The organism is Vibrio sp. R10-SF1-ISO8 (assembly GCF_059833805.1).
The window spans coordinates 1,153,431-1,210,014 of the sequence record NZ_JCBDHL010000021.1 but is presented as its reverse complement, the minus strand read 5'-3'; the positions used below and the strand labels follow the sequence as shown (position 1 = coordinate 1,210,014).

68 protein-coding genes and 3 pseudogenes (2 of these 71 only partly in view) are annotated in these 56,584 nt (G+C 42.1%); 11 read left to right on the top strand and 60 right to left on the bottom strand.

The annotated features are described in order from the left end of the window. The 3 genes from AC6R00_RS23685 to AC6R00_RS23675 form a co-directional block, all read left to right on the top strand. Positions 1-46 carry the 3' portion of an extracellular solute-binding protein gene (locus tag AC6R00_RS23685; protein ID WP_500642198.1) on the top strand. The gene continues 989 nt to the left of window position 1, outside the view, so 46 of the gene's 1,035 nt are visible here — the last part of the coding sequence; its start codon lies beyond the left edge, outside the window; the stop codon is at positions 44-46. 186 nt (positions 47-232) lie between these two features. Continuing rightward, positions 233-1,270: an extracellular solute-binding protein gene (locus AC6R00_RS23680; protein ID WP_239854923.1), complete on the top strand. Its 1,038-nt coding sequence runs from the start codon at positions 233-235 to the stop codon at positions 1,268-1,270. Between the two features lie 95 nt (positions 1,271-1,365). Then, positions 1,366-2,148 (top strand): GGDEF domain-containing protein, encoded by a 783-nt coding sequence (locus tag AC6R00_RS23675; RefSeq protein ID WP_500642197.1) that lies wholly within the window; start codon positions 1,366-1,368, stop codon positions 2,146-2,148. A 15-nt stretch (positions 2,149-2,163) separates the two neighbouring features. Here the strand turns inward: AC6R00_RS23675 and cobB are convergent, their stop codons facing one another. From cobB to AC6R00_RS23620, 11 genes are all read right to left on the bottom strand, one after another. Next, complete coding sequence (gene cobB / locus AC6R00_RS23670) at positions 2,164-2,901, bottom strand: Sir2 family NAD+-dependent deacetylase (protein ID WP_500642196.1); 738 nt, start codon at positions 2,899-2,901, stop codon at positions 2,164-2,166. Between the two features lie 169 nt (positions 2,902-3,070). After that, positions 3,071-4,291 carry an ammonium transporter gene (locus tag AC6R00_RS23665; protein ID WP_500642195.1) on the bottom strand — a complete coding sequence of 407 codons (1,221 nt, stop codon included), beginning with the start codon at positions 4,289-4,291 and terminating at the stop codon, positions 3,071-3,073. Between the two features lie 315 nt (positions 4,292-4,606). Continuing rightward, complete coding sequence (locus AC6R00_RS23660; protein ID WP_500642194.1) at positions 4,607-5,023, bottom strand: hypothetical protein; 417 nt, start codon at positions 5,021-5,023, stop codon at positions 4,607-4,609. Beyond that, positions 5,007-6,074, bottom strand: coding sequence for a formate dehydrogenase subunit gamma (locus AC6R00_RS23655; RefSeq protein ID WP_500642193.1), 1,068 nt, complete (start codon positions 6,072-6,074; stop codon positions 5,007-5,009). The genes AC6R00_RS23660 and AC6R00_RS23655 overlap by 17 nt, the downstream gene beginning before the upstream one ends. A 14-nt stretch (positions 6,075-6,088) precedes the next feature. Further along, entirely contained in the window at positions 6,089-6,697 is a 609-nt protein-coding gene (gene fdh3B / locus AC6R00_RS23650) for a formate dehydrogenase FDH3 subunit beta (RefSeq protein WP_004745954.1), read from the bottom strand. An 11-nt stretch (positions 6,698-6,708) separates the two neighbouring features. After that, entirely contained in the window at positions 6,709-9,564 is a 2,856-nt protein-coding gene (locus tag AC6R00_RS23645) for a formate dehydrogenase subunit alpha (protein WP_500642192.1), read from the bottom strand. 10 nt (positions 9,565-9,574) lie between these two features. Beyond that, complete coding sequence (locus AC6R00_RS23640; RefSeq protein WP_004745957.1) at positions 9,575-9,772, bottom strand: twin-arginine translocation signal domain-containing protein; 198 nt, start codon at positions 9,770-9,772, stop codon at positions 9,575-9,577. A 48-nt stretch (positions 9,773-9,820) separates the two neighbouring features. Further along, positions 9,821-10,456: a TorD/DmsD family molecular chaperone gene (locus AC6R00_RS23635; RefSeq protein WP_500642191.1), complete on the bottom strand. Its 636-nt coding sequence runs from the start codon at positions 10,454-10,456 to the stop codon at positions 9,821-9,823. Between the two features lie 12 nt (positions 10,457-10,468). Continuing rightward, entirely contained in the window at positions 10,469-12,130 is a 1,662-nt protein-coding gene (locus AC6R00_RS23630; protein WP_500642190.1) for a 4Fe-4S dicluster domain-containing protein, read from the bottom strand. Positions 12,131-12,307: 177 nt separating this feature from the next. Beyond that, positions 12,308-12,829, bottom strand: coding sequence for a DUF3306 domain-containing protein (locus tag AC6R00_RS23625; protein WP_500642189.1), 522 nt, complete (start codon positions 12,827-12,829; stop codon positions 12,308-12,310). Further along, positions 12,819-13,283 carry a DUF3305 domain-containing protein gene (locus AC6R00_RS23620; protein WP_500642188.1) on the bottom strand — a complete coding sequence of 155 codons (465 nt, stop codon included), beginning with the start codon at positions 13,281-13,283 and terminating at the stop codon, positions 12,819-12,821. The genes AC6R00_RS23625 and AC6R00_RS23620 overlap by 11 nt, the downstream gene beginning before the upstream one ends. Positions 13,284-13,526: 243 nt before the next feature. Here AC6R00_RS23620 and fdhD point away from each other — a divergent pair, with 243 nt between their 5' ends. After that, complete coding sequence (fdhD, locus tag AC6R00_RS23615) at positions 13,527-14,345, top strand: formate dehydrogenase accessory sulfurtransferase FdhD (protein WP_500642187.1); 819 nt, start codon at positions 13,527-13,529, stop codon at positions 14,343-14,345. Positions 14,346-14,520: 175 nt separating this feature from the next. Next, entirely contained in the window at positions 14,521-16,413 is a 1,893-nt protein-coding gene (locus AC6R00_RS23610; RefSeq protein WP_500642186.1) for a methyl-accepting chemotaxis protein, read from the top strand. Positions 16,414-16,457: 44 nt separating this feature from the next. Here the strand turns inward: AC6R00_RS23610 and AC6R00_RS23605 are convergent, their stop codons facing one another. The 18 genes and pseudogenes from AC6R00_RS23605 to AC6R00_RS23520 form a co-directional block, all read right to left on the bottom strand. Next, positions 16,458-16,991: a lipocalin family protein gene (locus AC6R00_RS23605; RefSeq protein WP_500642185.1), complete on the bottom strand. Its 534-nt coding sequence runs from the start codon at positions 16,989-16,991 to the stop codon at positions 16,458-16,460. A 33-nt stretch (positions 16,992-17,024) separates the two neighbouring features. After that, the gene (locus AC6R00_RS23600) at positions 17,025-17,522 is read right to left on the bottom strand and encodes a GNAT family N-acetyltransferase (RefSeq protein ID WP_500642184.1); all 498 of its coding nucleotides are present in this window, start codon (positions 17,520-17,522) and stop codon (positions 17,025-17,027) included. Positions 17,523-17,529: 7 nt separating this feature from the next. Next, on the bottom strand, positions 17,530-17,832 hold the full coding sequence (locus AC6R00_RS23595; protein WP_494506025.1) for a DUF1330 domain-containing protein: 303 nt from the start codon (positions 17,830-17,832) through the stop codon (positions 17,530-17,532). Positions 17,833-17,860: 28 nt separating this feature from the next. Further along, positions 17,861-18,475, bottom strand: a complete 615-nt coding sequence (locus AC6R00_RS23590) for a LysE family translocator (RefSeq protein WP_500642183.1) — start codon at positions 18,473-18,475, stop codon at positions 17,861-17,863. A 137-nt stretch (positions 18,476-18,612) separates the two neighbouring features. After that, positions 18,613-19,122, bottom strand: a pseudogene (locus AC6R00_RS23585) (GNAT family N-acetyltransferase). A gap of 63 nt (positions 19,123-19,185) precedes the next feature. Further along, entirely contained in the window at positions 19,186-19,716 is a 531-nt protein-coding gene (locus tag AC6R00_RS23580) for a GNAT family N-acetyltransferase (protein ID WP_500642182.1), read from the bottom strand. 82 nt (positions 19,717-19,798) lie between these two features. Further along, entirely contained in the window at positions 19,799-20,803 is a 1,005-nt protein-coding gene (locus AC6R00_RS23575; RefSeq protein ID WP_500642181.1) for a S66 family peptidase, read from the bottom strand. Positions 20,804-20,833: 30 nt separating this feature from the next. Beyond that, a pseudogene (locus tag AC6R00_RS23570) lies at positions 20,834-21,016 on the bottom strand (SAM-dependent methyltransferase); the annotation flags it as partial. Positions 21,017-21,036: 20 nt separating this feature from the next. Then, on the bottom strand, positions 21,037-21,300 hold the full coding sequence (locus tag AC6R00_RS23565) for a hypothetical protein (protein WP_500642180.1): 264 nt from the start codon (positions 21,298-21,300) through the stop codon (positions 21,037-21,039). Positions 21,301-21,500: 200 nt separating this feature from the next. Beyond that, entirely contained in the window at positions 21,501-21,806 is a 306-nt protein-coding gene (locus tag AC6R00_RS23560) for an NIPSNAP family protein (protein ID WP_500642179.1), read from the bottom strand. Positions 21,807-21,950: 144 nt separating this feature from the next. Beyond that, positions 21,951-22,241, bottom strand: coding sequence for a hypothetical protein (locus AC6R00_RS23555; RefSeq protein WP_500642178.1), 291 nt, complete (start codon positions 22,239-22,241; stop codon positions 21,951-21,953). Between the two features lie 140 nt (positions 22,242-22,381). After that, the gene (locus AC6R00_RS23550) at positions 22,382-22,837 is read right to left on the bottom strand and encodes a GNAT family N-acetyltransferase (RefSeq protein WP_500642177.1); all 456 of its coding nucleotides are present in this window, start codon (positions 22,835-22,837) and stop codon (positions 22,382-22,384) included. A 127-nt stretch (positions 22,838-22,964) separates the two neighbouring features. Then, positions 22,965-23,369, bottom strand: coding sequence for a DUF1801 domain-containing protein (locus AC6R00_RS23545; RefSeq protein ID WP_500642176.1), 405 nt, complete (start codon positions 23,367-23,369; stop codon positions 22,965-22,967). A 120-nt stretch (positions 23,370-23,489) separates the two neighbouring features. Next, a complete protein-coding gene (locus AC6R00_RS23540) occupies positions 23,490-23,966 on the bottom strand; it encodes a hypothetical protein (protein ID WP_500642175.1) in 477 nt (158 codons plus the stop codon). Positions 23,967-24,418: 452 nt separating this feature from the next. After that, on the bottom strand, positions 24,419-24,793 hold the full coding sequence (locus tag AC6R00_RS23535) for a hypothetical protein (protein ID WP_500642174.1): 375 nt from the start codon (positions 24,791-24,793) through the stop codon (positions 24,419-24,421). Positions 24,794-25,029: 236 nt separating this feature from the next. Beyond that, complete coding sequence (locus AC6R00_RS23530) at positions 25,030-25,488, bottom strand: hypothetical protein (protein ID WP_500642173.1); 459 nt, start codon at positions 25,486-25,488, stop codon at positions 25,030-25,032. Positions 25,489-25,626: 138 nt separating this feature from the next. Next, positions 25,627-26,160 carry a cysteine hydrolase family protein gene (locus AC6R00_RS23525; RefSeq protein WP_500642172.1) on the bottom strand — a complete coding sequence of 178 codons (534 nt, stop codon included), beginning with the start codon at positions 26,158-26,160 and terminating at the stop codon, positions 25,627-25,629. Positions 26,161-26,296: 136 nt separating this feature from the next. Further along, positions 26,297-26,662: a VanZ family protein gene (locus AC6R00_RS23520; protein WP_500642171.1), complete on the bottom strand. Its 366-nt coding sequence runs from the start codon at positions 26,660-26,662 to the stop codon at positions 26,297-26,299. 343 nt (positions 26,663-27,005) lie between these two features. Between AC6R00_RS23520 and AC6R00_RS23515 the strand changes: the two genes are divergently transcribed. After that, complete coding sequence (locus AC6R00_RS23515) at positions 27,006-28,013, top strand: IS110 family RNA-guided transposase (protein ID WP_500642170.1); 1,008 nt, start codon at positions 27,006-27,008, stop codon at positions 28,011-28,013. Between the two features lie 608 nt (positions 28,014-28,621). On the opposite strand, the gene AC6R00_RS23510 is transcribed toward AC6R00_RS23515, so the two are convergent. From AC6R00_RS23510 to AC6R00_RS23370, 29 genes and pseudogenes are all read right to left on the bottom strand, one after another. Beyond that, positions 28,622-29,221 carry a cytochrome c oxidase assembly factor Coa1 family protein gene (locus AC6R00_RS23510; RefSeq protein ID WP_239825814.1) on the bottom strand — a complete coding sequence of 200 codons (600 nt, stop codon included), beginning with the start codon at positions 29,219-29,221 and terminating at the stop codon, positions 28,622-28,624. A gap of 150 nt (positions 29,222-29,371) precedes the next feature. After that, positions 29,372-29,647, bottom strand: a complete 276-nt coding sequence (locus AC6R00_RS23505) for a hypothetical protein (RefSeq protein ID WP_500642169.1) — start codon at positions 29,645-29,647, stop codon at positions 29,372-29,374. A 167-nt stretch (positions 29,648-29,814) separates the two neighbouring features. Continuing rightward, positions 29,815-30,669: a hypothetical protein gene (locus tag AC6R00_RS23500; RefSeq protein ID WP_263257590.1), complete on the bottom strand. Its 855-nt coding sequence runs from the start codon at positions 30,667-30,669 to the stop codon at positions 29,815-29,817. Between the two features lie 133 nt (positions 30,670-30,802). Further along, positions 30,803-31,231 carry a GNAT family N-acetyltransferase gene (locus AC6R00_RS23495; protein ID WP_500642168.1) on the bottom strand — a complete coding sequence of 143 codons (429 nt, stop codon included), beginning with the start codon at positions 31,229-31,231 and terminating at the stop codon, positions 30,803-30,805. 153 nt (positions 31,232-31,384) lie between these two features. After that, entirely contained in the window at positions 31,385-32,107 is a 723-nt protein-coding gene (locus AC6R00_RS23490) for a DUF2971 domain-containing protein (protein WP_500642167.1), read from the bottom strand. A 159-nt stretch (positions 32,108-32,266) separates the two neighbouring features. Then, positions 32,267-32,824 carry a hypothetical protein gene (locus AC6R00_RS23485; RefSeq protein ID WP_500642166.1) on the bottom strand — a complete coding sequence of 186 codons (558 nt, stop codon included), beginning with the start codon at positions 32,822-32,824 and terminating at the stop codon, positions 32,267-32,269. Between the two features lie 144 nt (positions 32,825-32,968). Beyond that, positions 32,969-33,859 carry a hypothetical protein gene (locus AC6R00_RS23480; protein ID WP_500642165.1) on the bottom strand — a complete coding sequence of 297 codons (891 nt, stop codon included), beginning with the start codon at positions 33,857-33,859 and terminating at the stop codon, positions 32,969-32,971. Between the two features lie 243 nt (positions 33,860-34,102). Further along, positions 34,103-34,534 carry a GNAT family N-acetyltransferase gene (locus tag AC6R00_RS23475; RefSeq protein ID WP_500642164.1) on the bottom strand — a complete coding sequence of 144 codons (432 nt, stop codon included), beginning with the start codon at positions 34,532-34,534 and terminating at the stop codon, positions 34,103-34,105. A 203-nt stretch (positions 34,535-34,737) separates the two neighbouring features. Continuing rightward, on the bottom strand, positions 34,738-35,190 hold the full coding sequence (locus AC6R00_RS23470) for an NUDIX hydrolase (protein ID WP_101957018.1): 453 nt from the start codon (positions 35,188-35,190) through the stop codon (positions 34,738-34,740). Positions 35,191-35,335: 145 nt separating this feature from the next. Further along, positions 35,336-35,644, bottom strand: coding sequence for a hypothetical protein (locus AC6R00_RS23465; protein ID WP_500642163.1), 309 nt, complete (start codon positions 35,642-35,644; stop codon positions 35,336-35,338). 135 nt (positions 35,645-35,779) lie between these two features. Then, entirely contained in the window at positions 35,780-36,115 is a 336-nt protein-coding gene (locus AC6R00_RS23460; protein ID WP_500642162.1) for an energy transducer TonB, read from the bottom strand. Positions 36,116-36,259: 144 nt separating this feature from the next. Then, the gene (locus AC6R00_RS23455; protein WP_500642161.1) at positions 36,260-36,862 is read right to left on the bottom strand and encodes a hypothetical protein; all 603 of its coding nucleotides are present in this window, start codon (positions 36,860-36,862) and stop codon (positions 36,260-36,262) included. 196 nt (positions 36,863-37,058) lie between these two features. Continuing rightward, on the bottom strand, positions 37,059-37,310 hold the full coding sequence (locus AC6R00_RS23450) for a TIGR03643 family protein (protein WP_045986860.1): 252 nt from the start codon (positions 37,308-37,310) through the stop codon (positions 37,059-37,061). A 199-nt stretch (positions 37,311-37,509) separates the two neighbouring features. Continuing rightward, entirely contained in the window at positions 37,510-38,562 is a 1,053-nt protein-coding gene (locus AC6R00_RS23445; RefSeq protein WP_500642160.1) for a hypothetical protein, read from the bottom strand. Positions 38,563-38,770: 208 nt separating this feature from the next. Then, positions 38,771-39,259 (bottom strand): hypothetical protein, encoded by a 489-nt coding sequence (locus tag AC6R00_RS23440; RefSeq protein ID WP_500642159.1) that lies wholly within the window; start codon positions 39,257-39,259, stop codon positions 38,771-38,773. Between the two features lie 156 nt (positions 39,260-39,415). After that, entirely contained in the window at positions 39,416-39,697 is a 282-nt protein-coding gene (locus AC6R00_RS23435) for a DUF6966 domain-containing protein (protein ID WP_500642158.1), read from the bottom strand. A gap of 130 nt (positions 39,698-39,827) precedes the next feature. After that, positions 39,828-40,175: a hypothetical protein gene (locus tag AC6R00_RS23430; RefSeq protein ID WP_500642157.1), complete on the bottom strand. Its 348-nt coding sequence runs from the start codon at positions 40,173-40,175 to the stop codon at positions 39,828-39,830. 133 nt (positions 40,176-40,308) lie between these two features. Further along, a complete protein-coding gene (locus AC6R00_RS23425; RefSeq protein WP_500642156.1) occupies positions 40,309-40,701 on the bottom strand; it encodes an SMI1/KNR4 family protein in 393 nt (130 codons plus the stop codon). Between the two features lie 75 nt (positions 40,702-40,776). Next, positions 40,777-41,223 (bottom strand): VOC family protein, encoded by a 447-nt coding sequence (locus AC6R00_RS23420; RefSeq protein WP_500642155.1) that lies wholly within the window; start codon positions 41,221-41,223, stop codon positions 40,777-40,779. A 136-nt stretch (positions 41,224-41,359) separates the two neighbouring features. Next, positions 41,360-41,761: a hypothetical protein gene (locus tag AC6R00_RS23415; protein ID WP_500642154.1), complete on the bottom strand. Its 402-nt coding sequence runs from the start codon at positions 41,759-41,761 to the stop codon at positions 41,360-41,362. A 145-nt stretch (positions 41,762-41,906) separates the two neighbouring features. Continuing rightward, the gene (locus AC6R00_RS23410) at positions 41,907-42,338 is read right to left on the bottom strand and encodes a DUF4274 domain-containing protein (protein WP_500642153.1); all 432 of its coding nucleotides are present in this window, start codon (positions 42,336-42,338) and stop codon (positions 41,907-41,909) included. Positions 42,339-42,509: 171 nt separating this feature from the next. Continuing rightward, on the bottom strand, positions 42,510-43,241 hold the full coding sequence (locus AC6R00_RS23405; RefSeq protein ID WP_500642152.1) for a hypothetical protein: 732 nt from the start codon (positions 43,239-43,241) through the stop codon (positions 42,510-42,512). Positions 43,242-43,394: 153 nt separating this feature from the next. Continuing rightward, entirely contained in the window at positions 43,395-43,910 is a 516-nt protein-coding gene (locus AC6R00_RS23400) for a hypothetical protein (RefSeq protein ID WP_500642151.1), read from the bottom strand. Between the two features lie 135 nt (positions 43,911-44,045). Further along, positions 44,046-44,540 (bottom strand): hypothetical protein, encoded by a 495-nt coding sequence (locus AC6R00_RS23395; RefSeq protein ID WP_500642150.1) that lies wholly within the window; start codon positions 44,538-44,540, stop codon positions 44,046-44,048. Positions 44,541-44,682: 142 nt separating this feature from the next. Then, positions 44,683-44,999: pseudogene (locus tag AC6R00_RS23390) on the bottom strand (VOC family protein). A 134-nt stretch (positions 45,000-45,133) separates the two neighbouring features. After that, positions 45,134-45,688, bottom strand: coding sequence for a hypothetical protein (locus AC6R00_RS23385; RefSeq protein ID WP_500642149.1), 555 nt, complete (start codon positions 45,686-45,688; stop codon positions 45,134-45,136). Positions 45,689-45,920: 232 nt separating this feature from the next. Further along, entirely contained in the window at positions 45,921-46,355 is a 435-nt protein-coding gene (locus AC6R00_RS23380) for a GNAT family N-acetyltransferase (protein WP_025536967.1), read from the bottom strand. Between the two features lie 121 nt (positions 46,356-46,476). Then, positions 46,477-46,866: a rod shape-determining protein gene (locus AC6R00_RS23375; RefSeq protein ID WP_500642148.1), complete on the bottom strand. Its 390-nt coding sequence runs from the start codon at positions 46,864-46,866 to the stop codon at positions 46,477-46,479. Positions 46,867-47,836: 970 nt separating this feature from the next. Further along, positions 47,837-49,429 carry an ABC-F family ATPase gene (locus AC6R00_RS23370; protein ID WP_500642147.1) on the bottom strand — a complete coding sequence of 531 codons (1,593 nt, stop codon included), beginning with the start codon at positions 49,427-49,429 and terminating at the stop codon, positions 47,837-47,839. 181 nt (positions 49,430-49,610) lie between these two features. On the opposite strand from AC6R00_RS23370, the gene AC6R00_RS23365 reads away from it, so the two are divergent. Further along, positions 49,611-49,898, top strand: coding sequence for a hypothetical protein (locus tag AC6R00_RS23365; protein ID WP_500642146.1), 288 nt, complete (start codon positions 49,611-49,613; stop codon positions 49,896-49,898). Between the two features lie 36 nt (positions 49,899-49,934). Here the strand turns inward: AC6R00_RS23365 and AC6R00_RS23360 are convergent, their stop codons facing one another. Beyond that, positions 49,935-51,965 carry a sensor histidine kinase gene (locus AC6R00_RS23360; protein ID WP_500642145.1) on the bottom strand — a complete coding sequence of 677 codons (2,031 nt, stop codon included), beginning with the start codon at positions 51,963-51,965 and terminating at the stop codon, positions 49,935-49,937. Then, positions 51,955-53,403 carry a sigma-54-dependent transcriptional regulator gene (locus AC6R00_RS23355; RefSeq protein ID WP_500642144.1) on the bottom strand — a complete coding sequence of 483 codons (1,449 nt, stop codon included), beginning with the start codon at positions 53,401-53,403 and terminating at the stop codon, positions 51,955-51,957. Before AC6R00_RS23355 ends, AC6R00_RS23360 begins: the two co-directional genes overlap by 11 nt. 258 nt (positions 53,404-53,661) lie before the next feature. Between AC6R00_RS23355 and AC6R00_RS23350 the strand changes: the two genes are divergently transcribed. From AC6R00_RS23350 to mobA, 4 genes are all read left to right on the top strand, one after another. Next, a complete protein-coding gene (locus AC6R00_RS23350; RefSeq protein ID WP_500642143.1) occupies positions 53,662-54,477 on the top strand; it encodes an ABC transporter substrate-binding protein in 816 nt (271 codons plus the stop codon). Between the two features lie 6 nt (positions 54,478-54,483). Beyond that, a complete protein-coding gene (locus AC6R00_RS23345; RefSeq protein WP_004743683.1) occupies positions 54,484-55,182 on the top strand; it encodes an ABC transporter permease in 699 nt (232 codons plus the stop codon). A gap of 9 nt (positions 55,183-55,191) precedes the next feature. Then, complete coding sequence (locus AC6R00_RS23340) at positions 55,192-55,923, top strand: energy-coupling factor ABC transporter ATP-binding protein (RefSeq protein ID WP_500642142.1); 732 nt, start codon at positions 55,192-55,194, stop codon at positions 55,921-55,923. Positions 55,924-56,031: 108 nt separating this feature from the next. After that, on the top strand, positions 56,032-56,584 hold the 5' portion of the coding sequence (gene mobA / locus AC6R00_RS23335) for a molybdenum cofactor guanylyltransferase MobA (RefSeq protein WP_500642141.1). 32 nt of this gene lie beyond the right edge of the window; only the first 553 of its 585 coding nucleotides appear in the window; it begins with the start codon at positions 56,032-56,034; its stop codon lies beyond the right edge, outside the window.

The following is a 56,584-nucleotide window of genomic DNA, read 5'->3' as shown; positions in this document are numbered from 1 at the left end:
CGTTAAGTATGAAGAGTACTTCTTAAAACTGAAAGCAGGACAATAATCCTTCATCTAGGTAAATGACCAAAGTAAAAATAGGTAGCAGAAGCTGCCTATTTTTGTTTTGGCTGATATACTTACCCGTTGCTAGGTTTGTCGCTACGACAAGCAAGTTTAATAATCATGTTTTTTCAGAGTACTCAGTTCGGAGTGACTGTGTGCTGATAAACACAGATAAAACGGAAAACCAATGAAAAGTAAATTCTACGCAGGCGCACTATGTGCTGCGACGCTATTCGCTGCGCCGGCAATGGCCGCTGATCAAGAGCTTTATTTCTACAACTGGTCTGAATACATTCCAAATGAAGTTCTTGAAGACTTTACAAAAGAAACCGGAATTAAAGTCATCTACTCGACTTACGAGTCTAACGAGAGCATGTACGCCAAGCTTAAGACTCAAGGTTCTGGTTACGATTTAGTAGTACCGTCTACTTACTTTGTATCTAAGATGCGCAAAGAAGGTATGCTACAGCAAATCGATAAAGCGAAACTTACTCACTTTGCTGACTTGGATACAAACTTCTTAAACAAACCTTTTGATCCAAACAACAATTACTCGATCCCTTACATTTGGGGCGCGACAGGCATCGGTATCAACTCCGACATGCTAGATAAATCATCAGTGACTAAGTGGGATGATTTCTGGGATAGCAAGTGGGAAGGTCAACTCATGCTGATGGATGACTCACGCGAAGTTTTCCATATTGCACTGACTAAGCTAGGTTACTCGCCAAATACGACTAACCCAGACGAAATTAAAGCCGCTTACGAAGAGCTTAAAAAACTAATGCCTAACGTATTAGTGTTTAACTCTGATTTCCCAGCGAACCCATATCTAGCAGGTGAAGTCTCACTAGGTATGCTTTGGAATGGTTCTGCTTACATGGCTCGCCAAGAAGGTGCATCGATCGATATCGTATGGCCAGAAAAAGGCGCTATCTTCTGGATGGACAGCCTAGCTATTCCTGCAGAAGCGAAAAACGTTGAAGCGGCTCATAAGATGATCGACTTCCTACTTCGCCCAGAAAACGCAGCTAAGATTGCGCTAGAGATTGGCTACCCTACACCTGTAGCGACAGCTCACAAACTACTGCCTAAAGAATTCGCAAACGATCCAAGCATCTTCCCTCCTCAAGAAGTGATGGATAGTGGTACTTGGCAAGATGAAGTGGGTGAAGCAAGCGTACTTTATGACGAGTACTTCCAAAAGCTAAAAGTTGATAACTAACAACTTTAGATATCAGTTATATACTTAAAGAGCGGCAAGAAGCCGCTCTTTTTTGTATTTGAGGGACACCTCTTAAAGCTAGCTAAGGATGAGCTATGAAAAGAAGGTATAAAGTCATATTGATAATATTATGCCTACTGTTTGCGACGTCTACTCTCATAGCGTTTTTAACTCATAGCGACTATATCGACTCTCGCAATGACGTTTGGTTTGAAAGCAATACCCTCTTTGTTCTGATCTTTATCTTTGTTATTTCTAGGAACACGATCCTCGACAATGGCTACATCAAATACGGTTTCTTGTTACTCATCTTTAATCAAGCATACGACGTCCTAACCGAAGTCAGCTATCTCGATGCAATCTCAGATGAATACGATCTGGTTGATACCATGATTGAAGATGGCAGCCTCCAAATCGCCTACCTTTTAATTGCATTTGGCTTTACTAAACTGATCAAGCAAATAAACAATGATGCTTGTATAGATGAACTAACCGGCCTCTATAATCGAAAAAAATTGTCTGATATCAGAATGCAGACGTTTGATCTTATCTATTTAGATCTAGATGGCTTAAAGGCAGTTAATGATAATAAAGGCCATGCTGTTGGAGACTTAATGATTATCCGGTTTGCACAGGCAATCAATCAGATCATTGATCGGCATGAACAAGCATTTCGAATTGGTGGTGACGAATTTGTTGTCGTCGTTAAGCCAACTGAAGGACGAAAGTTTGTCGATAAACTCAAACAAGAGTTAGAAGGTGAAAGCATTCGTTTCAGCTATGGTATTGAGGCGACATCAAAAAATGAGCTGAGTGAGGCATTAGAGAAAACCGATCAAGCAATGTATGAAATGAAAAACTCCCGACGAAAACGTTGAGAGTTTTACTACTCACTAAGCATGTTTTACGTCTGGTTGCTGTAGGCTTAAAATCTCTTCTACTAGCTTAGGGACTTCAATACTCGCCTTGCCGTAACGCTTCTCTTCAAACTCACTTTCAACGGCACTCGGCTCAAGATTAATTTCTATGGTGTGTGCACCATGCATTTTTGCGTCATGGACAAAGCCTGCCGCAGGATAGACTACCCCAGATGTACCGATTGAAATGAACAAGTCTGCTGCTTCCAATGAGGCATAAATATCCCCCATTCTTAGTGGCATTTCACCAAACCAAACCACGTGAGGTCTCATCTGCGAAGGGATCTGACAGCAATGACAAAGATCGCCAGTTTTGATTTCACCTTTTTCCTCAATAACTTGATTAGACTCACTACAACGCGACTTCAGCAATTCACCATGCATATGAATGACATTGTTGCTCCCACCACGTTCATGAAGGTTGTCGATGTTTTGAGTGATAACCGTTACTGAGCCTTCGAGCTGCGCTTCAAGCTTTCCTAAGGCAATATGAGCAGCATTCGGCTCGATTGATGGATCTTGCAGCCCTAGACGACGCTGGTTATAAAAGTCTTGAACCAAATCGGGATTACGTTCGAAACCCTCTGGAGTGGCAACATCCTCGATTCGATGGTTTTCCCACAAACCGTCTTGAGCACGGAAAGTTTGGATGCCTGACTCAGCAGAGATTCCAGCGCCAGTTAAAATAACGACATTACGATACGGGAAATTCATACTACTTCCTTGTTACTGTTCTTGAGATTAGCTTAGCATTGACTCTCCCTCTTCCCTAGCGCTGCAAGTTAGACCATGGTCGAAATATGCAATGTTTTACCTAGCTTTTGTGAGGTTAAACAAAAAGGCAGCCTAACTTGGCTGCCTTATCAATTGAGTGAACGAAAGACTAGTCTTCGTTTGTGGCTGAAATCTTATGAATGGCTAAGTCTGCTCCGTTAAACTCATTTTCCTCTGACAAGCGTAAACCAGATATTTTATCGATAACTCCGTAGACTATGAGCGCCCCAATCACTGCGATGGCAATACCCGCAATAGTGCCAAGTAGCTGAACGGTAAAGCTCACGCCTCCTAACCCGCCTAGCGCGCTTTGACCGAAGATTCCTGCTGCGATACCGCCCCACGCTCCACAAACGCCGTGCAGAGGCCATACGCCAAGTACGTCATCAATCTTGGTTTTGTTTTGAAGATAGGTAAACAGATAAACAAACAACGCACCCGCAACGCCGCCGGTAATGAGCGATCCGATAGGATGCATTAGATCAGAACCGGCACAAATTGCCACAAGTCCCGCTAAAGGACCGTTATGAATAAAGCCCGGGTCGTTTTTACCCGCGATAAGCGCTGCAACGATACCGCCAACCATCGCCATCAATGAGTTCATGGCAACTAGCCCGCTGATACCATTCAATGTTTGCGCTGACATCACATTAAAGCCAAACCAACCGACGCAGAGAATCCATGCACCCAATGCCAAAAATGGGATGTTCGAAGGTGCGAAGTTGGTGTGTTTCCCTGCTCTAATACGCCCTTTACGCATACCTAGGAAGATAACGGCAACTAATGCTATCCAACCGCCAACGCCATGTACCACGACTGAACCAGCGAAGTCATGGAAGCCATAACCAAATTGCGCCTCAAACCATGCTTGCAAGCCAAAGTTACCATTCCAGATCATGCCTTCAAATACCGGATAAACTAATCCGACCGTAAAGAATGTGGCGACTAATATAGGATAAAAACGTGCACGCTCAGCGATACCACCAGAAACAATGGCAGGAATAGCAGCAGCAAAAGTAAGTAGGAAGAAGAACTTAACTAACTCGTATCCGTTACCCTGTGACAAAGTTTGAGCATCTGCGAAAAAGTTAGCACCGTACGCAACCCAATAGCCAATAAAGAAGTAAGCAAGCGCTGAGATACCAAAGTCAGCAAGGATTTTGACTAACGCATTTACTTGGTTTTTATGCCTTACTGTACCAACTTCCAAAAAGGCAAAGCCAGCGTGCATTAAGAACACCATGATGGCACCAAGAAGAAGAAAAAGTGTGTCCGAACTTTGAGTCAGGGTTTGAACGGCTCCATGAACCTGACTTGCTGTTACGCTCATTCGTATAAGTCTCCATTTTTGTTGTCGCGCACTTTTCCTGTGCGTCATATAACGTTGCTCACCACATTGGTGATGTTGCTTGAAGCACTGATACGGCAAGTTACATGCCAGTAAGTTATGATTCTATAAATTAGAACTAAGCTTATGAATAATCGATATTTTATCTAGTAGCTAGAAATCAGCTAAAGGAATCGGACGCACACCTTTGGTGAAGCAATGCACGGTTATGGGGATAAGCGCACCAGAATGAGGCGGGTTATTGTGGTGCATAATAAAGCCCTGAATGTTCAGGGCTTATTTAGATTGAGTTCAAATTTAAAGATTTGGACCTTTAGCGAAGCTAAATGGTTGGTTCTCTTTAAGCTTATTCATACCTTGGAACATACGAACAAACCAGAACGCGATGGCAATCAAACCGAATAACATGCCTACATAAGGAATATAGTAAGCGATGTCATCAATCAAATGGCTCTTATACCAGTAGTCATTTACACCGATCAGAACACCATTCGACGTCGCGACCGTAATGATCAACACAACGAAGTAAGTAAGGTTAAGGAAGAAGGTTCTAATCAGCCCGTAGTAATGAGAGTCAATGACCTCCCCATCCTCTCCCTTATCTAAACGGTATCCCGCATAAATGATGGCTATCACACCTGAAATTAAACAGGTAAACGGTGTAAAGCAACTTAGGATGTACGCAACCCAAATACCCTTATGAGGTTTGTTCATTTGTCTGCGCTCCTTTTACTGGGTTATCAGAGTTATTAGCCGTAACATTCACTCCCTGTTCTTGACGCTCTTTTTCCATCATTTCTTGATACCAAAGATCGTGGTGTTCTTTCGCCCAGGTTTCGTCAACCTCACCTGTCACCATACCTTCTAGTGCACCTTCCATACCGAACAGGCCGATATAAATATGGAACACGAAACCACAGATCAGAATGAGCGCCGCCAACATATGAACGAGGTTAGACAGCTCCATATCACGGCGGGTTTGACCAAAGATTGGAAAATCTAACACTAGACCACTAATCGCAACCACAGAGCCCACAACAATAAGCAGCCAAAATAGTGCTTTTTCCCCTGCGTTTGAAAACTCTGCAGAAGGATGTGAACCTTTGTGTTTACCGACCATGCCACCCAACTTCATAAACCAAGCAATGTCGACTTTCTTAAAGATTGATTTACGCCACCACTTAATCAGCACGCATAGCAGTAACACGTAGAAGATGGGGCCAATGTAGTTATGGTATTGCTTCGCCAACATGATGATGAAGCCCCACAGCTCAGACGGAATGTACGGCTTAAGGAAATGTTTACCGTAAACCAACATCAGCCCGCTAAACGCGAGTGTTAAGAAGGTAAACGCCATACTCCAGTGCAAGGCGCGATCCAGTCTAGACCAGCGTTTGATCTTCTTACCTGTTCTTGGCGCGCTCAACATGAGAGGCCCAATCACAATGTACATTAAGGTAACGAATGCGATACTACCGAAAATTGCCACAGCTCCCGCTGGTGACATCCATTTCTCTTTCAAAATGTACCAAGTTTGACCTGGGGTACTAATTAGCATTCCATGCTCAGGGAACTGAGACGTCGTGTAGCCCTCTTCGCCTTGACGAACTTGACGCCAGAAATCGGCTCCTGCCAATTGGGTCATTTCACGTTGTGCAACTTCAGACTCTTTTTGCTCAGCATGCGCAGGCAGCGATAAAGCAAAGAGTAATGCTGCCATCATTGACAGCATTACAAGAGATGCACGTTTAAACATTGAAAACATGAATCTCTCCAGTCTTAGCTTTTCGTTGCGTCGTAAGACAGATCGTTACCGTCTGTCCAACCAGCGCCTTTAGCACCACGCTCTACAACACGTTGACGGAAGATGTCAGACACCTTCTCAGCATCACCTGCCAAAAGAGCTTTGGTTGAACATAGTGAAGCACACATTGGCAGCTTACCTTCAGCAATACGGTTCGCACCGTACTTCTGACGCTCTTCAACAGAGCCCGCTTCTGTTTCAGGACCACCTGCACAGAAGGTACACTTGTCCATCTTGCCGCGTTCACCAAACGCTTCCTGTTTAGGAAACTGTGGTGCGCCAAACGGGCAAGCAAACAAGCAGTAACCACAACCGATACAAAGATCTTTGTTGTGTAGCACGATGCCATCTTCTGTGTGCTCGAAACAGTCCGCCGGACAAACCGCCATACAAGGCGCATCGGTACAGTGCATACAAGCAACAGAAATCGAGTTCTCACCCGGTTCACCATCGTTCAAAGTGACGACGCGGCGACGTTGGATACCCCACTCTAACGCGTCATCATTTTCGTTCTTACATGCAGTGACACAGCCGTTACATTCGATACAGCGCTTGGTGTCACAAAGGAATTTCATTCTAGCCATTTGTTGACTCCTTAAGCTTTGCGAATGTTACATAGGGTGACTTTGGTTTCCTGCATTTGCGTGACAGGGTCATAACCGTAAGTCGTGGCGATGTTGGCAGATTCACCAATAACGTATGGGTCGGTACCTTCTGGGTACTTGCCGCGAAGATCTTCACCTTGGAATTTGCCGCCGAAGTGGAATGGAATAAATGCCATACCCGGTTTAACGCGTCGAGTGACCATGGCTTTGACATGAATACGGCCTTTCTCTGCACCTTCAACCCAAACCATTTCACCATCTTTGAAGCCAAGGTCATTGGCATCTTTCGGGTTTACTTCAACAAACATTTCTTGTTGAAGCTCAGCTAGCCATGGGTTCGAACGTGTCTCTTCACCACCACCTTCGTACTCAACCAGACGACCCGAGGTTAGGATGATTGGGTACTCACCCGATACATCTTTATCTTGAATCGACTTGTACATGGTTGGTAGACGGTAGATAGACTCGCTGTCGTCCCATGTTGGGTAATCCGCAACAAGGTCGCGACGTGGTGTGTAAAGCGGTTCACGGTGAAGTGGTACGCGGTCAGGGAAGGTCCAAACCACAGCACGCGCTTTCGCGTTACCGAAAGGAATACAGCCATGCTTGATTGCAACACGCTGAATACCACCAGATAGGTCTGTCTTCCAGTTTTTACCTTCCGCTGCTGCTTTCTCTTCAGCCGTTAGATCATCCCACCAACCAAGAGATTTCAGCAGTTTGTCGCTAAATTCTGGGTAACCATCTTCAATCTCACAACCTTTTGAGTAGCTATCTTCGGCAAGGATATTAGTGCCTTCGAATTCAACGCCAAAGCGTGCGCGGAAGTTGCCGCCGCCTTGAGCCACTGGCTTAGACGTATCGTAAAGAATATGCGTACCAGGGTGCTTCATTTCTGGTGTACCCCAACATGGCCAAGGTAGACCGTAGGTTTCACCATGAGCAACACCACCTTCAGCTTCTAGTGACGTTTTGTGGAATGTGTGCCAGTTCTGTTGGTGCGCTTTTAAACGCTCTGGGCTTTGACCTGTGTAACCGATTGTCCACATACCGCGATTAAATTCACGGGTAATGTCTTCGATTACAGGTTGGTTGTTTTCCACCTTCACATTCTTGAACAGCTGCTCTGCAAAACCTAGCTTCTTGGTCAACAAGTACATGATTTCATGGTCAGGTTTTGATTCAAACAGAGGATCAACCACCTTGTCGCGCCACTGAATAGAACGGTTAGACGCCGTTACACTGCCGTACGTTTCGAACTGGGTTGTCGCTGGTAGAAGATAGACGCCATCGGTACGATCATTCATTACCGCTGCAACTGTTGGGTATGGGTCAACGATGACCATCATATCCAGCTTTTGCATTGCCTTCTTCATTTCAACGCCACGAGTTTGCGAGTTTACTGCGTGACCCCAATAGAACATGGCGCGAATATTGTCATTTTGCTCGATGTTGTCTTTGTTTTCTAATACACCATCGATCCAACGAGACACAGGAATACCCATGTTATTCATCGGTTTCTTGCCGCGATACTCATTTTGATCGAATCGATCTTGAACCCATTTGTGCTCTAGATTCCAAACTTTCGACCAGTGCTTCCAAGCGCCATCAGAAAGGCCGTAGTAACCAGGAAGTGTATGAGATAGAACGCCAAGGTCTGTTGCACCCTGTACGTTGTCGTGGCCACGGAAGATGTTCGCACCACCACCCGATTTACCCATGTTGCCAAGCGCAAGCTCTAGCACACAGTAAGCACGCGTGTTGTTGTTACCTGTGGTGTGCTGAGTACCACCCATACACCAAACCACACAGCCAGGGCGGTTTTCTGAAAGTAGTTTAGCAGTTTTGTAAACATCCGCTTCAGACACGCCAGTGACGCGTTCGACTTCCGCAGGGCTCCACTTGGCGACTTCTTCGCGTATTTCGTCCATACCAAATACGCGTTGACGGATGAACTCTTTGTCTTCCCATTTGTTAGCGAAAACGTGCCACAAAATACCCCAAATGAAAGCAACGTCTGAACCAGGACGAAGAGAGACATAGTGATCCGATTTTGCAGCAGTACGGGTGCGACGCGGGTCAGCAACAACGATCTTACAGTTGTTCTTCTCTTTGGCGATCAGGATATGCTGCATCGCGACTGGGTGAGCTTCTGCCGGGTTTGAACCAATGAATAGCATCGACTTACAGTTATGCATGTCATTGAACGAGTTAGTCATCGCGCCGTAACCCCAAGTGTTGGCTACACCTGCTACGGTGGTTGAGTGACAGATACGCGCTTGATGATCGACGTTATTAGTACCCCAAAGCGATGCCATTTTACGGAACATATACGCTTGTTCGTTGCTGTGCTTCGCGCTACCTAGCCAGTAGACAGAATCAGGGCCTGATTCTTTACGAATATCCAAAACCTTGTTGCCGATCTCTTCAATCGCTTGATCCCAAGAAAGCTTCTTCCACTTACCGCCTTCAAGTTTCATCGGGTACTTTAAGCGACGTTCACCGTGTCCGTGCTCACGTAGAGCAGCACCTTTCGCACAGTGTCCACCCGCGTTAAATGGGTGATCGAAAGCAGGCTCTTGGCCGGTCCATACACCGTTTTGAACTTCAGCGTAAATACCACAACCAACAGAACAGTGAGAACAGATGGTACGTTTGATCTCTGTTTTTGCATTAGGATCAACAGCTTTTGCTTCTGCTTTTTTGATCATGCCGGGTGCAAACAAACTCGCACCTACGACAGCGCCACCAGCAGCAAGTGAGCTGTTTTTCATGAAGGCACGTCTCGATACACCTAACTGATTCTGTTCTTTGCTCACGTTATCGGAGCGTTTGACTAATTTCATTGGTTAGCTCCTATAGCGTTTCGTAGTAGTCACGAATATGTTGAGTTTCGTGATAACCCGTTTTCTTTTCGTCTTGCTTCACTTCTACAGATTCTGCAGCGCTAGCCACTTTGGTAGTGCCAGCGACTACGGCTCCAGCGACTGCTGCGGTCGTTAAGCCTTTGAGAAGATCCCTACGGCTTTGATTTAACTCTTTATTATCTTTCATTATTGCTTCCTTACCCTTTTTAGTAGGTATTGCTATCGACGTGAGACGTTATTGCTGAGGCTGCTCATACTCAGTCACGTTTTTCACATCAATTTTTAATTTGGTTTTGCTGTTTTGTAGATTGGCACTGAAACGCACCTGCTCTAGAGTCATAAACGCGTTCGTCAGTTCGGCTACGGCCAAGTAAAAGCTCGCGTTCTTTGCTTCTTTCAGTTGTTTAACCAGAGAGCTGAACCATGTGCCTAAATGTTTGTTGAAGAACACTTGCTGTAGCTCTTCCTCTTCGTCGGTGAGTACAGACATCGCTTCACAGAGCGCCGAAAAGTGATCTTCTGGCTCTTTTACTTGCTCTTCTCGCTCTAAACCAAGAAGTCCAAGATCATGACGAATAGACGCAAGCGGCTTCTCCATTAGTGACCCTGTTAGGTGCCAAGAAGCAAAAGGCACGACTTCACCACGACCAATGCCGATAAATAGCTCTTGGTATTCATCTTCTAGCTGTTCTTGGCTGCTTTCGATTGCTGCTGATTTCACTTTGTGCCAAGCAAGCTGCATGGCACTTTCGGCTTGCTCTGTCTCTAGTTGGGACAGGAAATCAATCAGTTCAGTTGATGGCTGCTGACGGTATAGCGTTGACAGCAGAAGGTAGATATCTGCACGAATTGTTTGTTGTTGATTATCCATCGTACTCACACCTTAATAATTCAATTGTTTGGTTGGGTCTTCTGCCATGGACTCAAACATGTCCACCACTCGGCAGTCTTCACACATAGCAATGCGATTCAGAGCCGCTTCATCGGCAAAATGAGAGTGACCACGTAACTTATCTTGTAACATGTCAATCATCGACTGCGGCGCAAAAGGCTTGTGGCAGCGTACACACTCCGCTGCTTTTTCCTGATGGATAACTTGGGCTTGCTGGCGACTCTCTTTGTCCCAATTCATACGAGGCGTCAGAGTCAGAACTTGTTCTGGGCACGCTTTAGCACATAGCCCACATTGAATGCAGTCTTGCTCGACAAATTGAAGTGAAGGAGAAGAACCATCGGTGTGTAATGCTCGGGTAGGACAAACCGCGACACAACTCATACACAAGGTACAATCTTTACTTTCACAGCTGACATTACCGTAAGGCGCACTTTCTGGCAGTTCTACGATATTCTCAACAGGAATACGAGCTTGTGCGAGAGAATCCAGTGCGGTGAAAAGACGTTGACGTTTATTCCCTTGAAGATCGCCCAATGCCAAATCAAACGATTCGGTGCAAAGCGTTGGCGCCCCTTCTCTCAGAGATTCTAGATAAAGAATATCTACGGTCTCTTTCGCAATACCGAGCTGAGTCAGCAATTCTTGCGCAGTGGCCACTTCATTGTTGAGGACACGAAGAATGGTTTCTGGCATAAAACGACTGGCGGCAAACAATACTTGAGTAGCCCCATTCACTAATGCTGCAAACCACGAATCAATTCCAACTGAAGGCAATTCTTCTACAACAACAGGAACCACATTATCTGGTAGTGCTTTAAGCGCTATCACGTTGTATTGTTCATGGCGTGAGCTACAAATTAAAACAATAGGATCTTGCCCGCCCGCTTGCTCATAGTTTGCTAGTGTGCGTTCTATGAATTTCTGGGTTTCTTGTGGAGTAGGAAGCGCGTAATGAATCGCCTCGGTCGGACATGCGGTTGCACAAGTGCCCACGCCTTGACAAAGGTAAGGGTTAATTTCGATTCTATGCCCAGTTTTATCTGTACCTTCACTGGACAATGCTCCGGCAGGACAAGCATCAACACATCGCTCACACCCTTTTACGCCGCGAGAACTATGCGCACATAAGTCTGTATCTAGACGGAAGAACTTTGGTTTATCAAAGGTGCCCATCAGAGTCGGGATCTCTTCCAGCGCCTCCGCGAGTTTTGGATAACCGCGCCCCACTGGGTAATAACCAGGGACTGGGACTTCTTCACTCATACAGCTGCTAAGGCACAAGTCTAGAACGATATCGAAGCAATCATTGTTGATAGCAACCTGCGCAAGATTACTTTCAATTCCATTGTTTTCAGTAACGACAGTAAACGTCCCTAGAAAACCCGATACTTGAACTGAGCTAGCAAAATAGAGGTTGTTAGACTCACCTTTCTCACCGTCAGTAGACAGCAAGGTGATACTTTTTAACTGCTCTAACTGACCAGCGGCGCTCTCAATAATGGATGTAGGCCCTACGATGAGTGTGTTACCGCCACTTTCATAGCTGACAGTTGGTGGAATAAGATTGGTTAGCTCAACGGTATTCTCAAACGCATAGCGTCGCGCCTTTCCGTTTGCCGATGTTGATTCTTGTAGTAGTTCTTTTAGCATTGCTCTGTTCCAGTAGAACGGAATATTCACTTAGGCGAGTAAAAGCAATTGCTGTACCAACTTTATATACCCATTAAATCAATGCTTTATCGTTATTCGATGACCAATTAGACAATAAAAAAACGGAGTGAGACAATTTGTCCCACTCCGTAAATTGATGATTTAGTCAAAATGTACCTATTCTTTGTGTGGTATATTTTGTCCCACTGTTTCCGTACTTTCTATCGATTGCGATGAATCGCTTATCGTTTGTTCTTTAACTTCTTCATGTTTAGCTAAGTTATCATCACTGCTTGTCATCTGAGTATTATTGTCTACCTCTTCTTCATCGGATTGCATCCAATCACGAAGCTTTTCAGCAACATCTGAAGAGAGGCTTTTTACAGCTTTATAGTCGTGGTCATAATCATTCAAGCCATCGATTTCACTAAACTGACCCGATAGGAACAGCTTCCTTAGCGCCGCTTTTTTTACCGCAGACTCAGCTTCTGACGTAAGAAGTGAGGCGATGTTCGTCTCAGGTTGCTCAGCAGCTTCAACCGCTTGAGTACTTGGTTCTAAAGCGGTTTCTGGCTCCCCTGCTGTCTCTGACTCGGCTAAGACGACATCTTGATCGAGCTCGGCTAAAGGCTCATCCTGAGGAACATTTTCACCTTCTAACTTCTTTTTAGACCAACGATTAAAAAAACTAGTTGCCACTTGCTCTACCTGCCCCTTTACGTTTTTTGCGTCTTTGTTCGAGCAGCTCCCCATGACGACCAATAAAGGCTTCCATCCACGCTTGAACAGGGAGTGGCATATCATTAGAAAGCACCAAGTAATCGCCATCCATATACTGGCCTGCGACACTTTGCGAAGCTGTGAGGGTAACGATGTTTGGCGTCTCATCAGAATCGACATTATCTAGAACCAAAAACAATTTTGGCTGATTTGAACTTAGGTTAAATCGATAATCAGTGCGCTCATCTCGATGCAATTGAAGCAACGCAACCGTTGCCTTTGCTTCATTTGGGGTAAGGTCGAATGAAACTAACTGCCATTGCGTCGTCGTCCATAGACCTGTGGCGATTTCATGTGCGACGAGTTGGCATTCAATTGGCCAAAGCTCTTGCGATTTTTCTACTTTTTCAGTCACAGTTTGATGTTTTGACATGGTTCACCAGCGTCGAATTTGATATTTAATGGATTTACACAAATCACTTAAATAGAGTTATATGCTCATGCTGCAAGCAATATCTGTACCCATAACTGACTTGCTCTATATTCAACCAATTTAGTTGAAATCTCTGACTGAGATGGCGTTGGTTTGTCAAAATTAGAGGATCGACAAATAGGAACGCTAATTGCAAGTAACAAGTAGCAAAAATAATACTGAGTATTTAGATAGGAAACGTCTGTGGTTAAACCAAACATTATTAAAACCAGTGAAAATCCTTTGCAAACCATCGAAGTAGAAGTGTTCGATGAATATGGTGAGAGGTTGACCAAGCAGATCGCCTGTGAGCGCCCTCTCACGGTTATGCTGAACTGGAAAGAGGTCGTAACCTTAATGACGCTAGGATCTCGACCTGAATCCTTGGTTCTCGGATATTTAAAGAACCAAAGTTTTATCAGTGATCCTGAATCGTTAGAGTCTGTCATTATAGACTGGGAAACGCATACGGCAGCGGTCATCACTAAAGAAGACATTCAACAAGTAGAAAGCGCACTCAAGAAAAAGACCGTCACTTCTGGCTGCGGACAAGGCACCATGTATGGCAATGTGATGAAGCAGCTCGAAGGCTATCAGGTTCCTCAAGTCCCTCTCAAGCAATCTGAAATCTATTCCGCGCTGGAAGCGTTAACTCATTACAACGACACGTATAAAAAAGCGGGTGCAGTTCATGGCTGTGCGGTGTGTAAAGGTAATGAAGTCCTCTCTTTCGTTGAAGATGTGGGTCGTCACAATGCCGTAGATACGTTGGCAGGTGAAATGTGGCTTAATCAAGAGTCTGGAGAAGATAAGATTTTTTACACTACCGGTCGCCTTACTTCTGAAATGGTGATTAAAGTGGCGCAAATGGGGATACCAGTTCTTCTATCTCGTTCTGGTGTTACACAAATGGGGTTAGAGCTCGCTGAGAAGTTTGGTATCACTACAATTGCTCGTGCAAAAGGCCTACGCTTTCAAGTCTTTACTGGTGCCAAAAAGATTGAGTTTGACGTAAAAGGCTAGTGAATAAGCTGTACCTGCAACTCGATAACGCATCGATAAGGTGCGTTTTTTTTATCTCTCTAAACTTGCAAAGACGTGGTGCACTGCTATTAGTTTTATATATGTGTCACAAAAAATTTATAAATTTGTCACATTAATAAGCTATCGACGTCACTAGGCAATCAGGGAGGTGTTCATGGACGATTCTCCAGGCACTCAGCATTCTAAAGGTTTTGCTTTATCTATTCGCGCGAAACTGTTTCTTATCAACGCCATGCTTTTAATTTTTGTTGCTCTCTACGGCTTTGTTGAACACTCTAGCCTTGCGCGTCTCCAGTCTTTAGAGCATGCCGCGAGTCAAAATCTGGCCAGTGAAGTCGATCTATTGATGTTAAGACGCCATGAGAAGGACTTCTTAGCACGTAAAGATCTTAAATACCCTAAGCGATTTGATTCGACATTTGATCAAATGGCAGAACGTCTTGCAGACTTGTCTAATACCTTGGTACTTAACGATCTTGACTTCACTTCTTCGACGAAAACTATTTCGCAGACACTTGAACAGTATCAGGCTCAGTTTCATCAACTGGTCAACCAAGTCAATTTGCTTGAAGGTAAAGGCAGTGATACAAGTTATACAAGTCAGTTGGAGCAGGCTCGCCTCGAATTAAGACAATTGGCCGTCGAACAACGTGATATTAACTTAAAAGTGGCGCTATTTGAGTTAATGGAAGCGGATTTCCGATATCTATCCGATATATCAGAAGAGAGTGAAACGCTTTTAGTCAATGCACTAAGTCAGTTTGAATCGACTGTTGACCAATACCCATCGTTAGCGAATTACTTCTTTAACTATCGAGCGAAAGCGGAGCAGTTGATCAATGCTCGAACGCTATTGGGCTATAGCGCTAATGAAGGTTTAAGAGGTCAATTGAGAAGTAATGTTCACAATACGGAAGAAGAAATCTCCTCGTTACAGTCTGCTATCGTGCAAGAGATTTCGTTAGCGACAGTACAAGTTAAACAGCAATTGCAAATAATCGGGTTAACCATGGTTGCCCTGCTCTCTTTACTGCTATTTATGATCGGCAGAAGTATTCTTAATCGGATCAAAATCATCAACGCCTTGATGAAAGATATCGCATCTGGCAGTGGCGATCTCACCGTCAGGATGAACGCCAAAGGTAATGATGAACTAGCTCAATTAGCTAACTCATTCGATACCTTTGTTAGCCAGTTACACACGCATATAAAAGATGTCGCCTCGGTGATGGAAGTACTAAGTGAAAGCTCATGCAGTTCAGAACAAGCGTCCTCGAAGAGTATGAAGAACGCCGAGCAGCAGAAGCTGGAATCTGAGTCTGTCGCGACCGCCGTCAATGAGTTGGTCATGACGACTAATGAGATCACCGCGAATATTGAGTCTGCAGCGCACAATGCCGAGCGCGTGAAAACAGAAGCACAGAATGCGCTGGATATGACACATGCAACAGGCGATCGAATTGATGTGTTAGCAGCAAGTATCGAAGAATCTCAAACCCACGTTGTATCACTTGAAGAGCAAAGCCGAGAAATCAACCAAGTGGTTTCTACGATTCAAGGCATTGCGGAACAAACCAACCTGCTTGCACTTAACGCCGCTATAGAGGCAGCTCGAGCTGGTGAAAGTGGTCGTGGCTTTGCTGTAGTGGCGGACGAAGTGCGCCAGCTTTCATTAATGACTAATGACTCTACTCATCAAATCGAGTCGACGATTCAGTCGCTTACTCAGGGTATTTCGCAAACGGCCAATCAAATGGCAACCAGCGCAGCACAGGCAAGAACGACCAACGAACACACTCATAAAGTGGTGGAAGCCATTGAAGGTATCAGTGAGCAGATTAGTGAAATGTTTGATATGAACACACAAATTGCGACCGCCTCTGAGGAGCAATCAATGGTCTCTGCTGAAATTGATCGTAACATCACTGAAATTGCGCATTTGGCGGGCAACACCTTTGAGGTGGTGTCAGGCTCTGTAAGATGCAGCGAGCAAGTGTCGGGAGTTAGCCATAAACTAGAGAAAATTGTCGCGCAATTTAAGTACTAGTCGCAGCCTTATAAAGTGAGTCTCTACGGAGGCTCTTGGTTTACCTAACTTTGAGGCTGTTTTACAAAGATCAACTCGTCAGTGTTAAAACCTCGCTCTTTGGACATGGTTTTAAACTTCTCTATCACACTATCACTAACTGTTGGTGTCCGAGCTAATAACCATAAGTACTCATTGTTAGGGCCAGATACAAACGCATAATCATAGTTACTACGTTCTAACTCAAACACGACATAGGAACCATAAAAAGGTCCGAAAAAGGAAACTTTTAAATACCCTTGGTTCTTGGCATCGACAAAGTACGCTTTTCCTTCAGCCTCTTTCCATTGTTGGGATTCGCTGTTATACCCGCGATTAATGACCTTTACCCCACCATCATCGCGTAAACTGTATTCCGCGGTAACTTGTGTAAGCCCTCGTTCAAAAGAATGGTCTAAACGAGCTATCTCATACCATTTACCAAGATAGTTTGTGAGTTCAAAATCACCAACAGGTGTCACTGACTTTGGCATTCCCAAGCAAGCGGTCAAAGTGAAAACCGTACTAAGTAATAGAACCGTTTTAAATGTTACCTTCATACACCGAACCTTATGGATTACATATTTCGTCGTTTACACTGGACGCACTAATCGATAGCGCTTCACCACACCTTCATTTTTATCTTCATAGTTACCGAGGTATTCTCCGCCACTCTTTTCTATCACTTTCTGAGAGGTTGGGTTATCGATTGAGCACGTCACGATAACAAGATCGGTCACAACATGATCGCGCACCCAGGCGAGCAAATGAGAAGCAACCCCCTTACCTCGGGCAGATGGCCTAGTCTCGTAACCAATATGACCAATCACATTTTCTACGTTCGCGTTACTTCCTCTTCTTACCCGAATCGCACCTAAAATCTTTTTATCCGCGAGGCAATAATATGTGGTACTGGGTAGATAACCATTTGGTGATTCGTAGGTTTCTTGAGCACGTTCTATTAAACCAGATAAATAGCTTTCAGGGTCACGCTCTACATTGGCATATTTGGGAATTCCGGATTCATAGCACTCTTTAGCATAACTCGCGAGCAAAGGCGCTAAGCTTAAGCTTGCTTCTACTACTTCCATGTAATAATTAATCCTCTTTGTTGTAACTCGAAATAATCGTTGTATGAGATACAGCCGTATCAAAGAGTTGCTCCTTTACTTTCAAATACTCACTGTCTGTAAAGAAAGTTTCGGCAACGGATTGATCTGGAAACCGTATTGTAAAGACTCGATTAATGGGTTTATCCACTTCAGAGATGAGAACTTCTGAAACAATGAAGTCAAAACCGAATTTGCCACCATATGAAGTGAGGATAGGCTTCATAGCAGCTCGGTAGTTTGAGTAAACATCATCATTTGAAACTTCTAGGCCAACTAAGAACTCGTACATTTCATAGCCTCCTTTGCTATAAGATTAATTACTGGCGACTTAACAGCAAACTTGCCCCTGACATAGCTAAGAAACTAGCGCAGCCTCTGTTGAAACGCTTGGCCATTGCAGGTTTCGCAAACCACTGTCGCAAATATATTCCGAATATGGCATAGATCGATATTGCGCCCATTTCTAATATGAGAAACGTTGCCCCTAAAACGAAAAACTGTTCATTTACATTGTCCGAAACATCGACAAACTGCGGAAGGAATGCAGTGAAAATCAGAATAGCTTTGGGGTTACCAGCTGCTAGCAAAAATTCTTGCTTCGCTAAACCCAAACGGTTTTGAGCATTTGTAAACTCTGTGATTGGGCTTGACTCTGAACCCCAAAGATTAAAGGCAATCCAAAGCAGGTACGCTGCTCCCGCTATTTTAATAGTTAGAAACAGAGCTTCTGATGTATACAGAACCACAGCAAGACCTGAAGCGGCTAACGCAATCATTCCAGAAAACGCTGTTATTCTCCCAAGCCCAGCGATGAAGGCAGATTTGAAACCATAACAACGAGCATTATTCATAGACAACAGGTTGTTTGGACCAGGAGTCATATTAAGCGCAAAACACGCAGGTATAAAAAGCAATAACTTCCAGAATTCCACAATATTTTCTCCATGTAATTGGCACTAGATTAATTAGGCAGCTAACGCCCTACTTAAATCATTGTGCTGTAAACACTACAGTCGATTCAAATATAAAACGCTGAACATTGCGACTCTACTTAAATTGATTTTAATAACTATCGCTTGGGAAGCATATACTCATAAAAAACCACATCACTGTCACTAGTTGGCTGCTCTACGAAACCCATTTTGGTAAGTAACTTCGCTGAAGCGATGTTAGTTGGGTCAACACCACCTATGAGTTTCACCCATGGTTCAGATTTCACGACTTCATCAATAAAGCCTTGAATCAATTCGCTAGCCAAACCTTTCCCCCAGTAATCTTCGGCAAGTAGATAACCGATATGGGCACAATCTTCACCTTCCACATAGGCAAACAAGAAGCCTATTAGTTCGTGATTCTTTGCTTCTATTTTAAGTAAGCGGCTCTCCAACAACATTCGTTCAAGTCAGGCTCTGGCCTGTTCACCGGAAGTAATGCCGTGAAAATATGGAGGAAGATTTTCAACAACCGCTGGCGTGAGGATTTGAGGAATTCGTTCGAGCAAACTTGAGTGCGCGCTCAAAGAAAGTTCTCCAGTAATTTCAGCAACTGTCAGTCTCTTACTATAAAATGAAATTGCCATATTCCCTCCCCATGTTGATAAAAACCCTAACGAACCTGTAACCGATAAGCAGATAGTTTAAGGTTATAAGCCGATTTTCGAATACACGGCTGTACTACTTAGCATGCCAGACTGAAGCTTACGGTCATTACGCAGTATTCCTTCGAAAGCGTACCCACATCGCTCCGCAACGGCTCGACTTTTTCTATTCTCTTCCGCCGCCTTGATTTCCAATCTGTTCGCTTTGAGTTCTATAAATGCGTAAGTTTCTAAAACTTTAACCGCTTCAGCGATATAACCATACCCGACACATGAGCTACGTAACCAATACCCTATTTCAAAAAAAGGAACATCTTTGTCTCGGATGATTAAACCAATTGCGCCGATGAAGTGATTGGTATTTTTATCGATTAGCGAATATCGTAGTTCACCTTCGAAGTTTTCAAAGTTACTAATAGCCTGCTTTGTATTCTCTATTGACTCGGACTCAGTCAAAGCATGTTGAACCCAAGGCAGATACTCGCTTAATTCGTTTTTACTTTCCAATATTGCTTCCAGCATCAAAGGCTGAATCTTCATCGAAGGAGGAACTAATCTTAGCCTTTCTGTTTCCATGTATTTCTTCTCAATAAATGCTTATAACGCTCCCTTAAGGTGTGAGCAAAGTAAGGGTGGGAATTAACTCTTTAATGGACTGTTATTTTTCTGACAGCCATTGCCCTACAAGACTAAAGCGATGATTATCAAAGTCAATTTTAGCTTGAACACCTAAAGGTGTAACAAGCATTGGATGAGTATGACAACTGTCAAAACCATATAAAATTGGCACTTCTTTTCCGTTTAACACTTCCAGTAAGACATCCAATGGAGTTCGACCGGTCCCTTTATTGTCGAATAACTCATGCTTACCCAGTACAATTGCGCCAACCATATCGAATACTCCGCAAGCGAGCAAGTGGGCAAACGAACGCTCTACTGTTTCAATACTCTTTAGTGAGTCCTCTATAAGTAGGATGTCGCCAAACTGGATATCTGGCATATATGGACTACCCCAAATACCCGCTATTGTATTTAAATTGCCACCAATAACGCGTCCTTTAACTGTTTCCCTACCTTTGAACCGCCATTCATTTGGATATGTCGCTTTATTTGAATCCTGAGTTTCCCAGTCATGCTTAATATCAGTCCACTCATCTGGCATAGAATAAGAATATAGGCCTGATTCTGTAGTCAATATTTCTAAGAAAGACTGAAATGTTTGATCAACTAAAGGAGGAAACTCACCGAATGATGCAACTAAAGCTGGGCCGTAGAAAGTGACTAACCCCGTCTGTGCATAAATCCCCATGAGTAGAGCAGTTACATCTGAGTAACCAATAATAATTTTAGGATCTCTACGTAGAGCGTCATAATCAATGTAGGGCAATAAAGCGTTGCTGTTGTTACCGCCAATCGTTGACATAATACAACGAATGCTTGGGTCTCTAATGAGCTGGTTTAACTCATCTGCTCGCTCTAAAATCGAGCCTGAGCGATAACTATCAGACTTTCCCGTAAGAGAGCCAGCAACAAGCTCAAATCCATGAGATTCAAGGTAAGCTTTTGCACGTTGGAATCGTTTTGGCGCAAATACTGTTGCTGGCGATGACGGTGAGAAAAAGCCTATCTTGTCACCTGCACTTAAAGCCTTTGGATACAACACGTAATTCAACCCTCCATAATATACGTTTCGTTAAATGGACTTTTTCGCAATAACCAAACCATGATTGCTACTCCCAAGCAATGACGGTTCTGAGCATGTAGAAAGGTGATATTTCAACCAAGCTTGATATTGACTCTCGCTTAGCTGGTTGATCTCTTGACCAATAAAGCGCACATACCCATCAGTCGCAATATGATTTTCAACACTGAACCCTATTTAAAAAGCCTGCTTTCTTAAAGTTTGTCACAGTCCTTTTTATCTTTGAACAAGTTAGCAATCGCTGTAGCCTCTGTTCGCTCAGAGTCTTGGTATGCTTCAAACATATCTCCATCTTCATAGCCGAGAAAACATAAAGTTCCTTGGATAATAACGGTGAAAAACGACACGACTAGAACCAAAAAGGGAATAACACCAAATAAGTCCAGAGCAAGGAATACCGAAGATATCGCCATCGCAATGACGGAAATAACGACTTTAAGTTTACTTGTAAGAGCCATAACCACTCCTTATGAATGACTATCGCACATAATATAGACACCTAATTGCACATAGTGTAAGACAAATCACACTTGGCACATAACGCGCATGCGCGTAGCGAGAATTGTCATAAACCATTGTGCTGTAAAGACTAAACTTGTTTTAAGTGAAAGCGCCAAGCGCGTTGAATCACTCTAAAGTGTATTGTCGGATGTGTATATCAGCCAAATACCGGTCTAAAGAAGCTACGTTCAACGCTCAAAACACAGCGAGTCTCTTCTGCAAATTTAAATGCTTCTAGACACTCTTTGTCAGCTAACGACTTGTTACGATATGCCTCGTAGTCCGCTAGACTGGGAAAGGTAAATAACGCTAAAGCGACGTTGTTAGCGCCTTCTGAAGGAAGAAAATACCCATTATGATGCCCGCCTAGTCTGTTGACTAGTGGAATCCACATTTTTGCATATTCTTCAAATTCGGATAGCTTGAAAGGGTCGATGATATATCGAACGTAACATGTAACCATTGTGTTTATTCCTTTTAATTGGTCAGAACCCAACACCGCGCTACGGTGTCACGTCTATACTAGGTACTTAAGCCACACTGTGGCGTAACTCAACAACCTACAACGTCAAGCGTTATAAATCCGTCTCGAGTTTATTGTGGGTGTTTACCCTATCGGTTTGCATGTTCCTAAAAATGTACTTTCGTACGTATAAGATTTAATCACCCCTTGCTCGTCCGTAATAAAGATGTACGTACAGCTGTCGCTGAAAATTTTATATTCAGCTTCAATCACACCACCTTCTTTAGACTTCATTTCGTGAGGCTCTCCCCACTGCTCTACAAGTTCATTTATATGATGCCCAGTCCAGTTTTCACCAAAGTAGCTTTCGCTTACAAACAAAGAACAACCACTTAGAAGGAGTGCAGAAACTAAACTCAACAGACTGATTTTCATAACCACTACCTAACCATTCATAGAGACATAAGGTTAACAACTATTAGATTCACAGGAAAGATGTAGCTAAACCGAACTCGACAACACCTCAAGCCAAATTAAGGTGTGGCTCACTTTTAAACAGATTGTTTGCGTACAGCCTACAACGCGAGTTTAAACCCTTCATGTGTTGGTTTGAATCCAAGTTTTTCATAGAACCTGATTGCATCAGGGCGCTGCTTGTCACTTGTTAACTGAACGATTGTGCAGCCTTTGCTTTTTGCCAGTTCGATAGCATGTGCGAACATATGCTCACCAAAACCTTGTCCACGATAGTCACTATGGATTCGCACACCTTCGATAAGACAACGCCAGCTACCAATGTGCGTCAGGTAAGGAATAAAGGTCACTTGAAGCATACCGACTAGGGAGTTTTCTAGTTCAACGACAAGTAATTCGTTGTTTGGGTCTCGTGCAATTGCTTCGAACGCTTCAACATAAGCGTTATTCAACGGAACAGACACTTCTTCTCTTTTACTACCAAGTGGGTCATTTGAAAGCAAAGCAACAAGACTTTCCAGATCTTCAAAAACAGCTGAACGATACTTTAATTCCATCTTTAGGTCCTTATTACTTGTGACTACTAGCACCTTACCTAAAGCATTGTGCCATAAACATTAAACTGACTTAAAGTGTGAGCGCCGAGCATTGTGAATCACTCTTAGATTATTGTTATGTGAATTGTTACGCGCCTAAAAGAGGTAAATTTTTGCGCTGCTGATAGGTTAAAGCTAACTCTAAACAAGACTTAATGGCTCTTTCTGGTATCGGTTCCGATAAGGACAGAACTATTGCTCTATTTCCCTGAAATACAAGTTCTTCTCGATACAACTCCCGGAACGTATCGACTAGCTTGGTTTGGCAATTAAAGAAAAGATAATAATTGTTAGGAGACTTGAGTTTCCAGTCCATTCTTAGCGGACTGCCTGTTTTTACACTGTAGCTTGGCTCACCCCATTTTAGAGTTTCTTCGACTTCACCAAGTTCCAACTCAGATGCTATTTGAAAGACTAGATTTCGTAGCTCCGCTAACCTAACACGAACATTCTCTGGGTATTCATCGAAACGAGCTTTGACTGCCTTGTCCATTGAAATCTCCTATTCACATAGCGCCAACGCATAGCGCGAGACTTAAACTAAGTACCGCAAACGCTGAGCAAACTTTGAAGTAAATTCGCCGAGCGTTGGCAGTCCGGCTTAAGCAGATTGTTATGAGTACTTAGTTTGAACCTCCTTCAAAAGGCTCAATACAGACTGTTCTATAAGTGGTTCAAGGTCTGCAAACCCGAATTCTGGTTTGATATGAATGATTGAGTTCAAACGTAGGAGACCTCTAATATATCCGCTCCAACAAAGCTTGTTTGTTGAACGCAATGTTTCAATTGTCTCACCGCTAGCCAAAGAAATAACATCAAACTCGATTGTCACTAGAGGACGCCAACCTAAGATTACTCCGAAGCCAAACAATAACGTACCTCTTCGATGAAATGGTACACGAACAGCTAGAGCGATATCGTTTTCTGCGAAACTATCTTCAGGTACCGAACCCAATGGCAATATTTCTACAAGCTTGAAGCGAATGCAATCAGTTAAACTGACACTATCTGATGACATTGAATATTCATCTATGACTTTTAGAAGATCTCTTCTAGGTGCAACTTTTATTGAATCTAAATATACAGCCACTTAAACGCCTTGTTATGTATTATTCGTGCTCGCACCCATAAAAGGACCGTGGAAAACTAGTCCTTCATTAACTACATTAAATACTTCTTCCTGATTAGGAAAATAGTCGGAATACTCCGGGGTAATTAGCCATGACATACCCTTCCCACCACAGTTCAGGATTTAGTTGAACTACCTTACCATCGACCAAATCGACAAAAACCATACCTACTGATTGCAGTACCTTCACACTCTTAGTTAAGGCTTCTTCGTAAGTGCCACGCTGAACTATTAAAGGACGTTGCCACAGTTATTTTCCATCTACTAGATTTCCATTTGATGCATAACGCTCTGCGAAGTGGCTAACAACGCATACCATGATACTAAAATACCCACCGTAACCACTACACCTGATTAGCAGAAAAATTGCCAAGCGTTGATAGTCCATCTTTATCAGCTTGTTATGCTAATGCCTAACCAGAAAACTTACTATGAAACCAAGAGTTATCTGTAGTATCCAACGTCGGATAGTTCTTATAGCAACCATTAGTTTTGAATTGGACAGGCTTTCCAGTCGCATGGGCAGTCAATGCAATGCTTAGCCACCTGTCGATTTGTGGGTGATTTGGTGCTACATCTATCCTAGTACTCTTACAACCTAGTTCATTAATTTCTCTATCTGTAGCAATAAACAACCTACCGTCACCATATAAACCTGTATAAACCACATGAGCGATCAAGTTATCCGAGGCCAAAGACTGACTATTAAAAGCAAATAGCAGTAATAAAATGTAGATATATTTCATAATTTCCCTTTCTAAAAATGTAACCTTTGAATTAATATGCATAACGCCACATTAAGGTGTGTCGCACGCCTGCCAGACTGTGAGCGAAGCGAAACCGGCAAGCGTAAGGAATTACTCTTTAATGCTTTGTTATGCACGTACTGTGGCAAAGCTTTCTGCTATAACGTAAGAATTAACTAACTCAAAAACAGACAAGCTTTGGTAACTTATGAATTCTGATCCTGTCCAGTGTTTTGGAGGACCTACCTCAATGGGCTTGATATTTATTGGCAGTGCACTTAGCTCTTGAGTAATTTTGTCACCAATGATTTGGGAAAGCGACCTAAAGTACCAAATTTAGTTTTCACGATTCCATATACAGTTGGCTTTTGATTCAAGAACCGGACTAAGTATTCCGCTTTTCCCATTATCTCCACACAGGCGCTGAAAAGAACACCAAGAAGTGACTCTGGGCTGCATGAGTTCCCCGAAAAAAACAGGTCAATTTCTACTTCTTGATATGGAATTAAAAGAGGAGAGTTCTTAGATATAGAAAGTAACTCTTCTTCAACAGAGCATATAGACTCTTCAACGACACCAATACACTGCACTTCCCAAAGTTCAGGAGCAGCCTCATTATGCATCAAGACTGAAAGGCTAATCCTAAGATCGTCCGCATACCAATCAGCATCAACGATGCAAATATTACCTTCTGTTTCATCAAACTCTGTTTGAATTCTTTCCAATAGTTCTTTCATGTCAACCTAAGTGCATAGCACTCTGTTAAGGGGTGAGCAACGCAATACCGAAGCCGCCGCATACCACCCTAAACACTTAAACCAACGCATAGTGAAAATGTCACGCGTTGCGAAGCCCTCTTGAACAGTTTGTTAGCCCTATGCCCAAAGGTCGTGTGCCTCTACCGCTTCGATTTTAACACCGAAACTAGAAATATTAGGTAACGTGGCATTGTGGTGCTCTCGAATTTGAGCCCCACTGGCGTGCTCCTTATCATGAGTTGTGTGAGCATCCGATACCAACGTTACGGGATAGCCTAAACCTGCAGCTCTGCGAATGGTGGTATCAACGCAAAACTCTGAGGCGTAGCCACACACAATTAAGCTACCTACATCGAGTTCATTCAAAACACTTTGAAGATTAGTGTTCAAGAAAGAGTCTGGTGTTGTTTTGCGAACGAAATGGTCACCAGTTCGTGTAATTAAGCTCGACTGTAATGCCCAACCAACGCTTTCGTATTCAATAACAGATTTAGGTTGCTCGTGCTGGACAAAGATAACTGGGACAGACTTAGCACGCGCTAATTTCGTAACCTCATTAATTTTGGTGAGTACGATTTGTGATTCAAATGGTTGAGGTTCCGGGTCGAACAGAATCGACTGAACATCAATAACTAATACCGCAGATTTCATTATTTTCCTCTGATAGGGCTAACGCCGCGTTAAGGGGTGAGCAACGCTGCCACCTCACCTAAAGCATTGTGCCATAAACACTAAACTGGCTTGAAGTGAAAGCACCGAGCGTTGTGAATCATTCTTAAATTTATTGTTATAGCGATTTTCCTTTCAAGAAAATCGACCGAGCAAAAGAAGCAATTAAAATACCTACAACTAGCCCTAAACCATTTGCGCCTAAGTCTAGCCACTCACCATAACGATTTACATATGGCTGAACTAATTCAATAACACCACTATAAACTAAGAAACCTACGATAAATAACAACCACTTTTCGGGTCTCGCTAACGCTACTGGAAATGCCAAAGCCCCATAAGCAATAAAATGGTGGGTTTTATCTGTCCCTGGAACGGAAGGAAGGCTATCCAGCGGATATAGGGACAAAACAGTAATTACCAGAGCTATTAAAGCCGTGAATAACAACCAATGAAGTCGAACTAAGTTTAACAAAGATTTCAAGATATTCTCCGAATCGCTATAACGCCGCATTATGTGGTGAGCAACGCAGCCACCTGAACCTAAAGTATTGTGCCGTAAACACTAAAGCCGAAGCAAACCGAAAGTGCCAAGCGTTACGAATCTGCTTAAATTTATTGTATGGATAATAAGCACTCCAATCGGGTAAGGTGAGACCCAGACTTTAGCTGCAACTAAAGTTCTTCTATCTGATAGTTCGATTAAATGATGGCTCCTCTATCGAGAGACCGATAACAAGTACGAACGTCAGATAGAACTCCAAGCACCACACTCGAATAGTCTTCTGGGTCTCGAGCCCGCATTTGCAAGCAAGAGTTAGCTTATTATGAATACAAACACACTTCAAAACATTAATGTCGGCGTTGATACTGGCAAATCACAATTAGATATTTATATCCGTCCGCTCGACATTTACTTCACCGTTCCTAACAATGACAAAGGCATTAAAGAAGTCGTCAGAACTATCGCTAAACACCAACCTCAGCGTGTCGTGATTGAAGCTACTGGACGATTAGAAATGCCCTTCATCCTTACTTGTGACCAAGCAAAGCTACCCTATGTCATCGCAAACCCTTTGAGAATAAAAAGGTTCGCTGGTGCTATTGGACAAAGAGCTAAGAACGACCGTTTAGACGCCGCGCTCATTGCCCACTATGCTGAAAAAGTTCAGCCTGACTTAACCGAGCTAAAAGCCGAAAATATCCGATTAATGAGTGACTTAGTATCAAGGCGAAATCAGTTACTCTCCATACAGACCATGGAAAGAAACCGACTACAAATATTGCCAAAGAACATCGCCTCAACCATTACGCCCATCTTAACCGCTCTTAAAAATCAAATTGAAAAAGTAGAAGCTAAAATCACAAAGCTCATCGATATCTCTCCTGAATATCAGACTAAGAATGAGATACTTCAAAGCATGCCTGGAGTCGGTAAGATACTGGCCGCATCTATCATCAGTAACGTCCCCGAGCTTGGTTACATCACCAATAAACAAGCCTCTAGTTTGATTGGTGTAGCACCCATCGTTAGAGAAAGTGGTCGTTATAAAGGAAAGCACATAATACAAGGAGGTCGGACTCAAGTTAGAACCGTTATGTATATGGCGATGATGTCTGCCATCCAATGTAACCCTGTTTTTAAGACTACATATGAACGATTACTTGCGGCAGGAAAACCCAAAAAAGTCGCCATAGTCTCTTGTTATATTCAATTCAGCTTAAATGAATGGACGAAATCTCTGATCCTAGTTTCTGAGCCTTCAACGAAAATGTCTCCATCAGATGGCTTGTTAACAAAAATGTATGCTGCATTACTTCCGGCTTCGACATAATACGCTAAATGAGTAATTGTTAGTTCAGGTCTATTTTCCAAAACTGATTTTGTTTCTGGGATTTTTTGCTTAAAAGTTAGTTGCTTAGTTTTGAAACCACTAATTGTTATACTTTCAACACTTTTTGGCTCTACTGGTGTACCATAAAAAGATTCAAATTGTTGATAGTAAGCATGCCGAACAATTTCTTTTAGGTTTTCTTCTGCTTCTACATTTTTGAACACAAACACCTTGTAGACTTCCATTGGAGCGGCTGTAGATGTAAAAACCACCTGGTTTTCTCTGTTACTATACTGTTCCTGAACCTCCATATATCGATTGGCATAAGGATCAGATTTAAATGGTGTTGTTACAGAAAAACTCGCATCCTTTGCAGTATAAATGTCATCCTCGACGAGCCCCTGAGTACTAGCACAGCCAAAAAACACCACAATTACACCAATAGCTAATAACCTTAAGAATCTAGAATTCATGATTTCTCCTCATAGAATATAACGCCCTGCTAAGTGGCTGACAACATACCATAAAACGTTAACAAGCCACCGTAAACACAGAACAAATTTTGAAGTAAATTCGCCGAGCGTTGGCAGTCCGTCTTAAGCAGATTGTTATGTGCCTTTTTCGCAAGGCGCTAGGATTTCGAGTTTTTGGCTAGGCAAATATTTAATTTCCAAGCAAGTTAACTGCCAAGTACTTTCAGTCAATTCGGCTTTGAATTCGAATAGGCCTTCACCTTGTGGGCCTTCAATCTCGTACTGCATATCAGCAGAGCCGGAAACTTCATACCCTCGAATGATTCCTTGGATTAAGTCAATGTCGTAAGGCGTACCAATATTTGCGTGAAACTTATCCGAACCCTCTAGAGTACGAAGTGCTAGCTTAGTTGAACCAGACTCTTCAAATGAGCTATTCATGCTGATAGTAAAGATGACAGCAAAGAGAACACCACAAGTCAACATTATCGCAGCTGCAACAGACCACTTTCTTTGAGAGTTTTTAAACTCTTCAACACTACTCCACTGGTTATGCTTCCAAGCCCACTCATTGCCTTTGAAGCCTAGAATAAATGGCATCACAATATTAACGAACGGTACAAAAACTAACAAAGCGCGATAGGTACGAAAGCGAATACCCCATATCCAATTGAACGCAAACGCGCCCCAATTCCAACCTTTAATCTGTTCAGGGATTTCTTTACTATTTTCCATATATTCCACTAATTCTATTCGGGCACATAACGCCCTGTTAAGGTGTGAGCAACGCAATGCCGAAGCCACCGCAAACCACCTTAATCACTTAAACTACCGCATGGTAAAAATGCCACGCGTTGCGAATCACTCTTAAATGCTTTGTTATAGCTATTGTTCACCTTCCCAACCAAGTATTACGAAGATAGAGTTCGCTGTATCATATAGGTTATGAAGGCTAGCAATAAAGACTGCAATCAGACCAGACTCTAACAATGGCCTTATATACTGATTCGAGTCAATTACAGGCTTGCTCCCAAGCAATACTAAGAACACAATGGCTAGTACTATAAAAACTAATTGCTCGACGATAGAAAGTTTTAGTTGCCCTAAAGTCGCAGAGAAATTCCCGCCGTGACGTTCAATAATTTCCCTCAATTTTGTCATGACAACGCTGCCTGTCGTTGTGTTAATTGCGAGTAACGCAATTAACAACGTGATCAAATTATTACTTAAGAACGACACAAGAAAATTGGACTCTATTAGGCTGCATAAAAAGCGAGTCAGGACACCTAACACAATGAATAACGAGCAACTTTTCAAGTAATCAATAATCATGGCCTCAAAAATCCTAGTAACGCTTCTAACGATTGCGCATTTAAATTCTCTACCGTCAATTCATCTAGCTCCACTGTTCTGTTAGTTTTTTGAGTGTGAACCGACCTTTTAAACCCATTTATTTTTAATGATATATCACCGCCTCCCTCGGAAGCATATTCGACAATACCATCAATGACCTCATTGTCATCTCTGATTTCTAACACTGCGTCATCAGCTGCATTTAGCTCTAAACACGTTCGGTGTGAGTTTGTGTCCAAATTAATTTGCTTCAAGTCGACCTTTAGGCACTTGGAGATGTTTGCCATATTAGGAGAAATTAGCTCAAACTTGACAGAAGTGATCTTACCGCGGTGTTTGCTAACCAAGTCCCAAAATTCCTTTTCATCAAAGAGCTCTTTGACATGCATCGTAAGCTGCAGCCTTTTTAAGTACTCTTTAAGCGAATTTGAGAGGATATTTGCGACAATACGGGAACTAGAAAATGCCTTTAAGTTCTTAGAGATAGCGATAAACTGACAGTCTGGTGCGTTATTCAAGATAACCGTCACATGAGGCCAGTTTTCAATGCGCTCTTTGTTGAAGTTCTCGTTTTCTCGCTCAATAGAGCGTTGAACCCCTAGTTTGAATGCAAACCAGTCACCATCTTTCAGAACGACTTTCTGATGCAAAATATTCCCTTTGCTCACTAGCTTTGGGAAGTTTGACAAAACTTCATAGAACAAAATGTTCTTTTGCTCTTTGAGTTGCTCAACCGACAAAATGCTTCTGTACATATCAGGTTGAACTTCCTGAGTAATCGGAAGTAATTGATACCTGTATAAGTCAAAAGATATATTTTTATATTTCATTATTATCCTATAAAACTCAAAATAGCTATAACGCCGCATTAAGGTGTGAGCGGCGCTTGGCTATACTTGAGCGAAGCGAAACTGCCAAGCGTTGCGAATCACTCTTAAATGCTTTGTTATACGCGTGCTGACACTACAACGAAACTGTCATAACCTTATGATTTGGCTCACTTTCAATGTCAACCGCAAACCAACCTAATGACTCGTACAACGATGGTACATTTGTGTAAGCATACAGGTTACTTTGAGTTGCTGCTGATACTTGGCTAACACCTCGGTTAATCAGTTCACTAGCAATACCTTGACCGCGCCACTCTGGTGAAACATAAACAGCATTAAACCAATTAACTTCTGAGTTACCATGAGGCTCTTTAAAGCGCGAATAAGCAAGACCACCGATAACTTGATTGTCTCTGAGAGCGACAATTACCGGTGGAAGATTAGGTTGTGGTTTATAAGTATCTACGAACAGAAAATCAGACCATTCTGTTTGAAACAGCTTCTCTAGAGCAACCCAATACTGACTATTTTCATCGCAATTTCTGAATACTACCTTGTTCATATTGGATTATTTCCTCAAAAGCGTATAACGCCAAATTAAGGTGTGAACAACGCTTACACCTTACCTAAACCATAGTGCTGTAAACACAAAACTAAAGTGAAGTGAAAGCGCCAAGCGTTGCGAATCACTCTTGAACAGTTTGTTATACAAAATTTAGCAGTCGATTATTTTTAAGCCTAAACTGCCATTGTCTACAACAGCTTTCTTCAATTTAACGTATTTCCACTTTTCATTACTTAATATCTGTTCTATTAAGCAGCGATCATTCGCTGTCGTGTTAAGTCCAAACACAACGTACTCTAGCGCACACGGGTTAAATTTGTGGACTCCAGCATCTGTAGAGATAAATCGAGTTTCATCTTCGTATTTCCAGTGCTCGTGCTTACGAGTCAATGCAGCCTTAAGAAGCGCCTCCTGCATCTCTTCATAATTGCCTAAGGCATCATGTCTGTTAAACCTAACCCCAGAATTAGCATCATTGTAAATATCAACGTACGGGTGATGATCAACATACTCAATATCTTCCCTCTCAATAAGTTCTTTTTCAAAGTGCTCCTGAAGCTGTCCAGAAAAGCCTAAACATATACCTTTGTGAGAGTCACCATAATGAGACCACATTAAGATATCATCGCACTTGTAGCTCAAACAAAGAACGCCATGTTGGCCAAGTCTACTCTTTAAAAATGACTCATGATTTTTAAGCATTGAGTTCGAAGTATCTAGACCAAGATCATTAAGCTCCGATAAGTACGTACTAGGCAAAATTTGTCCGTCAAACGGGTCATTGAACTGTTCCGTTTTCGAGAAGAAAACCTCATTGTTGAGCAGAATATTTAGAGTATTTTTATTTATCGATAAATACTTGTGCAAGTTCATAAAGTTTCCATTTCGTATAACGCCCTGCTAAGTGGCTAGCAACGCAACACCACACTTAAACTAACCACCGTAAACTCTGTACCAAACGAGAACTAAGATTGCCGGGCGTTGATAGTCCGTCTTAAGCAGCTTGTTATGTTTAAAGCCCCATCCCTTCTTCTACTTTAATAGAGTTTTTCGAACAACATATGGCTCTACTAACTCACTGTTTACTTCGGGTAAACTAGAGAACTTTAGACCCGCTACAATTGAGTCTTGGTGGACTATAGCTAATTCTTTTCCTGATTCAAATGATACTACTAAGCCTGCGTCGTATGAGATTCTCTCATTATTTATTTCATCTTCGTAGGTTTCTGAAAGGATTTTTACAGCACACGCTTTTTCGTGATATCCTAAATCGTAACTAAAATAATCTGAACGATAGTTCCAACTTTTTCCATCTTCACTGATTTCAGCTTGAACTACTGACGGTGTTTCCGTTAGTTCCGCCTCAAGATAATAAACATCGTTTCGTCCAACTTGGGTATCTCCCCAATCAAATTCCAAAGTCAAAAACTTATTATTACTTAGGCGTATCGACATAAATGAGCAGGTTATTACTGGACTCATATATGTTAAAGATACGCAACTACAACGAATATCTACAATTGCATTGCTTAGCAAAGATTTTAATGCCTTTTCGGAGCTAGCTTCCAACTGGCCGGTTATGACTTCCATTTCTAGTAATCCTAATCATTAAACATAACGCCACGTTAAGCAGTGAGCAACGCCACCACTGAACCTAACCATACCACCTTAAACACAAAACCCAACGATAGCACTAAAAATGCCAAGCGTTGGGAATCTGTCTTAAACGCATTGTTAAGAGGCGACTTGCTCGCTAACTGAAGCTAACTCATCCACTTGGTACACTTTAATGAAGTATTTGAACTCCAATGGTGAAAGAAGGTGCTCTAAATAGGACCTCATTGTTTCAGGTTCATCATCAGTAGCAACTGCAAAAATAAGCGAAAACTCCTTTCTTTCTGTATCGTTTAATGTTTGATAAAAGCGTCTAAAGCGATCTACAAGAGCAACTTGTCCTGAACGGTTAAAAGTGTTTTTATTCATCCGTTTAACTTCAATAACCGTCATATTACTGCCATTGCGAGCAACTCCATCAAACATGAATCTAAAGTTATCGCCTTGAGTCTTCATATCTCTTTCAATATTGAGGCCTAGTTCAGATTGGAGTTTATTCATTAGTATACCTTCTAGTAAGCGCCCCTCTCGCATTCTCTGTCGATTTATACTTCTCATTATTTCGCTGTGCTGTTTTCTTTCTTCCTTAGTGCTTATTTTCCCCACACTTAATCTAATTTCGGAGTCTGAAATAACGTTTCTAGCCTCTTCTAGGTTAAGTCTATTCTTATCACTTTCATTGTTACTCGATGTTTCTTCAGCTTCATCTTCATTACTTAGTTCGTCAGACATTTTCATGAATATTTCAGAGGTTGTTGCTTTTTGCATATTAACGAAATGTTCTTCGTCCTTAAAATCAGAAGGTGCATAAAGTACTTTGTAGTTCCAGTTTAAAGTAATGAAAAAAAGTACAACTAAAGTTGAAGGAAACAACATAAGAAACCAGATAAAAAGTTCTTGGTTATTTGGATCTATATGTGGGAGCACAATTGTACCGCTAATTTCTGCAATCCCAGCAAAAATGGCTATAACAGACAAAGGGTTTTTAACCGCCCCTATTTTATTTTGCACTTTAAAACCTCCAATTTATACAAGACTCCCTAGCCTCTTAACGCCAAATTAAGGTGTGAACAACGCTTACACCTTCGCTAAACCATTGTGCCATAAACACTAAACTGGCTTGAAGTGAAAGCGCCAAGCGTTGTGAATCACTCTTAAATTTATTGTTATGTGATTTTTCATTGCATACGGAAACGCCCAAAGTTATTAGCTTTGGGCGTTTCTTCTAGCAAACTGGTTACGACAAACCGAGCTCTAAAGTGTCATATGCAGAATGGGAAAAGGTTTTCCCATATCATCAAGCGGTGAGCGAGAAACTACTTTAAACCCCATATGCTCGTAGAAACCTACGGCTTTCGGGTTTTGTTCGTTTACATCCACTTTGGTTGCGCCTAACTGCTCTATTGCATACTGCAGCAGCACCTTACCAACACCTTGCCCTCTTGCCGCGTTTAAGATGAACAGCATTTCAACCTTTGAGTCATGGATACCCACGAAACCTAAAATTGAACCACTTTCATTTTTCACACATCTTAACGTGACAGCAGGAAAAGCCTGCTCAATGATAATTGGTTTAAAAAACTCAATATCTTCTTCTGATATGAAGTCATGAGTTGCTCGGACTGAATTTTCCCAAACACTTAGCATTTCTGCATAGTTTTCAGGAAGCACATTTTCTACAATCATCGTAATTTCTCTAAAGTTGACTGAAATTCATGTGCAGCCGCGAGCGGGCATTTTAGCCCCAACAGGTATGAAATGTCCACCAATCACATAACGCCCAATTAAGTTTCGAGCAACGCTGCCATCACACTCAAACACTGCACCGAAATCACCAAACTAATTGAAACCGAAAGTGCCGAGCGTTGTGAATCAGCTTGAATTGCTTGTTAGCCGAGTTTTATACGACATAACTCATTAATTGGCTTGTCTACAAAATACTCCCAAACGTGCTTGAATGCTGCATGTTGTGTTGGAAAAGGCGATAACTCTAACGCTTCTTCTAAGCTACACCATTTAAAGTCTGTGTGTTCGTGATTAAGAACAACTTCTTGATTCGCTTGGCACTTAACGACAAAGACTGGGATGACTTCAATAACGTTCGAGTAGGACTCATAAAACTGTTCTAAGAATTGACCATTATACAGTTCTGTCACTTCAATCTGGGTTTCTTCCTGAAACTCTCGGACGATGGTTTGCCAAGGCAACTCACCTTCTTCCATTGAACCTGCGACATGGCACCAAAAACCACCTTTCACTCGCTTCATTAGAAGCATCTTTGTTTCACCATCAATTTCCGACAATGCCACACCGGAAACAATTGAATTATTTATTGGAATCATTTTTATACCTAGAAACTACGATAGTCGGCTAACGCCCTGCTAAGTGGCTGACAACATAACACAAAACCTAAACAAGCCACCTTAAACACAGAGTAAACTTTGAAGTAAATTCGCCGAGCGTTGGCAGTCCGTCTTAAGCAGTTTGTTAGAGGTATTCCGGGTCATCAGCTGCAGACCAATGTACCTCATAATCAACATTTTCAATTATTTGATTGTCTTTAAACTGGTAAAAATCATATTTGGCAGGTTGCAGAAATTCGAAATCTGGTGGGATCATTTCAAATTCATCCTCACTACCACCTTCGACTTTGACTAATAACCCATTCTCGAGAGCTGAAACAATTATTCCCCAGAAACCATCATATTCATCATCGCGATTTGGAGATACTATCCTTATGGATACTAATACACGTTTTCCAATTTCTTTGGATGCTTCTTCAATTGAATATTCCACTTTATACCTCTAACGCCCTGCTAAGTGGCTAGCAACGCATAGCACGATACTTAAACTAGCCGCCGTAAACACCATACCTGACTAGAACTAAAGTTGCCGAGCGTTGATAGTCCGTCTTGAGCAGTTTGTTATGTGTTAAATTTTAAACTCTAGCTTCTGTTTCTGAAGAACAGATTCAGCATGATTTAAAGGTCCATACTTCCATTTTGATAACGCTTGTACAGCAGCCTCATCAAAAACGCCTTCTGGATTTGATTCTACCACTGTAATGTCAGTTACATGCCCTTGCTGATTGACGATAAAAGTCATAACTACAAAACCTGATAATTGACTTTCAACTGCTAATTTAGGGTACTTGGGAAATACACGCTCTATAGGTGTGAGTTCTTGATATGTGAGAGGGTCAGTATTTTCCTCAGGGCTAGCGCATCCGACCAGTAATAACACTAAGAAAATTTCTATAAATCTCATATTTACCCTTTTTCACATAACGCCCAATTAAGGGGTGAACAACGCTACCGCCCCCACCTAATGCATTGTGCCATAAACACTAAATTTGAAGTAGAAGCAAAAATACCAAGCGTTGTGAATCCCTCTTAAATTGCTTGTTAGCTATCAGTTCCAAAGGAGTCGCGGTAAAACAATATTATTGCTCTCTGCAACAGATAAAATCTTCTCGTTAATCGCCTCGTAATCTTCCCTGCTCTTCATTTGCGCCCATTCAGACTTCAATACCTTTACATCTTGCTCAGAGATATACGGAGACAATATAGTGACTCTTTGACTAAACGACGCATTCATTTGAAACCCTACATATTGCATTCCCCCTAGCCAAAAAACCAAAATGACCGACGTAAAACCAGTAAAGAAAGATATTATTTTACGTTTCCTTGTACGATTTACTTTCTCTACATCTGAAAGCTCATCGATGCTTGATTGGGGTGATGTAGTTCTAAAAAATTTCCTATACAAGGATGACAAAAGAACCAAAAATATAAGTTGAAAGACCATTATCAGCAAAAGGAACGAAAACTTCTCTCGCATTCCTAGTGCCGCATCTTTATAGATGCTATCGGACATGATTACGGCTGTTTTACTTAAAACCCATTGGATCATGTCACCTGAAAAGTTTAAAAATGGTTGAACAAATAAAATAACCAGAACTGAGGCGACTACACTGACAATTAAGCTTTTTCTTACTGAAGGATCTTCAAACACATTAATTCTTCTTTATCATTTAAAATTTGAAACATTATACAGACTAGATGACTATAAATATAGCTAACGCCCTGCTAAGTGGCTAGCAACGCATAGCACGATACTTAAACTAGCCGCCGTAAACACCATACCTGACTAGAACTAAAGTTGCCGGGCGTTGATAGTCCGTCTTAAGCAGTTTGTTAGGTGTAGTCCACTATCGCTGCTTGTACTGAGTTGGACAATAACCTCTTGTGACATCTGAACTTCGTAGCTGCTTATGCTTTGTATTACGACCTGAAACTCGTTCTCGCCATAATTTAAAGCTACTTGATTTAAGCCGACTACGCATAAACTTAATAACTTCAGATTCACTCAAACCAAATTGAAATTCGATCGCTTCAAAAGGAGTCCGATCTTCCCATGCCATTTCGATTATTCTTGACTCAGATTCCAAGGACAGTTCCATTTCTAGTTACCTGTGATTAAACGAAATTTCTACGTTTTAATCTGAGTTTTAGTTCAAATGGCTGTCAAACACCTAACGCCCTGTTAAGGTGTGAGCAACGCAATACTGAAGCCGCGGCAAACCACCTTAAACACTAAACGCAACGCATAGCAAAAATGCCAAGCGTTGCGAATCACTCTTAAACAGATTGTTATACCGCTTAGTTCTTGACCTGTTGGATCTCTTTCACATCTTTTTCATCAGAATCTAAAGCACTTGTGTCGTAGTTAGGTGGCTGTATTGCCAACTTTTCTTTAACGCTATCTAGACCATTAGCCTCCGCTCGTTTTATAACTAAGTCGATTAACTTGTGCCTAGTTTCAAGGTCGATTAAACCGTCAACACCTAGATGTGCATTACCGAACATAAGTGAGTAAATAAAGTATGCCGAAGCCATTTTTTTACCGACATGTAACTTAGCTAAAATATCACCCGGCGAGTGAAATTGCGCTTTAGTGGTTAATAGCAACTCATCATTTTCTACAAGAGATAGAAAATATTTTGGGTAGCTCTCAACTGTCACATCGTTTAAGTTGGCTTGAGTTAATGCTTCTAAATCATTTAAAGAATCTAGAATTTTTGAAACATATACATTTCGTATATTTTCTTTTTGTTTAATCTTAACGGTGAAGTAAATATCATCATCTTTTCTAAACACTGGGAACAACATATGGTACAAAGCTTCCCAATGCTCATCGATACAAAAGAGTGTCTGATTAGCCATTAAGCTTCGAACAACTCCATAAGGAAGTTCTGACTTAGGCACTCTAGGTCCCCAACTTACATCTCTTCGAAGCGTCATATCCATTGTAAGTTTTAGATCTTTCTGAACATTGTAGATAATTTCCAGAGGCTTACGACTCACATAAGCAGGGCTAGTCACTCGACCGACGCGAATAGCATTGTCACCAACAGTTACAACCCAGTCCCCTACACTCATATCAGCAACAAAGTGCTTAGCTTGGTTAAAGTGATTTGTACTATGCCTAGAACTTTTGTCGTTTTTAGTGTGTAAGTTTGATAAAGACTCTTTCAATTTATCGTATTCGGGCTTGAAAAAGTCTACTTTGGTCTCTGGAAGGTTGAGTTTATCTAAGTGCCCTAAAGCCACAACGCCAAACTTCGAAAAATGCTGAAAATACTTCCCTCCGTCAGCACGGACGACCCAGAAACGTCGATTTTCTGGGGGACTAGAAATCAATTGGTCAATCATAATCAAACCTAACACATTGCAAATAAGCACATATTATAATGAAATCAATTGCTCGTCTCTGATTGAACTCTCGATTGCGGTATAACGCCCTGCTAAGTGGCTAGCAACTCTTACCACCACACTTAAACTAACCACCGTAAACACTGCACCAAACGAGAACTAAAATTGCCGAGCGTTGATAGTCCGGCTTAAGCAGTTTGTTAGGCTTTTATTCTAATACTCTTATACAAGAGTCAACAGCACCACTTTCACTACGCCAAGTTAAATGCTTGCTATCGATAGCTAGAATAGTTGACACTGACACTTTTGTTTCTTCAATTGCTTTCCTAAACCTTTCTTCAAATGGTACTGAAGCATCATTAAACGATTTGACTGAAACACTATCTATATATTCGTGTACTTCATTGTGTTTCAGCTCCCAGGTACCGTTGATTTTCACTTCATACACAAACCCGCCCGAGCCATCCGGCATCTCAATAATAAACAAAGCCTGACCATTTAATAACCCGTTATTAGCATAAGTCGTTTTACCATCGTAACTTATCTCATCATCTTCTGAGTTTTCAGGAGTTGCGCAACGCCATGTACCAGAAAATAACGATCTATCCACTTTTATCTTAGGGTGCACTTTAGTTTCTTCGGTTGCACTACAAGCTACAAGAGCAACACTGAATGCTATTAATAATAATCTTTTCATATCCTTAATTTCTTTCCTTATAAAAGCAGCCTAACGCCCTGTTAAGGTGTGAGCAATGCAATACCGAAGCCGCCGCATACCACCTTAAACACTAAAACCAACGCATAGTGAAAACGCCACGCGTTGCGAATCACTCTTAAACAGATTGTTATGTGTTTATTCTTGTCCGTGCTTTATTTCAGTTGCAAGTTCCCATGCGCGTGTCCGTAGCGCACTAAAACAATCGTTTTTTCGAGTTAACTTGCTTATATAAATATCATTAAATGAGCGCATGCCACCGTATGCTAATAGTACTTTTTCTATTCCGTTAAAGTCAGATTCTAATAGCCATGTTCGAGCTTGTGACATCCAATCACGCCAGTGCTCTTGCCCGTCTTCATCCAACATCTGAACAAGCCTGTCTAGAACTTCTATTAACTCTTTTGTTTTCGGTCCCATATACACCTACACATAACGCCCTGTTAAGGGGTGAGCAACGCAATACCGAAGTTGCCGCATACCACCTTAACCACTAAAACCAACGCATAGTGAAAATGCCACGCGTTGCGAATCCCTCTTAAACAGATTGTTATACGTTTTGGTAGATGTCATGCAGGCACTCTGATTCAGTGTCATTTATCAGTGAGTCTTCGATGGTCAACTGGATATTCATCGAGCTATCGTCGCTACTAGCTATTGGTCTAACACCATCAAGCACACAAAGCATACCGAAAACCGACTCTTTGACCGCATCCTCGATAAGACCCTGAACCAACGCCTGCTCACTTGGGGGCAATGACCTAAACCAATTCGATTGTTCGAGTAAACGCTTATCGGGAGATCTACCAGGTGGTTCCGATAAGTTTTCAATCGTATTTTCTACCGAAGAAGACTCAACAACTTCTTTGATGGCTTTTACAAATTCAACTTTATCCATAATTCCTCAGAAACGTATAACGCCCTGCTAAGTGGCTGACAACATAACACAAAACGTAAACAAGCCGCCGTAAACACAGAACAAACTTTGAAGTAAATTCGCCGAGCGTTGGCAGTCCGTCTTAAGCAGTTTGTTATAGCTTTCCTATATTGGCAAATGAACTTGCAAGCAACTGAGTCTCTCCGGTTTCATGAAGCCAAATATAAACTTCTGGTTTGAACTGTGCTGATTCTTTTAAGAAAACCATTTGATCTCCAAGACCATTGCTGGCAATTGCCAATGCATTGTGTGGAAAGTTGCCAAAACCAGAACACGACTTGGTTTCTGCAATAATGTGGTTACACATACGAGCTAGCCTATTTCGATCGGAGTTGTCCTTGATTGGGTAAAGCTCCCAATCATCTTCTTCAGTCGTTGCCTCCCCACCATTGTCAGTCTTCATTGATTCACGGTAATCATGGGGGAGCCTTGCACCAAGCTCAACCTCAGTATTAACTAATTGTTCTTCTGTTAAGTTGAATCCCATTTTTACTCCAAAGCTATAACGCCTTGTTAAGTAGCAGCTAACTACCACTACACTCAAACAAAGCCACCTTAATCACTAAACCCAATTCAAACCAAAATCGCCGACTGTTAGCTGTCTGCTTGAACAATTTGTTATACGATTGCTCACGCTGAGCTTTGACAGATAAAACGAATCAAGTAGCCCTATGGTTTGCCTAACAACAGTCTCCACATCCCCAGTTTGATAATTTTCACTTTGCAGCGGTAAGAAGACATCATTTGGAGAAAATACCATTGAATCAAGCCACTCCGACGTAACTTTGAATGTTAGGTTCATACCACGGCCAAAAGGAGCGACAGGTTCTCCATTTACCCAAGAATCCGACTTTAGTTGAGTGATCATTAGTTGGGTACTGTTGAATGATAAGAAAACAAAACCATCTCGTCGAAAAGCCACACTAAAACCCAACTCGGCAGTGTAGAATTCTTCGCTTACACCAATATCGGTCACAAGTAGTTCTGGTATTAAATCGTTAAAGTCCATGCTTGCTTCCATTCGTATAACGCCGCGTTAAGTGGTGAACAACGCTAACCACCAAACCTAAACCATTGTACCTTAAACACTTAACCTGACTGGAACTAAAATTGCCAAGCGTTGTGAATCCGCCTTAAACGCTTTGTTATGTTTCTATTACCTGCACTAGGCGTTCAAAAATAAATGTCGAAGGGCCGTAAAGTTGATCAATATTTATTTCGAAACTTTCAATAAGAACTTTTACACCCACTGATATTTCTTCGCTTTGCCAATAACCAAGACGATCATACTCAAATGTCTTTGCCCCTTGAGACACCTCAACTACATCCCATTCTTCATTTAAAAAATCTTGTCTCTTCCCTATAAATGTCACTTTACCAATAATTCTGGCGTGTCCCACTAAACCTTCTTCATAATTTTTCCACCACTTTTCACTTCCAACTACACCAAGCTTAGTAAAATAAACAGGGCAATCCTTTGAAATTTCCTCATTTACTGCGTTCGCCCATGAATCATCAGACTCTTTCAAATCAAAAATTATTGACATAATTCATCTCAAAACATAACGCCCTGTTAAGGGGTGAGCAACGCAATACCGAAGCTACTGCAAACCACCTTAATGACTTAAACTAACGCATAGTAAAAATGCCGCGCGTTGCGAATCCCTCTTGAACAGTTTGTTATGTGAAAATTTACCTCGTACCTACAACTTTGTTAAGGAAAACTTCAGGGATGCCTTCACGCAGTAGTTTGTATTTTTGAACTTTACTTAGTTGAGGCTCAAAACTCACTTTCCCGACAAGATATTCACCTTTAGAAATCTTTGATGACAACTTTTCACTCAAATCAAACCATGTACCGTTATATGGGTTTCGTTCAATTTCGCCAGTAAGGAAAACCATAGATTCAGCAAGCCAAAATATGTTCAATGCTACACCTAAGTCACAATACTTGCTTTCAGCAATAGCACATATAATCTCTAGTCCGTTATCCCAGTTATAGCTATTCGCTAGTTCCTGTAGGAAAAATGGATTTGACGTTTCAGTAACTGCTTGCAAACCGAATGCTGTTGTTTCAGATTGGTTAATCTGAGCAATAAAGTCTCTTTCTTGCTGTGAAATCATGACTTACTAGCACCTACCATTTGATTTATTGGATATTTCACATAACGCCCAATTAAGGTGTGAAGCACGCGACCACAACACTTAATTTAACCACCGTAATCACTAAACTCAACCCAAACCAAAAATGCCAAGCGTGCTGAATCACTCTTAAATTGTTTGTTATGTGCGTACTCAACTTCTCCACGAAATCGGAGTAACTTCAACCTCACGGACTCTCTGACAGTCATAGTATGCTTTGACAATCGTAGGAAATTCGTCGGCTAGTAGATCTGACTTTGGTGGAAACTTATCATGTTGCCCTATATATTCAAAAATTAGTATATCTTCAAGAACTGAATAGAGTTCAAGCTCGCTTGTCTCCATGTAACCGATAAAAGGAACAAGTTTTTCAATTAAACTCTCCAACTCATTAGAAGCGCGAACCAAGTCATCAAGTGCTCGGCGTTTTCCATAATGTGAATCTTCTAATTTCTTTTGCTTAAGAGAGTGTATCAGATCACGCTTTTGGAGCACATCAAGCAACCTGTTAGGTAACTCTTCGCTTGCTTCAAACTTAACATCAACAGCTAACAATACAGAGTCTATCGCTAATCTAAGTCGCATAAGTACACGAGAAAATAGAATAGAGGTCTTCGCACTAACAGCAGTTTTTTTCTTTCTCTCGGGGTAATACACAACTAGGATATAAAAAATAGTACTTACTAAGTAGCCTAGAGATAAGTTAACCAAAATGTCGAAATAATAATTCACAACCTCAGCATTAAAAAACTGAGGCACTGGCATATCACTTGTAATCTGAAACAGAACGATAATAACGACAGCTATGCCCGCAATAATATTAACTAACCAATTGGATACGAAATAAAGCTTAATCTCGTCACAGATACTTTCTACTCTTTCCACTTGTTCTCCGAAAATTCATATTAACTACCAAGCACATAACGCCCTGTTAAGGTGTGAGCAACGCAATACCGAAGCCGCCGCATACCACCTTAACCACTAAAACCAACGCATAATAAAAATGCCACGCGTTGCGAATCACTCTTAAACAGCTTGTTAGGCATTGGACCCTAAAGGTCTACCATAAACTGAGTCAAAGCCTTGTTCAGCTTGTTCTCGCATAGTTTTACTGCTTCCCGACATACTATGAGTGATAACTTTCCAGCGATACTTCCGAAATGGATCTTCGTTTATGTTAATTCCATTTTGATCATTCAATTTCATACAAACGGTATAATTAGTTCGATCTCTATTTTCATTATAAACATTATTATATAGATGACTTTCTACACGTTTCTTAAGTCTTGTACCATGACCACGGTAAATCGCTTTCAATCCGTCGACACATAGTGAGCATCGGTTTTCATCTGACTGATAGTCAGTAAAAATTACATACAGCCCAGCGCCATAAATAAGCTTTGAGATATCTTCATGGCAGTCGACGTCGACAATTTTTACTTTTGTTTCCGAGATATCGGTGTAGTCAAAGCTCTTAAAGAAGGCAACAAAGTGTTCATGGAAGCTGGACTTTAGTTCTGCCTCTTTCTTAGCTAATTTTGCGATATCGTACATTTTATCTCCGAGATGCCTAACGCCCTGCTAAGTGGCTAGCAACGCAAGCCACCATATTAAACCTAACCACCGTAAACGCTATGCCTGATTCGAAGTAAAATCGCCAAGCGTTGATAGTCCGCCTTAAGCAGTTTGTTATGTTTCAGACTTTAATTGTGAAGAATGAATAATCATTTCTGAAAGATATTTCATGAACAACTTGTCCCTCCCTTCATTGCTTGAAAGAGGAAAACTCAAAACATGTTCTAGAGTTCTTACAGTCATGATGCTGTCGTTGATATACGAATAGTCGTAGTCAATTTCCACCTTTCGTATATTTTCAAAAGGAATAATGTAGCCTCGTGGCTCCCATCGTTGATTAAAAACGACTAGATGCTTATTCGTCACAAAATAGAGCCCTTCCTCTAACTCGAATAAAGCGTCGGTATATAGATACTCAATTTTCTCGGTAGTTTCTAACAGATCGAGTTCATTAATTTTTTCTAAGTAGTTTTCAGGGATCTGCTCCCTAGTGTGGATTGTTCCTTCATGCAGAAACCTGTCGATAAGGGTAATCGAGATTAGCAACAATGCAATAGTGCCAAACGCAGCAGCAATTGTATATTTGATTGCCTTCAAAATAGTTTTCATAATATCTAACCAATATCGCCTTGAAACATAACGCCTTGTTAAGTAGCAGCTAACTGCCACCACACTCAAACAAAACCACCGTAATCGCTAGACTCAACTAAACCAAAATCGCCAAACGTTAGCTGTCTGCTTGAACAAATTGTTAGGTGACTTTGCCTCGAAGCCCTATTAAGTTCCCGAACGGGTCTTCGACTTGGCACATAGACTGCAACCTAGTCCGTAGAAATGCTCAAGGGCTTTCGTTAAATCGATGACATGCCAGTACAAAACGACACCTTGCTTTCCAGAGCTGACTTTGTCATCCGATTGCACTATCTCAATTGCAAACCCATCAATATCAAGCACAGTAAAATCGTACTCACTTAGATAGGTCTCAACAGCTTGTGGAAAAGCTCTTTTGTACCAACTTAAACCAGCTTGAACATCTGGTACATGTATCAATACCGCTGTTGGTTTCAATATAGCCTCCTGTCACGTAACGCCCTGTTAAGGTGTGAGCAACGCAATACCGAAGCTACCGCATACCACCTTAAACACTAAACGCAACGCATAGCAAAAATGCCACGCGTTGCGAATCACTCTTAAACAGTTTGTTAGCCGTGCGTACTAACGTTATCGAATAGACCCGGAAAATGAACTATTAGTTCATCGTGAAGGAAAGAAGCAACTCTTTCTAACTCATCAACATATACAGCAATATCATTTCCATACTGAGGGTTAAGCAAATCTCTGTCGAAAACCGATATAGATGGTATAGCGCCACCTTTTTGGTATGGATACCGCTGTTTCATAAACACATCAGAGTTTAAGCTCAAGTCATGCTTAAGAGACCTGCCGTGCTTTAAATGATACTTTTCTTCTAAATAACCACTGTCTTCTGGATGTTTGCTTTCCATCGAAGCAAATATTTCTGATAAGGAGTGCCCTTTTGTATGTTCAACGCTCGATGCAACTGCGCTAGGCCAAACAGTCGTTGTTTGAATGCTTTTGAGAAAAAGCTCGACAGAAAAAGATAGAATTACATGATACGGTCGTGATACGAATTCATTGTCTTTGATAAGTTTAGCCGCTTCATAAAACTCTTTTGCCGTTATAAACAATCCGAAATCTACTAAATTTTGAGTTCGTCTTAAGTTTCTGCTTGTCATAAGCTGGAATCTCACTGTGTAAAAACGAATGGACTATATTTTACCAAAACCTAATCAATCGTCTTATGCAGAATTTCAATGCATATTATCTCAATGATGTACACCTGAGCACTGCTAACGCCCTGTTAAGGGGTGAGCAACGCAATATAAAAGCCGCCGCATACTACCTTAAACACAAAAATCAACGCATAATAAAAATGCCACGCGTTGCGAATCCCTCTTGAACAGATTGTTATGTGTTTGAACTTAAAGGGATCTCCATTTCAACCAACCCTTTGACTTCAGATGTTCTAACGAAGCCCTTGGACTCATACAGACTGATTGCTGGATTTTCACTAAACACACGCAAAACTAGCTTAGTGGATTGTCTTTTAAGCGCATGTCTAACAACTAGCTCGAGACACTTTGCCCCAATTCCTCTGCCCTGAAACTCAGGCAAAATTTGAAAGTCTCTCAAGAAGGTAGTATCGCCACTATAGCTAAAACGGAGAACACCAACACGAGCTTGGTCTAGATGGACTTCGTAATTATCTAATTCTTCCCAACTACTTAGAAACTGATTGTGATCCCAGATTATCCCGCGAGTTTGATAATAACTGGCCATATTTGACTTGGTCAAAGATTCTGCGAATAAGGAGTCGCTACCTACTTTTAGCTGTACTTCCATGCATTTTCCTCTGGTTACACATAACGCCAAGTTAAGTGGTGAGCGGTGCGTGCCATGTCTGAGCGAAGCGAGTTCGGCACGCGTTAGCGAATCCATCTTAAACTTTTTGTTAGTTGCATAGTTACTCATTGAACTGTTTTGCTAATTTTTTGAACTCGACTTGGTGGGGATTTAGCTGTGCTCCTTGGAAAACTACTGCGTCTCTAGCTCCCGAAGCCAGACATAGTTCTCGGAATGCTCGAACTTCGATCATGGTTAATCCACCCTCAGTTTTTTCCATGGGGTGAATTACAATTGCTGGAGCTGGCGTAATAAATCGCTTTTGAAGCACTTTGCCAATCACTTCCTGTAATAGTCTTTGTGCCACGTAAAAGTCGGAGAAAACTGTTCTAGGATGTGAAAAAGGATTGAGCGAGCCCAATTTTGCACTATTACCGAATGTAACAATGTTCTTGACTTTTTTCCCTGTATCCTCAACCTGAAGAAGCGGCTTTTCATCAAAAATGACCATAGTTTCAACGTCTGTGACCTTTAGTCGGTTTTCCCAAACTTGAACGTACAAGGTCGTCCCAAATCTGTTAATTATGCTGCGTATCATAAATATCCTCAGGTAAGCAACTAACGCCCAATTAACGTGTGAGCAACGCTGCCACTGAGCTAAAGCACTGCGCCGTAAACACTAAACTCAACCTGAAGTGGAAGCGCCAAGCGTTGCGAATCACTGTTGAATTGTTTGTTATGTTTTACCACAAACGCATGATTTAATTGAGAAAGAACTGCCATTTAAGACCATTTTTCTGAGCTAAGGCACAAGGTAAGAACCGACTTTGGCCACCAAAGGCGACCAACATAAAACAAGTAAGTCCACTTCCCTGCCCAATGAGGCAACACGACAAACATTCAACAAGCGCCCTCGTCTCTTCTCACAACAGCGCCAAACAAAGGTTGTTTGCCGAGGCAACTGCCAAGGTGGGATGCTGATTGGCAAATATCCTAGAAGCGACTTTAAGCCAGTCAAACAAGAAACCGACCGCCACGACCTGACAATGAAGCAACCCACGGACATTGGCATGTTTTACGGCCTGAGTGATTCAAGAACTTAGACCGACAATACGGATTTGCTGAGTCTACTAGGGACGAATTGCCAGAGGGATAAAGAACTAGAGCCTAAGACCTTTAAGTCTTTGAATTTCAGTTAAACATAACAGTTCTTAGCCAGAACAATTCTATAAAAAACTACCGAACCAATCTGCAATAGAACTCAAGTTGCTCTCACCTTACCAATTTAAATTACACAGAAACAGTCGGTTACGTTAAACAGAAAAACGGACAAGTCACAAAATGCAGAATTGTTCTCTATAACATGATCTCAGTATCCAAAATTACGTCATGTATGTTTATACAGTATCATTTTGAGGTTTACAAAAAAGCCCCGCAAAAGCTAGTGCGAGGCTTTCAGTATTCAGATTAGAAGCTAATTCTTAGCCTTCAATACCACGTGCTTTTAGGAACTCTGCGTAAGTACCTTTAAAGTCGGTAATCTTGTTGTCTTTGATTTCAATGATACGAGTCGCCAACGAGTCTACAAATACGCGGTCGTGAGATACGAAGAATAATGTGCCTTTGTATTGCTCAAGCGCAGTGTTTAAAGATTCGATAGATTCCATATCCATGTGGTTGGTTGGCTCATCCATCAGCAGCATATTAGGTTTATGCATCATTAGCTTGCCTAAAAGCATACGGCCTTGCTCACCACCAGAAAGTACTTTTACTGACTTTTTGATGTCATCTTGAGAAAACAGCATACGACCTAAGAAGCTACGAATAACTTGCTCGTCATCGCCTTCTTGACGCCACTGCCCCATCCAGTCCATTAGGTTTAGATCTTCTTCAAAATCAGCAGCATGGTCTTGGGCATAGTAACCAATATTAGAGTTTTCTGACCACTTAAATTCACCAGTGCGAGGCTCTAGCACACCAGCAAGAGTGTTGAGTAGCGTTGTTTTACCTACGCCGTTTTCACCAATAATTGCAACACGCTCACCAACTTCAAAGATCGCATTAAAATCGTTAAACAAATCTTCTTCAAAGCCTTGGCTTAAATTTTCTACGATAAGCGCATTACGGAACAACTCTTTCGATTGCTCAAAACGGATGAACGGGTTTTGGCGGCTTGATGCTTTCACTTCTTCAAGTTGGATCTTATCGATCTGCTTAGCTCGCGAGGTAGCCTGTTTTGCCTTAGATGCGTTAGCAGAGAAACGAGCAACGAACGTTTGCAGTTCTGCGATTTGCGCTTTCTTCTTCGCATTGTCTGATAATAAACGGTCACGAGCTTGCGATGCCGCTGTCATGTACTCATCATAGTTACCAGGATAAACACGCAGTTCACCGTAATCTAAGTCTGCCATGTGTGTACAAACTGAGTTCAAGAAGTGACGGTCGTGCGAGATAATGATCATCGTGCAATTACGTTGGTTTAAAGTCTCTTCCAACCAGCGGATAGTATCCATGTCCAAGTTGTTGGTTGGTTCGTCTAATAGCATGATGTGCGGGTCAGCGAATAGAACCTGCGCAAGAAGAACACGAAGTTTCCAACCAGGTGCGACTTCACTCATCAGACCGTAGTGTTGTTCTTCAGGAATACCAACAGCAAGGAGTAACTCACCTGCTTTTGCGTCGGCCATGTAACCGTCCATTTCTGCAAACTGAACTTCTAAGTCAGCAACAAGCATGCCCTCTTCTTCGCTCATTTCAGGCAAAGAATAAATGCGGTCACGCTCTTTTTTTACTTCCCACAGTTCTTTGTAGCCCATGATAACGGTATCAATCACGGTGAACTCTTCGTAAGCAAACTGATCCTGATTTAGCTTGGCTACGCGCTCATTAGGGTCGTAACTTACGTTACCACCTGTCGGGTCAAGCTCTCCGCTTAGGATTTTCATGAACGTTGATTTACCACAGCCGTTCGCACCGATCAGGCCGTAACGGTTACCTTCACCAAACTTAACAGAGATGTTTTCAAAAAGTGGCTTAGCACCAAATTGCTGTGTGATGTTGTTAGTGGAAATCAATGTCGTTACCTATAAAATATGAAAAACCGCGCCACACTACTGTTTACTGAGTCGAACTTCAAGTTTTGTTTTGCCAAGGCATGCAAACCATCAGCTATGTATTAGCAATCTAACTTTTATGAGTTGGTTTTAGGCCGGGGTTCTATATAATCGCCGCCAGTTCCATCAGTAGGTCCCAATCATGAAGAAGATAACCCCTCTAATCATCGCATCTTTGTCTTTAGCTTGTTCTGTCGCGGTTGCGAAGAACACTTTTAACGCTAACCCGGTTTGGGGAAACGACACATATGGTCATTTGCAAACAGGTGATATCGTTTATCAGGATGATGAAATCATCTGTTTACATGGTAAGACCAATAAATGCTATGACAAGGAAGTGGTGATGAAATGTGGTTTGCCACCAGAGTCGTTAGCAGAGAAGCTCAAATATCAGGAATGCAAAGACGCTTTAGCGGAAGAATCAAAATAGTTAGAAAAACGGTCAGCACTCTTGCTGACCGTTTTGTTAAAGGTTCATGACTTTGAGTTGAGGTTCTGCTCGTTCCGGAAGATAAATGCTAAACTGGCTCCCTTTCCCCCATTCAGAATTAACTTTGAGCTCACCGCCCGATTGGCTGAGAATACTTTGCGAAACCGAAAGACCTAACCCCGTTCCATCGCGTTTAGTTGTGTAGAATGGTGAGAAGATTCGTTTTAAGTTCTCAGGTTTAATACCGCAACCTTCATCTTTTACATGAATGACCGCCCCTCGAGTTTGCCCCTCTTCTATCCAGTCTTCACTCGACACAACTAATCGGCCTTTCCCCTGCATCGCGTGAATGCCATTCATTTGCAGGTTAACCAGAATTTGCAGTAGCTGATGGCGATTCACTTCAACGGACGCCTGAGCATTTAATTCTGTTTCGAAAGTAACTTCGCGTTTTTTTGCGCCCGTCTTAACCAGTGTAATGCTTTCTTCGATGATTGGATTCACGCGCTGCCAAGTGATCTCATCTTGAACACCACCTTGCCGACTGTATTGCAACAGACTACGTGTAATATTCCGGATGCGATCGATCTGTGCGTGAATTGCCTCTATCTCTTCTTTTACGCGAGATGACTCATCGCCCAATTCAAACTGCATAAGTTCAACATTGCCTAAGATCACGGCGGTTGGGTTATTAATCTCGTGGGCGATTCCGGCTGTTAACTCACCAAGTGCTGCTAGTTTCTCGTTAACAACCAACTTGTCACGTGTCTGATTAAGCAGTTGGATATGCAGTTCTAGCTCTTGTGTTTTCTCTTCGAGGCTCGCGGTGCGATCTTGGACTTTACACTCTAGCTCATTCGCAGCCCGTTGAATTTCATTCTTGCGCTGCTTAAGCAGATCAAGCATGTTGTCGAATTGCTTTGCAAGCTGAGCTAGTTCATGCCCTTCGTCTAAACCAAGTGGGCCAATTCGAGTCTCTTTGCCAAGTTGAATCATTTTTACTACACGGTGAATATGCTCTATCGGTACAAAAAGATCTCGAGAACCCCGATAAACGAGCAAACTTGAGATAAACAGCAAGAAGAGTGTTGTAATCGATATCTCGGCGATATTAGTCATGTAAGTGGCGACAAATGGCCATAACAAATACCCTGTGTAGAGCATGCCAATCACATTATTGTACTGATCGTACAGCGGCTGATAGGCGGTGATGTACCAAGCATCGTATACAAATGCTAAGTTTGTCCACTCATGCCCTTCAATCAAGACCGCTTGTTTCACTTCATCTGAAACGCGAGTGCCGATGGCTCTACCCAATCTGTCATTACTGTCTAATGGAACATTGGTGCTAACGCGCAAGTCATCTAAAAATACGGTTAGAGTGCCTACCGGTCGCAAACTGTCTTGCTTAGAAGGGTAAATAAGGTCGCGAATGGTATCAACCAAGACCGTACTGTTGTTAAGCAGTAAACCACCATCTAAAAAACCAATAATATCGTTGGTCGGATTGCGGATAGGGATCACTGTCCGGCTGACCAGCCCCCTACTTTCAACGGAATTGCTCTCAAGAATTGGTGTCTGAGCTCGCTTTACCAAGTCATTGCCTAGCTCTGCCAACTCTTGCTGAGTCAAAACATCAAAAAAGGATTCTCGATGAGTCAGATCCATAAATCTAAACTTGCTTTCTATACTGTCAACGCGATGAAAACGTAGAAAGTCGAGCTTGTACTTTTCTCGCTGTCTAGATACCCAACTTGAAAGATCCGATTCACTGACTTGTTCACTTCGGACTCGAGAGACAAATTCAAAAGAACTCGCAAACGACTTAACATGATTGGCCTGTTTTTCCTGAATCAACTCAATGCTGTTTTCTGCCACCCCAAGTCTTTCAGATACATCAACTAGAGCACTTTGCCATGTGTAGTGAATTGACCAATAGATGGTGATTCCAATAAGTGCGAGCAAAGTGAGGACGATCGGCGCAGAAGTTAAGATCATCAAACGATAGCGAACCATGGTTTTGAATCGATAACGCCATTTTGACCAGAATGAGAGGCTATTCGGCATAGCTCGATTCCTCGCTGTCCCACTCTTTAAATTTGCGCTCTAAAGTCTTACGCGCGACGCCTAGATCTCGCGCAGCTGCCGATTTATTGCCATCGTGAAAATCAACCAACTGCTGGATATGGGCTTTTTCGACTTGCTTTAGTGGCCAACTGTTTGGATATCCTTCACCGCGATTTGCAGGCGTCGTCAGTTCAATCACCTCCGCACCACTTGAAACGGTCATGGTAACGGAAGGTTTTAACGTATCACCATGGATCTCTCGCCAATAGTGCGCAGGAGGCTTGCCAAGCAAGATGCAACGTTCGATAAGGTTTTTGAGTTCGCGGATGTTGCCTGGCCAGTCATATTCATTCATTGCCAGTATATCTTCATGTGCCCAATTGGGGTTTGGCATACCAAGCTCTAAGGCTAGCATTTTGGTGAAAAACGGCACCAGTTCAATCAGATCGGCTTTACGTTCTCTTAATGGCATAACATCAATTTTAAGAACATTGAGTCGATAGAATAAGTCTGCGCGGAAATGCCCCTTGTTAACCTCTTCTTGTAAGTTACGGTTGGTTGCTGCCACAACTCTAACGTCAACGGAGATCTCTTTTTCACCACCGACTGGACGGATTGTTCGCTGCTCCAAGACACGCAATAAAGCTGATTGCATTGCGAGCGGCATTTCACCAATTTCGTCTAAGAATAGCGTGCCTCCATTTGCAACGCGGAACAAACCTTCACGGCTTTTCTTCGCTCCAGTAAATGCCCCCGCATTGTGACCAAACAACTCACTTTCAAGCAGCTCTGGCGCTATCGCACCACAGTTAATGGGTACAAACGGTCCGCTGCGTTGACTCGCTTCATGAATACCACGAGCAACCAACTCTTTACCTGTTCCTGATTCACCCTCTACAAGTACAGAAGCACGCGACGGTGCAAACTGTGTGATGAGCTGCTTTAACTGAGCGGTCTTTTCTGACCCCCCGACAATGTCCGTCGCAACATGCCGTTTGAACTCATGACGCAACGCAAACTGATGTCGTTCTTCCAAACGCTTATCAATGCAGCGTTGTACTGCCTGCAACATTTGTTCGAGGTTGAACGGCTTAAGAATAAAATCAGACGCCCCTAGCTTGAGTGCGGAAATTGCGGTTTCTAAGTCTGCGTAGCCAGTCATAAAGATAATGTCGGCTTTCTTATCCGGGTCATTAAACGCTTCTTCCCACTCAATTCCTGAGCGCCCTGGCAAGTTGATGTCCAGAACAATCAAATCGTAATGGTTAGCACTACGTAACTGTTCAGCATCTTCTATACTCCCGACACAATCTACTTTTGAAAACCATTTACTCAACGCTTTGTTCAGTATGGTTTGCATTCCAATCTCATCATCAACGACGAGAACTGAAAATGCTTGATATTGTGAGGCTTTATTAGGATCGAATGATGGAGGCATAATGACCACTTTCCATATAAGGTAATTGGGACAGAGTGTACCAAGTTTATCGGTGAGCGCCTCAATAAATGTGAGACATTTTGTCCCCCATCAAATTCTAGTTAGGTAAGTTATTGATATTTCGTTTGAAAACTATCACATATTTTTGGCATCAAGATTGCTTTCTATGCATGCCGACTTATAACACGAATCTTATGGCATAGATTCAATACTCTTAATTTGAATAGCCCAAATTATAGAAAACGGATTTATAACAATATGAAAAAAATCACTTTTACATTGGCCACTGCGTCACTGGCTTTAGTTAGCTACTCGGCATCTTCGGCTGATAACTCTCACGTACGTTTAGCGACGACAACAAGTACCTACCACTCTGGTCTACTTGATTACCTACTACCTGAATTTGAAAAAGACACAGGCTACAAGGTCGATGTGATCGCAGCCGGCACGGGTAAGTCGCTTAAAATGGGGGAAAACGGCGATGTCGATTTGGTAATGACTCACGCACCAAAAGCCGAAGCAAACTTTGTTGAAAAGGGTTATGGCGTTCTACCTCGTAAATTGATGTACAACGATTTTGTTATTGTGGGCCCTCACGCCGATCCAGCTAAAGTGGCAAAGCAAAAAGATGTCGCTCAAGTATTTAAAAACATTGCCAATATGAATGCGACGTTTATCTCTCGCGGTGATGATTCAGGTACTCATAAAAAAGAGAAAGGTATCTGGGAGCAAACCAAGATGGAGCCAAATTTCGGTGGTTACCGCAGTGTAGGCCAAGGGATGGGACCGACTCTTAACATGGCGAACGAAATGCAAGGTTACACCATGACTGATCGTGGCACTTGGCTAGCCTACAATAACAAGCTTGATCTCGAGATTTTGTTCCAAGGTGACAAAAAGCTATTTAACCCATATCAGGTGATATTGGTTAACCCAGAACGCTACCCAAGCATTAATTACCAAGGTGCAAAAGAGTTTAGTGACTGGTTAGTGAACCCACGAGGACAGAAACTGATCAACGACTTTACACTTAATGGCAAACAACTGTTTGTTGCTAACGCAAACGAGAAATAGAACTCGATGAGCCTTTGGCAAACGACCCTAGATGCGCTCACCTTGTTGGTGAGCTTTGATAAAGAGCTGTGGGAGATCGTCGCGGTCTCCTTCAGCGTCTCTTTGTCCGCGATTTCAATAGTTCTTTTCCCGGCGATCATTTTCTCTTTTGTATTGGCTTATACAGATTTTAAAGGCAAATGGTTGTTTCTATCACTGATAAACACACTGCAAGCCATTCCGACAGTAGTGATTGGTCTATTGCTATATATGCTATTGTCACGTGCTGGCCCTCTAGGGGATTGGCAGATGCTGTTTACTCAAAAAGCGATGATTGTCGGTCAAATGCTGATTGGTTTTCCGGTGTTGGTGTCAATGATGCACGGCGCATTGCAGTCTAGCGATCGAAGAGCAGTTGAAACCTCAATTACATTGGGCGCTTCTATACCGCGAATTATTGCCACTATGGTGTGGGAAACACGTTTTCCACTCTTGGCAGCAGCGATAGCGGCGTTTTCTCGCATTGTAACTGAAGTGGGCTGTTCAACCATGGTGGGTGGCAACATTATGGGGATCACGCGAAACATCCCTACAGCAATTGCGATGGAAAGCCATAAAGGGGCGTTTGCTCAAGGGGTTGCTTTGGGCATTGTCTTGCTTACATTAGCACTGGTACTGAACTTCATGCTCACAAGTATGCGTGGCAAAGGTTACCTAAGGACTTAAGGGCGCAGTATGACAATTAAGATCACGGCACAGCAACTTTCAATGCGCTTTAAAGAGCGTGTACTGTTCCACATCCCTACTCTTTCTATTGGTCCAAATGACGCAATCTACCTTAAAGGTGATAATGGTGTCGGTAAAACCACGCTACTCAAAATCTTGTCAGGGTTAATGAAACCATCGACAGGTAAAGTGATTGCACCTAGTGACACATGGTTACACAGACTGTTTCCCCGCTCTGGTCGTAAAGGCGTGATCTACCTCCATCAGTCTCCATACCTATTCGACGGAACGGTTTATGAAAATGTCGTCTACGGTATCCGCTTCGAAAAAGATGCAGCAAAAGATAAGCGAGCTCAAGTTATCACTGCACTGCGCATGGTAGGCTTAGAAACCTTAGCCGATGAGCATATTTCCGTCTTGTCTGGAGGAGAGAAGCAACGCGTCGCGATGGCACGAGCATGGATACTTAAGCCTTCGATTCTTTTGATGGACGAGCCAAGCGCTTCGTTAGACCAAGAATCGATAGAGCGTTTAGTCGTTATGGCGAAAGATCTTTTAGATCGTGGCTCAAGCTTGGTCATCACCAGTCACCAGCAGAATGCGCTGACTGGACTTTGTAACAAACAGTGGGTGATCAGTGGCCTTGAACTGAAAGAGTACTCAAATAACGACTTTGAGTTAAATAATGTCGTTGTTTTGAAAGATAAATCATTAGATACAAAAGTAAGTAGTAGAGGATAGTCTACGACGAGCTGTAACACATAATGCACTAAGCCTGTGGGCTTGAAAGAGATAATAGATTTGCTAGAGTGCAAGCCCAATAACAAAATAATATCAGATACGACAACTATGCTTCATGCAAAAGAGACAAGCTGGGTAATTTTAGCTGGTGGTCAGGCAAGCCGTATGGGCGGGCAAGATAAAGGTCTTGTTTTACTTAACGACAAGCCATTGATCCAACATGTGATCAACAGACTAAAACCTCAAACTGAACGCATTTTGATTAATGCTAACCGCAATCATGACGCATACCAAAAATTTGGCGAGGTCTTTTCTGATCAATTTCAAGACTTCCCCGGTCCAATGGGCGGAATTCACGCCGGACTCATCAATGCACCAACCGATTGGGTTGGTTTTGTGCCATGCGATAGCCCGCAAATTAATAGTGATTTAGTCGAGCGTTTTTGCCAATCGGTATCAGATAATACCGATATTTTAGTGGCCCATGACGGTGACCACCAACAGCCTGTTTTCACTCTGTATCATAAACGTGTCTTACCCAAACTGACCGCTTTTCTTGAGCGCGGAGATCGTAAGATCATTCTTTTATACAAAGAGTGCAACACAGAGTATGTTGATTTTAGCGACTCACCAAACTGTTTCGTAAATTTAAATACCCCAG

Bases quoted from the DNA above. Each gene is read 5' to 3' on its own strand.
- AC6R00_RS23680 (WP_239854923.1), top strand. From the start codon at position 233: ATGAAAAGTAAATTCTACGCAGGCGCACTATGTGCTGCGACGCTATTC.
- AC6R00_RS23675 (WP_500642197.1), top strand. From the start codon at position 1,366: ATGAAAAGAAGGTATAAAGTCATATTGATAATATTATGCCTACTGTTT.
- cobB (WP_500642196.1), bottom strand. From the start codon at position 2,901: ATGAATTTCCCGTATCGTAATGTCGTTATTTTAACTGGCGCTGGAATC.
- AC6R00_RS23665 (WP_500642195.1), bottom strand. From the start codon at position 4,291: ATGAGCGTAACAGCAAGTCAGGTTCATGGAGCCGTTCAAACCCTGACT.
- AC6R00_RS23660 (WP_500642194.1), bottom strand. From the start codon at position 5,023: ATGAACAAACCTCATAAGGGTATTTGGGTTGCGTACATCCTAAGTTGC.
- AC6R00_RS23655 (WP_500642193.1), bottom strand. From the start codon at position 6,074: ATGTTTTCAATGTTTAAACGTGCATCTCTTGTAATGCTGTCAATGATG.
- fdh3B (WP_004745954.1), bottom strand. From the start codon at position 6,697: ATGGCTAGAATGAAATTCCTTTGTGACACCAAGCGCTGTATCGAATGT.
- AC6R00_RS23645 (WP_500642192.1), bottom strand. From the start codon at position 9,564: ATGAAATTAGTCAAACGCTCCGATAACGTGAGCAAAGAACAGAATCAG.
- AC6R00_RS23640 (WP_004745957.1), bottom strand. From the start codon at position 9,772: ATGAAAGATAATAAAGAGTTAAATCAAAGCCGTAGGGATCTTCTCAAA.
- AC6R00_RS23635 (WP_500642191.1), bottom strand. From the start codon at position 10,456: ATGGATAATCAACAACAAACAATTCGTGCAGATATCTACCTTCTGCTG.
- AC6R00_RS23630 (WP_500642190.1), bottom strand. From the start codon at position 12,130: ATGCTAAAAGAACTACTACAAGAATCAACATCGGCAAACGGAAAGGCG.
- AC6R00_RS23620 (WP_500642188.1), bottom strand. From the start codon at position 13,283: ATGTCAAAACATCAAACTGTGACTGAAAAAGTAGAAAAATCGCAAGAG.
- AC6R00_RS23610 (WP_500642186.1), top strand. From the start codon at position 14,521: ATGGACGATTCTCCAGGCACTCAGCATTCTAAAGGTTTTGCTTTATCT.
- AC6R00_RS23605 (WP_500642185.1), bottom strand. From the start codon at position 16,991: ATGAAGGTAACATTTAAAACGGTTCTATTACTTAGTACGGTTTTCACT.
- AC6R00_RS23600 (WP_500642184.1), bottom strand. From the start codon at position 17,522: ATGGAAGTAGTAGAAGCAAGCTTAAGCTTAGCGCCTTTGCTCGCGAGT.
- AC6R00_RS23595 (WP_494506025.1), bottom strand. From the start codon at position 17,832: ATGTACGAGTTCTTAGTTGGCCTAGAAGTTTCAAATGATGATGTTTAC.
- AC6R00_RS23580 (WP_500642182.1), bottom strand. From the start codon at position 19,716: ATGGAAACAGAAAGGCTAAGATTAGTTCCTCCTTCGATGAAGATTCAG.
- AC6R00_RS23565 (WP_500642180.1), bottom strand. From the start codon at position 21,300: ATGGCTCTTACAAGTAAACTTAAAGTCGTTATTTCCGTCATTGCGATG.
- AC6R00_RS23560 (WP_500642179.1), bottom strand. From the start codon at position 21,806: ATGGTTACATGTTACGTTCGATATATCATCGACCCTTTCAAGCTATCC.
- AC6R00_RS23555 (WP_500642178.1), bottom strand. From the start codon at position 22,241: ATGAAAATCAGTCTGTTGAGTTTAGTTTCTGCACTCCTTCTAAGTGGT.
- AC6R00_RS23550 (WP_500642177.1), bottom strand. From the start codon at position 22,837: ATGGAATTAAAGTATCGTTCAGCTGTTTTTGAAGATCTGGAAAGTCTT.
- AC6R00_RS23545 (WP_500642176.1), bottom strand. From the start codon at position 23,369: ATGGACAAGGCAGTCAAAGCTCGTTTCGATGAATACCCAGAGAATGTT.
- AC6R00_RS23535 (WP_500642174.1), bottom strand. From the start codon at position 24,793: ATGCATATTAATTCAAAGGTTACATTTTTAGAAAGGGAAATTATGAAA.
- AC6R00_RS23530 (WP_500642173.1), bottom strand. From the start codon at position 25,488: ATGAAAGAACTATTGGAAAGAATTCAAACAGAGTTTGATGAAACAGAA.
- AC6R00_RS23525 (WP_500642172.1), bottom strand. From the start codon at position 26,160: ATGAAATCTGCGGTATTAGTTATTGATGTTCAGTCGATTCTGTTCGAC.
- AC6R00_RS23515 (WP_500642170.1), top strand. From the start codon at position 27,006: ATGAATACAAACACACTTCAAAACATTAATGTCGGCGTTGATACTGGC.
- AC6R00_RS23510 (WP_239825814.1), bottom strand. From the start codon at position 29,221: ATGGAAAATAGTAAAGAAATCCCTGAACAGATTAAAGGTTGGAATTGG.
- AC6R00_RS23505 (WP_500642169.1), bottom strand. From the start codon at position 29,647: ATGACAAAATTGAGGGAAATTATTGAACGTCACGGCGGGAATTTCTCT.
- AC6R00_RS23500 (WP_263257590.1), bottom strand. From the start codon at position 30,669: ATGAAATATAAAAATATATCTTTTGACTTATACAGGTATCAATTACTT.
- AC6R00_RS23495 (WP_500642168.1), bottom strand. From the start codon at position 31,231: ATGAACAAGGTAGTATTCAGAAATTGCGATGAAAATAGTCAGTATTGG.
- AC6R00_RS23490 (WP_500642167.1), bottom strand. From the start codon at position 32,107: ATGAACTTGCACAAGTATTTATCGATAAATAAAAATACTCTAAATATT.
- AC6R00_RS23485 (WP_500642166.1), bottom strand. From the start codon at position 32,824: ATGGAAGTCATAACCGGCCAGTTGGAAGCTAGCTCCGAAAAGGCATTA.
- AC6R00_RS23475 (WP_500642164.1), bottom strand. From the start codon at position 34,534: ATGATTGTAGAAAATGTGCTTCCTGAAAACTATGCAGAAATGCTAAGT.
- AC6R00_RS23470 (WP_101957018.1), bottom strand. From the start codon at position 35,190: ATGATTCCAATAAATAATTCAATTGTTTCCGGTGTGGCATTGTCGGAA.
- AC6R00_RS23460 (WP_500642162.1), bottom strand. From the start codon at position 36,115: ATGAGATTTATAGAAATTTTCTTAGTGTTATTACTGGTCGGATGCGCT.
- AC6R00_RS23450 (WP_045986860.1), bottom strand. From the start codon at position 37,310: ATGGAACTGTCCTTGGAATCTGAGTCAAGAATAATCGAAATGGCATGG.
- AC6R00_RS23445 (WP_500642160.1), bottom strand. From the start codon at position 38,562: ATGATTGACCAATTGATTTCTAGTCCCCCAGAAAATCGACGTTTCTGG.
- AC6R00_RS23440 (WP_500642159.1), bottom strand. From the start codon at position 39,259: ATGAAAAGATTATTATTAATAGCATTCAGTGTTGCTCTTGTAGCTTGT.
- AC6R00_RS23435 (WP_500642158.1), bottom strand. From the start codon at position 39,697: ATGGGACCGAAAACAAAAGAGTTAATAGAAGTTCTAGACAGGCTTGTT.
- AC6R00_RS23430 (WP_500642157.1), bottom strand. From the start codon at position 40,175: ATGGATAAAGTTGAATTTGTAAAAGCCATCAAAGAAGTTGTTGAGTCT.
- AC6R00_RS23425 (WP_500642156.1), bottom strand. From the start codon at position 40,701: ATGGGATTCAACTTAACAGAAGAACAATTAGTTAATACTGAGGTTGAG.
- AC6R00_RS23420 (WP_500642155.1), bottom strand. From the start codon at position 41,223: ATGGACTTTAACGATTTAATACCAGAACTACTTGTGACCGATATTGGT.
- AC6R00_RS23415 (WP_500642154.1), bottom strand. From the start codon at position 41,761: ATGTCAATAATTTTTGATTTGAAAGAGTCTGATGATTCATGGGCGAAC.
- AC6R00_RS23410 (WP_500642153.1), bottom strand. From the start codon at position 42,338: ATGATTTCACAGCAAGAAAGAGACTTTATTGCTCAGATTAACCAATCT.
- AC6R00_RS23400 (WP_500642151.1), bottom strand. From the start codon at position 43,910: ATGTACGATATCGCAAAATTAGCTAAGAAAGAGGCAGAACTAAAGTCC.
- AC6R00_RS23395 (WP_500642150.1), bottom strand. From the start codon at position 44,540: ATGAAAACTATTTTGAAGGCAATCAAATATACAATTGCTGCTGCGTTT.
- AC6R00_RS23385 (WP_500642149.1), bottom strand. From the start codon at position 45,688: ATGACAAGCAGAAACTTAAGACGAACTCAAAATTTAGTAGATTTCGGA.
- AC6R00_RS23380 (WP_025536967.1), bottom strand. From the start codon at position 46,355: ATGGAAGTACAGCTAAAAGTAGGTAGCGACTCCTTATTCGCAGAATCT.
- AC6R00_RS23375 (WP_500642148.1), bottom strand. From the start codon at position 46,866: ATGGTCATTTTTGATGAAAAGCCGCTTCTTCAGGTTGAGGATACAGGG.
- AC6R00_RS23365 (WP_500642146.1), top strand. From the start codon at position 49,611: ATGAAGAAGATAACCCCTCTAATCATCGCATCTTTGTCTTTAGCTTGT.
- AC6R00_RS23360 (WP_500642145.1), bottom strand. From the start codon at position 51,965: ATGCCGAATAGCCTCTCATTCTGGTCAAAATGGCGTTATCGATTCAAA.
- AC6R00_RS23355 (WP_500642144.1), bottom strand. From the start codon at position 53,403: ATGCCTCCATCATTCGATCCTAATAAAGCCTCACAATATCAAGCATTT.
- AC6R00_RS23350 (WP_500642143.1), top strand. From the start codon at position 53,662: ATGAAAAAAATCACTTTTACATTGGCCACTGCGTCACTGGCTTTAGTT.
- AC6R00_RS23345 (WP_004743683.1), top strand. From the start codon at position 54,484: ATGAGCCTTTGGCAAACGACCCTAGATGCGCTCACCTTGTTGGTGAGC.
- AC6R00_RS23340 (WP_500642142.1), top strand. From the start codon at position 55,192: ATGACAATTAAGATCACGGCACAGCAACTTTCAATGCGCTTTAAAGAG.